The sequence below is a fragment of the Pseudomonas sp. 05N433 genome, assembly GCF_056396925.1.
In genome coordinates this window covers 151,959-208,234 of sequence record NZ_JBFTML010000009.1, presented here as the reverse complement: position 1 = coordinate 208,234, position 56,276 = coordinate 151,959, and the positions used below count along the sequence as shown (strand labels likewise).

Below are 56,276 nucleotides of genomic sequence, written 5' to 3'. Positions count from 1 at the left end.
CGCCGATAACGGCGGCCATCAGTTGATGAATGAAACCGCTCAACGCCATCGCATAAGCACCGCCGACCGGGGAACCGTGGTTGGCCAGGGACAAGCTGATTGGGTAAATCAGCGATTGGCCGAATACTGCAAAACAATAGGGCAACCAGAACAGCAGCGCGATAGACGTGCCTGCGAGGCTACCCAGCAACATGACTGCGCTGCCGGCCAGTATCAGCCCGACGCCCGCCGTCATCAGCCATTGCTGACCGGTATGCAGTACGAAGCGATTGACCGCCACGGCCCCGAGAAAGTACGCCGCGCTGATGGGCCAGCCCAACAAGCCGTATTCCACTGCCGACCACTTGAAGGCGCCTTGCAGAATCAGCGGTGCAGCGGTGTTGAACGCGACAATCACCCCATACCCCAAGCCACCGGCGAGGGCCGGTAACAGGAAGGCCCGATGCCGCAGAATGTGCCCGTAGCTCGTCCAGGCGGATGATGGTGTGTTCTCTTCTGCCAGCATCGGGAACGTGACCCGCGCCACCACCAGCGCCATCAACAGGCTCACACCACCCAATAAGTAGAAAATCGCTGACCAGCCCAGTGTCACCTGGATGATCGACCCCAGGTATTGACCGATACCCAGCGCCACCACAAAGGAAATCGATATCCAGGACAACGCCTTGGCCAGCAGATCGCCGCGAAAACTGTCGCGGATCAGCACCCGGGCCATGACTGAAATCCCGCTGGCGCCAATCCCCTGAATCAGGCGAAAAACCAGGAACGATTCAAGTGTCTGGCCCAGAGGCAGGGCCAGGTTGCCCAGCCCATAGAGGCCGAGCGCCGCGAGCAATACCGGCTTGCGGCCAATGCGTTGGCCCAGGCTGCCCCAGAACAGCATCGGCAGCGCCATGCCGATCAGATACACCGCCAACCCCCATGAAACCTGTGAGGCATCTGCGGACAGATCCCGGGCAATATCCGGCAGCGCCGACAGATAAATGCTCATGCCCAATTGGGCGAGAAAAACCGTACAGCAGGTGATCAGGAGGGTGGTGCTGCTCTTCATTTAATCTTCCCTGTTTTTTCAGCCGCCGATGTCCCGGCCGTGAGCACGTAAAAGCTCGGTGATGAGTCCACAGAAATGGCGGATCAGCGTCGTCCCCATGTCGGCGCGCAGGGTGATTCTGATGGCTGCCTTGCCTTGTGCAACCACCGGGAAAAAGACTGCCGAGGTGAAGAATCCGTGATTGGCCAGTTCAATGGCGATGTGGTTGGCCAGCGATGCCTCACCGCAATTGACCAGTCGAATCGCCATGTTGCTGTTGTGTTGTGCAGTTCGTATGAGGCTGTCAAAGAGGCGGATATTAACCTGAAGCTTTTCCTGCAGCTCGGCGAATTCCAGGGTGTGGTGTAGCTGGATGGATGCCCGGCCCGCGCCAATGGCTGCACTGTTCAGGCTTTGCGACCAGTTGCTGGGGCCGCCGTAACGCGCAATGAGCTTCTTCTGCCGTTCACTGCCCAGCATCACCAGACCGCCGCTGGCGCCGAACGACTTGGCCAGCGAGGCGACGATGAGGCAGTCATCATCCAGGGTATGCAGCCTGGGACGTACAAGACCGGCGCCGAATGTTCCTACAGAGGAAAGCGCGTGGGAGTCGTCCAGATAGAGAAACAGCCCATAGCGGTCCTTCAGATACAAAAGGCTGTCCATGTCCGCAACCCCGCCCATGCTGTAGGCGCCGTCGGCGACATACGCGACCCTGGTGTGCTGTTGACACAGCGTCTCGAGGAAGTCCATGTCGTTATGCGGGCACGTCACGACCTTCGTTTCATCGGCACAGGCGGCTTTGAGGTGGCTCATCGAGTAATGCGCCAACCGGTCGAAAGCCATCACCGGAGGGCTATTTTCCGTGAATACGCCGCTGGCCAGCAGTGGCAGGATCCCGGCACTCGCCGCGCTGCACGACAGAGTGCTCAGGCAACTGGCGCCGAACAACTCGGACAGTTCGGTTTCGTATTGGTCCAGAATCGCCAGCTTGCAGCGGTTCCTGGAATTGGCGATGCGAAGTGTGCCGGTTTCCCACAGCGTGGTCATGGCGCCGTCGAGAATATCGGGATGGTGATCCAGCCCCAGGTATGACGTCGTACAGAAATCATGAAACGCTCTCCCGTACTGATCCAGCATGCGGTTGGCACTTTTTATCTCAACGTTGAGCCCCGCGATTTTTCCGGTTTCGGCGGCCTCCCAATCATGGTCAGCCAATGAAACGAGTTTGCGGTAGTTGGTGAAGGTGTGCGCCGTGTACGGTATCTGGCTCATGTGTAAGTGACATTCCTTGAATGAATCTATCCGTGGGTTTGTTGCAGTTTGTGTGTGTTGCCAGACTTTACAGAGAGTCCCGATGGGCTTTGAATCGGCTGTTTCCGGTAGTACTGAGAGTTGTAAGAGAATTAGTTGTAGGGCGATGCCCTGGGGTGCTGTGGGTAATTGGATGGCGGGCACGAATCGAATCCGGGCTATCCTGCCGACTCAGTCGAACCGAAATCATCGAGCCCTGCCATGCTGCAAAAAAGCCTGATCCGCCGTCTCGACCTGATCACTCTCCAGCTGTTTGTGGCCGTTCACGAAGAGGGCACCTTGACCCGTGCCGCCGCCCGCGAAGCGATCGCGGTGTCGGCGGCCAGCAAGCGGTTGATGGAGCTGGAGGAGGCGCTGGGCATCAGCCTGTTCGTACGCCAGGCCAAGGGCATGACGCTGACACCGGCCGGTGAAACCCTGCTGCACCATGCCCGGCAGATGCTGTTCAACGTCGAGAAAATGGGCCTCGAACTGGGCGAACACAGCCATGGTGTGCGCGGTTATGTGCGGATGCTCGCCAACCTGTCGGCGATCATTCAATTCCTGCCCGAAGACCTGCGGGACTTTTCCGCGCGCCATCCGCAGGTCAAGACCGACCTCGAAGAGCGCCCCAGCAGCGGGGTGATTCAAGGCGTGCTCGATGGCGTGGCGGACCTCGGGATCTGCTCCAGCGACAGCGACGTCAAGGGGCTGCACAGCGTTGTATATCGCCAGGACAAACTGGTCGTGCTGATGCCGGCCGATCATCCGCTGGCGAGTCGTTCGGCCTTGGCTTTTGCCGACACGCTGGACAGCGATTACGTCGGTCTGCATTCGGCCAGTTCCATCAACATGCGCACCCATGCGGCCGCGCGCAAGGCCGGCAAGGTGCTGAGGTTGCGGATCCATGTGCCGGGGTTCGACGCCATGTGCCGGATGGTTCAGGCCAACATGGGCATCGGCATCCTGCCGCTAAAGGCCTACGAACTGTTTGGCCGGGCGCTGGGGTTGCACGCGGTGCCGCTGACGGATGACTGGTCGGATCGTGCGTTGATTCTGGTGGTGCGCGATGAAGTGGCGCTGTCGCCGGTGAGCCGGATGTTGTTTGAGCATTTGCGCGGCCAGACCTGACAGTTCTCGATTGCATGGACGAGCATTCGCGTTTCGCGAACGGTCGTTGCCAACAGAAGGTTGGATTCCATGCCACTCGGTCCTCTAGCCTTGGCGCATATTCCAAGAACAAGAGGTACCCCCGCGATGACTGCCCCCTTGAGTGCAATCAAAGTGATTGAGATCGGCACGCTGATCGCCGCGCCGTTTGCCGCGCGCATGCTGGCCGAGTTCGGCGCCGAAGTGATCAAGATCGAAGCCATGGGCCAGGGCGATCCCCTGCGTAAATGGCGCAAGCTGCACGAAGGCACTTCGTTGTGGTGGTACCTGCAATCGCGAAACAAGAAGTCCCTGGCGCTGAATCTGAAATCCCCTGAAGGCATTGAACTGGTCAAGCAACTGGCGAGCGACGCCGATGTGCTGATTGAAAACCTGCGCCCCGGCGCCCTGGAGAAACTCGGCCTGGGCTGGGACGTGTTGCATGCCCTCAATCCCAGCCTGACGCTGGTGCGCATTTCCGGTTACGGCCAGACCGGCCCGTACCGTGATCGTCCGGGTTTCGGGGCGATCGGCGAGGCGATGGGCGGGATTCGCTATACCACCGGTACTCCCGGTTCGCCGCCGGCCCGAGTGGGGGTGAGTCTGGGTGATTCCCTGGCTTCGCTGCACGCGGTCATCGGTGCCTTGATGTCGCTGCTGCGGGTCAAGACCGGGCAGGGCGGCGGGCAAGTGGTCGATGTGTCGTTGGCCGAAAGCGTGTTCAACGTCATGGAAAGCCTGGTGCCGGAATACGACATGCTCGGTCATGTGCGTGAGCGCAGCGGCGGGGCGTTACCGGGTATTGCGCCGTCCAATACCTACCTGACTGCCGACGGTGCCTACGTGGTGATCGCCGGCAACAGCGACCCGATCTACAAGCGTCTGATGGCGGTGATTGGCCGGGCCGACCTGGCCGAAGCGCCGGAGTTTGCGCATAACGATGGCCGCGCCGCCAAAAGTAATGTGCTCGACGCAGCCATTACTCACTGGACCAGCAGCCTGCCCATCGATGAGGTGTTGGCGGCTCTGGAAGCTGCCGAAGTCCCGGCCGGGCGCATCTATTCGGTGGCCGACATCGTTGCCGATCCTCACTATCAAGCGCGGGGCATGCTGCTCAACGCCGAACTGCCGGGTGGTGCCTCGGTGAAGATGCCGGGCATCGTTCCGAAAATGTCCGAAACCCCCGGTGGCGTGAACTGGTCGGGGCCGAGTCTGGGTCAGCACACCGACGGCATCCTCGCGGGGCTGGGCCTGACTGACCAGGACATCGAACGGTTGAAAGCTGAAGGGGTGGTGCAATGATCACTGATTATTCCCAGACGCTGATCGTTCAGGAGGTTTCCCCGCGTGACGGCTTGCAGATCGAGCCTACCTGGGTCGAAACCGCCGACAAGATTGCGTTGATCGATCAGTTGTCGCTGGCGGGTTTCAGCCGCATCGAAGCCGGTTCGTTCGTGTCGCCCAAGGCGATTCCGGCGCTGCGCGATGGCGAGCCAGTGTTCAAGGGCATCGCCCGACAGCCGGGCGTGATCTATGTCGCGTTGATCCCTAACCTCAAAGGCGCACAACGAGCACTGGACTCGGGGGCTGACGAGCTGAACCTGGTGATGTCCGCCAGCCAGACCCATAACCTGGCAAACATGCGGATGCGCTGCGAGGCGTCATTGGCTGCGTTCGGCGAGATCGTCGAGTTCGTTCGCGGCACGCCGGTGCGGCTCAACGGCAGCATCGCCACGACTTTCGGTTGCCCGTTCGAAGGCAAGATCGATGAGGACCGCGTGCTGCAGATTGTCGAGGCTTATCAGGAGCTCGGCATTACGGGCATTACCCTGGCCGACACCACCGGCATGGCCAATCCACGCCAGGTCGACCGTGTGGTGCGACGGGTGTTGCAACGGGTTTCACCGGCTGATCTGACCCTGCATTTCCACAACACGCGCGGCCTCGGCCTGTGCAATGTACTGGCAGCTTACGAGGCCGGAGCCCGGCGCTTTGACGCAGCCCTCGGTGGTCTTGGCGGTTGCCCGTTTGCACCGGGTGCCTCGGGCAATATCTGCACCGAAGATTTGGTCAACCTGTGCGATGAAGTCGGCATTCACACCGGCATCGACTTGCCGTTGTTGCTGCGATTGTCGCGAGGCTTACCCGCATTGCTGGGCCATGAAGTGCCCGGGCAGCTCGCCAAGGCCGGACGTAACTGCGACCTGCACCCGACACCGTCCTGAACCCACCGAACAAACTCCTAAAAAAGCCGCAACGAACCAGACAACAAAAACAATCGGACGCCCACGGGACGTCTGCCTGGAGAAACCACGATGAGCCTCAATGTTCTGGAGGCGGGCGTGAGCCCGTCCGTTAGTCACGACGCCGAAAAAGCCCTGGTCCGCAAAGTCGCCTGGCGACTGATGCCGCTGATCATGGTCTGCTACCTGTTCGCATTTTTCGACCGCATCAACATCAGCTTCGCCAAGTTCCAGTTGCAGGCCGACCTGAGCCTGAGCGATACCGCTTACGGCCTCGGCGCCGGGCTGTTTGTAGTCGGTTATGTGATCTTTGAAGTGCCGAGCAACATGATGCTTTACAAGGTGGGTGCCCGGCGCTGGATCGCCCGGATCATGATGTCGTGGGGGCTCGCGACGGCGGCCATGGTCTTCGTCAACAGCGAATGGCAGTTCTACGCCCTGCGTTTCGTGATCGGTGCGATGGAGGCGGGTTTTGCTCCGGGCGTGTTGTATTACCTGACGCTGTGGTTCCCGCAGCATTATCGGGGGCGCATCACCTCGATGCTGTTTCTCGCGTCGGCGTTTGCCGGGCTGGTTGGCGCACCGTTCTCCGGGTTGGTGCTGCAACACCTTGATGGCTTCCTCGATATGCGCGGCTGGCATTGGCTGTTTCTGCTCGGTGGCGTTCCTTGCATCGGCCTTGGCTTGTTGGTGCTGACCGTGCTCAAGGACCGCATCGAAGATGCCCATTGGTTGACCCCGTCGGAGAAGACACTGCTCGCCAGCCGTATCGCGCACCACGAACCCCACAAGAGCGGCGGCTCCTTGCTGGCCGCACTCCGGATTCCGGGTTTCCTGATGCTGGGGCTGATCTACTTTCTGATTCAGGTGGCGTCCTACGGCTTGAATTTCTGGGCGCCGCAACTGATCCGCAGTGCCGGTACCGAGAGCCCGGTGATGATCGGCTTGCTGACCGCCATTCCCTACATCTGCGGCGCCATCAGCATGGTGGTGATCGGGCGGTTATCCGACGCCACCGGTGAGCGGCGCAAGTTTGTCGCGGGTCTGGTGGCGGCAGGTGCGGTGGGTTTCTTCTGCGCAGGAATTTTCGCCAACCACACGACTTTCCTGATTGTTGCCCTGGGCTTGCTCGGTGCCGGGATCATCGCGTCCATCCCGAGCTTCTGGACCCTGCCACCGAAACTGCTGGCCGGTGCCGGGGCAGGCGCCGCTGGCGGGATCGCGGTGATCAATACCCTTGGCCAGTTCGGTGGGATCGTCAGCCCGGTCATGGTCGGGCGGATCAAAGACCTGACCGGCAGCACCACCCCCGCGTTGTACGTCATCGGTGTCGCCGCGCTGATCGCCGCTGCGTTGTTGCTGTGGGGGTTGCCGCAGAAGCTGCGCACGCTCGACAAGTTCTGAAGTTCGCGGCGTCAGAAATACCGCTTTCGCGAGCAAGCCCGCTCCCACATTGACCGCGTCGGGCACAGGATTCGTGCCCGCCGCCACTCCCTGTGGGAGCGGGCTTGCTCGCGAAGACTGACTCTCAGCCAACAAAGCCCCCGTCGGCTGTACGCTCAAGGATGTTTAAGCTTTACTCTCCGCTCGCGACCACCCAGAGAGACTCAAGGTTACCCAACCCATGCTAACCGGCCTCAACCACCTGACCCTCGCCGTCACTGACCTGAACCGCAGCGTGGCGTTCTATCGCGATCTGCTGCAACTTCAGCTTTCAGCCACTTGGGACACCGGTGCCTATCTCTCGCTACCCGGTCTGTGGCTGTGCCTTTCTTTCGATCCACGGCGCGAATCCACGCCCGCCGCCGACTACACCCATTACGCCTTCAGCCTCGAAGCTGTGGACTTCCTGCCGTTCGTCGAACGCCTGCGATCCGCCAACGTGCGGGAATGGCGGGATAACCGCAGCGAAGGTGCGTCGTTCTATTTTCTCGACCCGGATGGGCACAAGCTCGAGGCGCATGTCGGGTCTCTGGCGTCGCGGCTGGCGGCTTGTCGGCAGCGACCCTATGCGGGGATGAAGTTCTTCGACGATCAGTGAGTCGATGTTCGGCGTCCTGAGATAGAATTGCGCCCCTTGTCCAGCCGTGCAGAGTTGCTGCATTGGTCCATGTTGCCCTGGTTGATCATCTTGAGCTTCATTGGTGGCCTTTTGGCCTACGCTATGCTCATTGGCATCGTCGGTGCGCGTCAGGTGCGCACGTTGTATCAGCGTCATGAACTGGCGATTACCCGCTTGTGCGGGGTCATGTTCATCGGTTTCGCCATCAATGCCCTGGTGCATGCGCTGCCGGGGCTGGTGACGAACAAGGCTTGAGGCTGAACGCAGGGAAGCGTCGGCTGCACAGTCATCGCTCGGGCGTATGACCGGTCAGGGAGGGTTGTTCAATGTTGCATTGTCCGGACATGCTCTCTGCATCATGGAAACCAGAAATTCCGCGCCAATGGCGAGTTACATCGATCTCTTGCTGGACGCCGTCTGTGCGGTGGACAAACAAGGTCGCTTCGTATTTGTCAGCGCGGCCTGCGAGCGCATTTTCGGTTACACCCCCGACGAGCTGATCGGCCAGTCGATGATCGATCTGGTTCACCCTGCCGACCGACAGCGTACCCTCGACGCCGCGCGCGAGATCATGGGGGGCGAACCCAAGCTCAACTTTGAAAATCGTTACCTGCGCAAGGACGGCCGGGTGGTGCACATTCTCTGGTCGGCACGTTGGTCGGAGGTCGATCAGTTGCGTATCGCCGTGGCGCGCGACATCACCGAGCGCAAACAGGCCGAGTCCCGACAAGCGGCGCTGTATGCGATCTCCGAAGCAGCCCACGCGGCGGAAGATTTGCTGGCGCTGTTCAAACGCATCCATTCGATCATCGGCGAATGGCTGCCGGCGTTGAATTTCTCCGTGGCACTGTATGACGAGCACTGCGCGCGGCTGAATTTCCCCTATCACGTCGACGACCATGAGCTGCAACCCGAGGATCCCGGGACTGTTACCGGGCGTTTGTGCGCAGAAGTGATTCGCAGTGGCTTGCCGATTCTGCTGACCCCGGATCAGGACAATCTGCCGGAAGGGTTTGCGGCATTGGTCAAGGGCCAGGACTCACCCTGCTGGCTGGGCGTGCCGTTGAGTTCGCAAAACGGCACCATCGGCGCTCTGATCGTCAAAAGCGTGCCGGGCGGCGAGCGCTACACCGAGCAAGACAAGGAGTTGCTGCAGTATGTTTGCGCTCAGGTCGCGACCGCGATCGAGCGTAAGCAATTGCACGCCCGGCTCCAGCGCATGGCCCAGTACGATCAACTGACTCAGCTGCCCAATCGCGAATTGCTGCGCGAACGCCTGAAAGCTTCGCTGGCGCTGGCCCGGGCAGACTCCGGTCGAATGGCGTTGCTCTATGTCGACCTTGACCGCTTCAAGCAAGTCAACGACACCCTCGGTCATGCGGTCGGCGACATGTTGCTGCAAGCGGTCGCCAATCGGCTCAAGGGCTGCGTGCGCGAAACCGACACGGTGGCGCGCATTGGTGGTGATGAATTTGTCGTGTTGTTGCACAACATCCACGCCGCCGAAGATGCCGAGAATGTGGCGGGGAAAATCCGCCAGGTGCTGGTTCAGCCCCTGCGTCTGGACGGGCACAACCTGACGATCCAGCCGAGCATCGGCGTCGCGCGATACCCCGAACATGGCACCGAAGAAAAGCAGCTGTTCAGGCATGCCGATGAGGCAATGTACGCCGCCAAGCGCCAGCACCATTCACGTCTCGGGGTCTGAAAATCCGTCACCGTTCGTCGCGATGCTGCCAGGTTTTCTAAACCTTTTCAGGTATGGAAATTCATATCCTATGCGGGCGTCTGCTCGCTGTGATCATCACCAAGAGGATGAGAACCATGCCTACTTCAAAACATCCGACCCCGGGTAGCGCCATCGATCGAACGAAGGCGTCTGAAGCCAATCGCAAAGGTGGGAAAACTACCACGACGACTGTTGATAAAGACCCTGCCAAAGGCGGCATGGGCCGCAAAGGCGGTCAGAAAACTCCGTAATAGGTGAAGGTAGTTTTGTTTAATGGACGGGGGCGCAAGCTCCCGTTTGAATTTTCAGGAAGGAGGGCGCGACCATGAGCCGGATGGCCACCCGTTTACGCAATGCCGGTTTTGCCACGTTACTGGGCCTGTGCGCCAGCAGTGCCTTTGCCCAGTCTCCCGCCGAATTCGTCAATGAGGCGTCGGCCCAAGGCATGGCCGACATCGAAGCCAGCCGCCTGGCGCACCAGAAAACCGCATCCAAAGAGGTCAAGGATTACACCATCGTGGTGATCAACGATCGCACCACCGCCAACCAGCATCTGGCGAAAATTGCCAAGCAACTCGATTTACCGGTCGCACCACGCGAAGAGGTGGTCGACAAGGCCAAAGCCTTGATACCGGAGATTAAGGACGATACCTCTTTCGATCAGGCGTACGTCGACAGTCAGGTAAAAACCACCCAGGAAGCCATCGAGCAACTTCAACAACAAGCGCAGACCACGGACGTGCCGCAAATCAAAGCGTTCGCCGAAGAAACCCTGCCCAAGCTGCAAAACCATCTGCAAATGGCCAGGGCGCTGCAAGCCAGTCGTTAGTCAGTCTGTTGCGCGGGTGACGTCGGTCACCCGCTGCCGGGATCAATCCTGATTCGAATCCTTCTTGGTTTCCTCGACGACCGTGCCGTCCAGGGAAATCGTTTCCCCCTCGCCGAGGGTGCGATATTTCTTTCTCAACGCTTCCAGCTGTTTGAGGTCCAGGGACTCGAGCCCCAGCATCGCGTTCTGCGCGTCCTTGGTCACCCGCAATAACTCATCGATCTTCAGGTGCAAAATGTCCGTGTCACGGTTCTGGGTGTTCTGGATCAGGAACACCATCAGGAAGGTGATGATCGTGGTCGAGGTGTTGATGATCAGTTGCCAGGTATCGTTGAAATGAAAAAACGGCCCACTCAGGCCCCAAAGGACAATCAGAATGATCGCCCCCATAAATGTCCGGGGTTGGCCCGCCCATAGGGAGAGTTTCTGTGCGATTTTCGCGAATTTCATTGCCGTGCTCCTTACAGGGATGCGCCTGATTTTCAGACCGCACGGGTGTCATGAAAATTCTGTTTGAAAGCCCCGTGGTTGATGAAAAGCCGGGGCTTTGAAAAGCACTTGCTGCGTTTGGAATCTTTAGAGGTATAGAGGCCTGACGTTTGACATGAGAGCCTTGGCCAGGCTTGCCAGAACAGCCTTACGATGGGCGGGTTAGACCTTAGGGACAGGTAGCCAGAGGCCAACCGACGCGCGCTGCACGGAGGAGGCTGGCCTTAACAACCAAGCGGTGAAATGGGGCAATAACGAAGATGTAGGCCCGGCCTAGACGGTTGTGGCACTGGACCACGGTTGAAAAAACGAGTTGGCGACTGCCTTCTGGCTCTGCCTCTCCAGAACATAGGATCGATATCCGGAAGTCGAGGTGTTTGTCGTCCTCTCCCAACACGATTTCAGTCTGGTTCGTGCTGTAGACCTTGAAGATTCCAATCCGATTAGCAAGTGATGCCAAATGTTTGGTTGTCTTGAGACCAAAACAGGCAACGATAGTGTCTCGGACTTTCATGAGCCATCCGATCCAGGATGGCTGGTGGGAAAGGATGAATCGAGCTAGCAAATCTGGATTGCTGGATGTGCCCGCAGGGAGCCGAATCGCAAAAGCGTCCGCTAGGTTCATTGACTTGTAAAGGTGGGTGATGCCGGACCTCGAGGGGACTGGCACGGACATAATGAGCTCAAATTCTCGGGGCATCGGGGATCTCTCCTGAGTTCTAACTACCAATTAGACGACATGCCATGTCGCGTTTCTTGTTGCGATGGTTTGTCGTATAACGCTCCTTGTCGCCCTGTAAGTGCTTGTCGGATGCTGAACCCGATCAAGGCATCATAGAGCTCTTGCTGCCCAGCTGGCAGAACAGGGAGCAACGTCGCACGGCGTTTGTCGACATCGAACCAGGATTCAACCAACCATCCCACCAGATAGAGCGCCGAAAGGCATCCGCCAGCGGTTGCAACGTTCCCCTGGCATACAAGAGGCTGGTCCATGGACTCAAGTCCCAGAGCTTGCAAGCTCGATCGTGCATCCGGGTGTGTAGTTGCTTGGCCGCTGAGCAGCCCAAGCCGTTCGAGAATGAAAGCTCCGGCGCATATTGAGCCGATTCGCTGGCGTCTGGAGTCAAGTTCAAACGACGGCAGGAAATCTGGGGCGGCAAGTGCAGCGGGTATCCCTTCCTTGCCGCTGACGAACAATACCGCGTCGGCACTATTGGCCTCGGAAAGCGGACCGTGCACCGAAACAGGCAGGCCGTGCGCCGATCTCACGATAGAGCTGGAACCCAATATTCGGATGTGCCAGTCCTCGGTGTTGCGGCCTAAGATGTCCCACATCAGGAATAGGTCGATATCAGTGAATTGGTCGAAAGCAACCAGAACGATTTTCTTCAAGGCGAGCTCCATGAAAAGTGCTGGCGTGCAAAACGCAACGGCCATCTTTGCTGGTGTTCGCAGCGTATCAATCGGTTGCGCACCATACACAGTCTGTATGGCGCTAAACATGGAGCGAAATAACGGGTGAGAAAACTAACTCGTAACCATTGGATCACGGCTGGTTTTGAGGCTCTCGACCAAATAGGGCATATCGGCGTTTCGGCCGAGAGTCTATCGCGCCGATTGAATGTGACCCGCGGATCGTTCTATCACCATTTCCGCAATCGCGAAGACTTTGTCCGCACCTTGCTGGCCGCTTGGGAAGAAGACTACACGGAGCGCATGCTCGCTTATGCGGCGCAGGGTCGTAGCGCGGGCGAAACCTTGAAACGCTACTTGAGTATTGCCGCTGAGAAACAACCTGGGCGGGAAATTTCCATCCGAGCCTGGTCGCTGCATGATCCGTTGGTAGGCGAGTTTCAGCAGCGTGTGGACACAAGACGACTGGATTTCGCGATACGGACGTGCCGCCGCTTGGTCCATATGCCAGGCCAAGCAGAAGTGATTGCTCAGGTGGCCCATCTGTGCCTGATTGGTGGTCAGCAGGCAGGGCTGCGGCGTGATGCCGCTCGCTTCAACGGTTTCCTGCATCGAGCCTTTTCACTTTTCGAAGGGGCTCTTCCACCGTGGCGGGCCTAAGTCATGAGTTAAATGGGGTAACTGAATAAATAGAGTTCGCGTGCCACTGCAAATGCGCGTCACTGCTCTCCTAGGGCTAAAAACAGGACAAATGAGGTGAGGGTTGACTGGCGAATGCAATCAGGTGCGCAACTGGCATGCAGTTTCGCACCTGAAAACTATTGGAGGTTGATTGACACTCCAAAGAGACCTGACGAAATGCTGGATTAATGCAATAACGAGCGGCGTCTCGCATAGGCGAAGTAGATCACCAGTCCAATTGCCAACCACGCCCCAAATGCCAGCCAGGTCGTCTGCTTGAGGAAGGTCATCAAGGTTACGCAGAACGCGATGGCGAGCAATGGAACAATGGGCACGCCGGGGCATCTGAATGCACGAGGAAGATCGGGTCGGGTCTTGCGCAATACGATCACTGCCACCGAGATCAAACTGAATGCGGCCAACGTACCGATGTTGATCAGCTCGGCGAGGACGTTTAGCGGAATCAGTGCCGAGATCAGCCCGAAGACTATTCCGACCATCCAGGTGGCGAAAAATGGGGTGCCGAATCGTGTATGAACCCTGGAAAGGCGCTGGGGAAGCAGTCCGTCGCGCGACATCGCGTAGATGATCCTGGTTTGACCGTAAGCCATCACCAGAATGACAGTCGTCATGCCAACGATTGCGCCTAAATCAACGAACCCGGCAACCCAGCTTTCACCGGCATGTTGCAACGCCAATGAAACCGGATGATCACGCGGATTCCTTGATGCCCATGGAAAGCATCCAGGTAATTGCCAGCATAATCACCAGCGCGGGTAGGTTGAACCAGGTTTCCACGCCGGGCAAAGAGCCTGGAGCTGCCGTAAGCACAACCGGAAGATTCAGTCCAAATCCGCTCAGCAGGGACTGGAAGTAACCCGACCACCCAACAGACACAGCCGAACTGGCCAGTCCGTATTCGAGCATCAGATCCCAGCCGATCATCCAGGCCACCAACTCTCCCAGCGTCGCGTAGCTGTAGGTGTAAATCGAGCCTGCTACCGGTACAGATGAGGCGAACTCGGCATAACAGAGTGCTGCAAATGCACAGGCCAACGCCGCTATCAGGAATGAAACCATGAGGGCCGGTCCCGCAGTCAATGCGCCGGTTCCGGTCAATACGAAGATGCCCGTCCCCACGATTGCACCGATACCAATCAGGACCAAATCCATCGGCCCCAGCACTTTTTTCAACCCTGCAGGCGCTCGGGCAGCAGCAATCATTGCGTCCAGGTCTTTTGTTCTGAAAATGCTCAATATTGCCTCCGTTGTTACTTATTTTTATTGTCAGAGCCAGTGGCTTGGGTGTCGGAAATGACAAGAAATTGTATTTCAGTGCCTCGAAAATTAGTTTTCGAAACGGGTCTGTATTTAGTTATTTTTCAGTCGTTAATTATCCAAAATGTGTTCTTTATGTAATTTTCTTTCTAGTATTTGTAGTTTCTAGAAATGGATGCTTGATCAAGGACCTGCGGGATGGGGCCAATCGCCCTACCGCGTACGCATTGTTAAAGGGAGAGAGCACATGGCGGAAATGGATAAGGTTGATCGTTCAATTCTGGAAATTCTGCAAATGAATGGTCGCCTGACGAACGCCGAGATCGCCGCTCGTGTTTGCCTGTCAGCGCCAGCCTGCTGGAAGCGCCTGAAGCGCCTGGAAGAGGAGGTGATTGTCGGGTATCACGCGCACTTGAACCCGAAAACCATAGGGCTGGGACTTTTCGCTTTCATCAGCGTCACCCTCGATAGTCACTCCGAGCAAGCCATGGAACATTTCGAAGCGGGCGTCCTGGCGCTGCCCAACATTATTGCCTGTCACAAAGTGTCGGGGAAATACGACTACCTCCTGCAGGTAGTCGTCAAAGACATGGAGGCATTCCATGAACTCGCCATGCATCGCATACGTACGCTCGGCAATATCAAGGAAATGTACACCGGTTTTTCGCTCAAGGAGATCAAGCACTGCAATACCTTGCCACTGTAAGTGCCTGGACTTGCTCGTTTCCGTACGTACGGTGGTGTGAGAGGACGACGGCTGTGAAGCCGCCTCCTACTCGATAATCTTTATTCACGCCGACAGCGTCACCTCAGTCTTCCAGCTGAAATACCCGAGCGCTTCGCAGCGCTGGTTGATCAGCATGAAGCTCAGTTCGCAAGTTGCCACGCCCGTGCTCAGTTGCGAGCACTCCCAATAATGATCATCGGCCTTGTGGCTGCCCGGCTGGTTCGGGTTGGCGGGGTCGGGCGCGGGGACGGTCTGGTCGCCGTGGACGATCAGCTTGGGCGGAGAAAGGATCCCGGTATCGTCCACCGTGATGTTGTGGAATACCACGCTGTGTTCGGCCAGCAAACTGACGGTCCTGCCGCGAATATGAAAGACTTTTCCGTTGTGGGTGGTCAGTGTAATTTTGCTGTCATTTTTAACATTTTTCGTTTTTGGTGTAGCGCTGATGCCGAAGATGAAACCATCTTCAATCACGGTCGGCTTTTGCGGGTCAAGGCTGGGTTGCGCATAGCGCGAAAGCAGCGATTCGGCATCGACGACCAGCAGCACGCTATTGGCGGTCAGGGTACTCGCTGAAGGGGGGGTAATCGGTTCGGAAGTCATCATGGATTCCTTTCATGATGTTGACGCAAAACGGTAACCGCTTCGGTTTCAAGCAAGACATCCTGTTCCAGCCGAGGCGGCAACGGACTGGGGTGACCCCTCGTTGCCGAGGGGTCGATTCCATCATCAGTTATGGATGGAAATGAACGGGTCCCACGAGCAGCAGCCGACAATCTGACAGTTGCGGTCGACGATCAGGAAGTTGAAATGGTAGGTCACGCGACCACACGCCAGGGTCTCCGAGGACCAGTAGTGGTTGGCAACTTTCTGACAGCTAGGCACCGAGGGATTGCTGGGGTTGGGTACCGCAACGCTAGCGGTAGCCGTGCGTGGCGAAGGCGGGGAGATCAGATCGTTGCCTTGGTTGCCGATGAATTTGTAGAAGATCACGGCCTGTTCGAAGCTCTGGGACAGGCTGGTTTCACGCCAGCGAATCAGATCGCCAACCTGGGCCTTGAGGTCCAGCTCGCCACCGGCCTGGCCACTGATCACGTTATCCTGGTTGGTGACCATGTAGACGTGCTTCCAGTCGATCAGCGTCGGTGAAGCAGGGTTTTTGCTGATGTTCGGGTAGTTTTTCAGAATGGTTTCAGTGTCGATGGAAACAAGTACATCCGTGACTCGAGACATAGTGAAGCTCCTTTTAACATAGTGATTGTCTGGCTACTTACCAGGCACGACAACGCTTGCTTGCCTTGTGGCCGTTGCGAACACACTACTGGGGAACCCACTCGATCACGGGGACGAGCTGGCCTTGCTCCTTGCCTTGAAATGACGGGTTGGGTTCCTTCCAACAGGCCGCGATAGGACTATAGATGCCATTTTTATACTGTCAAAACTGCTTTGCTGGTCGGTCGACGAACGGTCATTTAGGTTATGACTTCCTACGATTTGGCGATAAAAAAGGCTCATCCAGATCCTCTGTGTTTTCCGATCGTCAAGTGATCCGGGTTCAGGCAATAGACAGACAAGACCTGTTAAAAAAGCAGTGAACCAGGCAGGAGCATGGTGGAAAAGGGGGCGTTTTTTTGCTGGTTCACTCAACTTGGCTTTCAAGCCAGAGGAGGCGGCATGTTGTTACGTTACATGGTGTTGCTGGCAGTGGTGGTTACCGCAGCGGGTTGTGTGCAGGAACGGGTCGTTCATGACCGGCGTCCGGTGGAGCGTGAATATGTTGAGGTCATCGCACCGCAGCCGCCGCCGGAACGCGTTGTCGAGGTAGAGCCCGCGGGGCGACCGGGTTACCTCTGGTCCAGGGGGTACTGGCGTTGGGAAGGCGGGCGTTATGTCGCGGTTCATGGCCATTGGGTCCCGGAGCGACCGGGGTATCGTTATGTGCATCCGCACTGGGAGCAACGTAACGATGGCTGGCATTGGCGGGTGGGGGCGTGGGTTAACTGACGCGGACGATGTATCGTAGCCAACCGGTTGTCTGCCCCTGGCGACAACAATGCACCCGACAGGAGAGCGATATGAGTTGGTCCGCCAAACAATACGTAGCTTTCGAAGATGAGCGCACGCGCCCGGCGCGTGACTTGCTGGCCGCCATCCCTGCGGACGTCCGTTCGGCCATCGATATCGGTTGTGGCCCCGGTAATTCGACCGAGTTGCTGGTCCAGCGTTTTCCCGATGCCGCGGTGCGTGGGTTGGACAGTTCGACCGATATGATCGAGGCCGCCCGCAAGCGTTTGCCTCAGGTACGTTTCGACGTCGCTGACATTGATACCTGGAGCGACACCGGCCCGTTTGACGTGATCTTCGCCAATGCGGTGCTGCAGTGGGTGCCGGATCACGCCAGGCTGCTGCCGTCGCTGGTAAACAGGCTCACACCCGGCGGCAGCCTGGCGATCCAGATGCCCGATAACCTCAACGAACCGTCGCACCGGTTGATGCGCGAGGTCGCAGCGAACGGCCCTTGGGCTGACAAGCTGGCAAGGGCTGCCGGCCTGCGAACGGAAATGGAGGGTGCAAGCGGCTACTACTCAATGCTGCGTGGCCACTGCACTCGCGTCGATGTATGGCGCACCACTTACTATCATCCGCTCGCGGACGGCGCATCGGGCGTGGTCGAGTGGTTCAAGGGCTCCGGTTTGCGGCCTTTTCTCGAACCATTGGATGACGTGGAACGGGCACACTATCTCAAGCAGTATCAGACGGCAATCGAGCGGGCCTATCCGGCGCTGAGCGATGGTTCGGTGCTGCTGCCGTTTCCGCGGTTGTTCATGGTGGCAACGCGCTGACGAATCAAAGGGGACACATTCGTCCCCTTGATTGATCCGATTTTCAGGCTATCAACTTTGCTGCAAGACCTTGAGCGCCGCCGAGGCCAGAAACCCGGAGCGACTTTTCTCTTCGGGATGGTGCAATACGTACTCATCGATGCGGTTGAGCAGATAGCCGGGCAGGGTGATGTTGAGTTTCTGCGCCTTGCCCAGGTATTTGGTGATATCGATATCCACCACGGCCCACGTGCACCCTGCGTACTGTGGATTGGCCGCATGCAGGGTCACTTTGTTGGCGGGCGGAATCGGTGATCCGTCTTCGGCCAGAATCTCGAAATGACCTTCGATGGCTTCGCGAGCCATGGCCATGGCGTCATCCAGATCTTCACCGGCGGAGAAGCAACCTGGAATATCCGGAACTTCTACGCCCCAGGCGTGTTCGTCATCACCCATGGAAATCGCGATGGGGTAAAGCATGTTCGTTATCCTCCGAGGGCGCAGTCCATCGGTTCGTCAGAGCAGCGCCTGTTGCAAAATACTAATGGCCGTTTTCTTGAGCAGGTCCTTTTTCGGGTGAGGAACCGTCACCAGTCCAGGCTTGGTCGGATGCTTGAAGTGGTGATGACTCCCCCTGATTCGTACCAGATACCAGCCGTCCGCGACGATTTGGCTTATCAAAAACCGGCTATTCACATCACCTCCCTGTGGTGTGCTTGTGGTTACTATACCTACTGAAAATCACTAATCAACATTATAACCACCAATACACCCTGGATACGGATGGAAGAGCGGCCTGAAACGAGTCTAGGAGGGTGTGTCGCGATGGTTTGGGTAGAACCCGTTTTCTGTATTGCAGGGTTTTGCCGCAGCGCTGAAGCGCCAGGAATGCTCAAATTTCAGGCATAAAAAACCGGCCGCTACGGACCGGTTTTTTGCGTTCCCGCGCATCATGCGGCGTTTCTAAAGCAACTGATCAATCATAACCGCGTTGGTATAGATCACGCTGCCATCGCTCGCTCGATGCCCGACCAAATGGAACTGACCTCGCTCGTAATCGTGTTCTTTATGTATATAGACGCGCATTTGGCAATCGGACAAGGGGCCGCATCCCTCTGGCAAGACCAAATCCATTGTGCTCATGTCGACGTCGACCATGGCTTCACGCTCATGGGTCTTCTGCAGGCGTTCTTCAGCTTCCTCCAGACGCAGATGGAGGGGGCCGTCGACTTAAAAATGGATCTCACCGACCGGGATGGACTTCTGGTCGGGACTGGGCTTGCACCAGCCTTCGAGCGTCAGGGCACTCATGACAAAACCTCCATCGTGGACTGCTGGGCTACTGGACTCGGTGGCTATTGTCCCTTCTCAATGCCATCACTTGTCTGACTGCTACGCATAGGCAGGGTTCGTTTTTTGGGGCCGCTGCTGGCCAATCTCTGCCGTCCGTAATCTGAAATTGAGTATAGCTGGCAACCGGGCCTCGCTTGCCCGCCTCACGGTACAGCCCGATGGCTCTATACTTCTTACTGGCTTTGCCACCGGGATGGGTGGTAGTTGTCTGCCCTGCTTGGACGTCAGTGGCGATGCTTTGGCATAACCAATGAGCAACAGGAACAGGATGAAGAGAACATGGCAATAGCAATTATCTTGATACTAATCGTTATTGCATCAGTACTCTTCCATATACTCGCGCCTTGGCATGCAACACCGGCAGCTTCCAACTGGGGATCCATAGACACCACCCTGTTTATCACCCTGATCATTAGCGGAATATTTTTCATCGCCATCACGGTTTTTATGGCGGTGGCGGTGATGCGTTATCGTCACAAGGAGGGATCCAGGGCGCACTACCAACCAGAAAGTAAAAAACTGGAACTATGGTTAATTATCGTTACTTCGGTAGGTATTGTCGCCATGTTGGCGCCAGGCCTGGTTGTTTACGATGATTTTATCCGGGTACCGAAAAATGCCTATGAGCTTGAAGTGATCGCCCAGCAGTGGCAGTGGGCCTTTCGCTTCCCTGGCCAAGACGGGAAGTTGGGTAAGTCAGATATCAAATTTGTTGATTCCACCAACCCCCTCGGCCTTGATCCCAATGATCCTGCCGGGCAGGACGATGTACTGATAAAAAGCAATGAAGTTCGTCTTCCGCTCGATAAACCGGTGAAAGTTTTACTGCGATCCAAAGATGTGCTGCACGATTTCTATGTTCCGCAAATCCGCAGCAAGATGGACATGGTGCCGGGGATGGTGTCGTACTTTTGGTTTACTCCGACCAAAACCGGAAAGTATGAAATTCTTTGCGCTGAATATTGTGGTGTCGGTCATTACAACATGCGCGGCCAGATGATCGTGGAAGAGCAGGGCGCCTTCGATCAATGGCTGAAAAGCCAACCGACGTTTGCACAGACATTAGCCGCGGCTGCCAAGCCCAGTCAGGACAGCGTGCTGGAAAAAGGCCGCCAGTTGGTCGAAAAATACGGTTGCGGGGCCTGCCATAGCCAGGATGGCAGTGCCAGTCTCGGCCCGGGATGGAAGGGCTTGTATGGCCGCACTGAACAGCTTGCCGATGGCAGCAGTGTGCAGGTCGATGAGGCTTACCTGAAAGAGTCGGTCCTCGATCCGAAGGCCCGCCTGGTACAAGGCTACCCGCCGGTCATGGTGACCTATACTCTCAATGACGATGAACTGGGTGCACTCATCGCCCTGATCAAATCACTGGGTGCTGCGCGACAAGGCGACGAATCTGCTGCCGGCCAAGCGCCGGGCCCAGGTGAGGACCTGGCGGCGCAGGGACAGCAGTTGGCTGAATCGCTCGGCTGCCTGGCCTGCCACAGTGTCGATGGCAGCAAGGGCATCGGTCCCAGCTGGCAGGGTCTGTACGGCAAGACCGAAACCCTTGCCGACGGTACGAGCATCAAGGTCGATGAGGGCTATATAAAAGACTCGGTTCTTAATCCCGCTGCCAAAATCGTCAAGGGATATGCACCCGTCATGCCGGTCTTTGCTCCCAGCGATAAGGAGTTGAATGCACTGATCGCTTTTATCAAATCCAAAGCGAATGCCGACGCTGATACGAGCAAGGCGCAGCCAGGGAAATAGCCGTAAGCAGCCAGAAGTACACCGAAACTTCGACAGGAGGATGACGTGATGGCCTATGCGGAGCAAGCCGAAACAGAAGCACTGCACGAGCCTAAAAGTTTCCTGACCAAATACATCTGGAGTCAGGACCACAAGGTCATAGCCATTCAATACTCCTTGACGGCTCTGTTCGTGGGGCTTATCGCCGTGGTGTTGTCCGACTTGATGCGCTTACAGATAGGCTTCCCCGGCAGTTTGGCGTTCATGGACGCCAATACTTACTATCAGGCGATGACCATGCACGGCATGATCATGGTCATTTATTTGCTGACGGCCCTGTTTCTGGGTGGCTTCGGTAACTATCTGATCCCACTGATGGTGGGCGCCCGCGACATGGTCTTTCCCTACGTCAACATGCTGAGCTACTGGTTCTACCTAGTGGCGGTACTGGTATTGCTCGCCGGATTCTTTGTGCCGGGCGGTCCCACCGGTTCGGGCTGGACGCTCTATCCGCCGCAGTCCATCACCAAGGGAACACCTGGGGTCGAATGGGGCATCGTCCTGATGCTCGTCTCTCTGGCGATTTTTATTGTTGCCGCCACCATGGGCGGGCTGAACTACGTCACCACCGTATTGCAGGCACGCACGCACGGCATGACATTGTTTCGCATGCCGCTCTCCGTATGGGGCATCTTCATGGCCTCGATCATGGCTTTGCTGGCCTTCCCGGCGTTGTTTGTCAGTGCGGTCATGATGCTGTTCGACAAACTATTGGGTACCAGCTTCTTTATGCCAGCGATGATCTCGCTGGGGCAGCAGCTCAATCACCAGGGCGGCAGTCCGATTTTGTTCCAGCACCTGTTCTGGTTCTTCGGCCACCCGGAAGTCTACATCGTGGCTCTCCCTGCGTTTGGCCTGGTCTCCGACTTGATCAGCACCCATGCGCGTAAAAATATCTTCGGCTACCGAATGATGGTGTGGGCGATTATCGCGATTGGCGTGCTCAGCTTTGTGGTCTGGGCGCACCATATGTATGTCAGCGGGATGAACCCGTACTTTGGCTTTTTCTTCGCCGTCACCACCTTGATCATCGCGGTGCCGACTGCACTGAAAGTCTACAACTGGGTGTTGACCCTGTGGCGGGGCGACATTCATCTGACCGTGCCGATGCTGTTTGCCCTGGCCTTTATCGTCACCTTCCTGGTGGGTGGTTTGACCGGGTTGTTTCTCGGCAATGTGATCGTGGACATTCCGCTCTCGGACACCTATTTCGTCGTCGCACATTTCCATATGGTCATGGGGGTCGCACCGGTACTGGTGGTGTTCGGCGGCATCTATCATTGGTTTCCGAAAGTCACCGGGCGCATGTTTAACGACACCCTGGGCAAGCTGCATTTCTGGATTACCTTTCTGGGTACCTACGCCATTTTCTTCCCCATGCACTACTTGGGTTTCCAGGGTATGCCGCGCCGTTACTATGCCTATGAAAACTACGCGTTCATCCCGCAGTCGGCGCAAGAGTTGAATGCGTTTATTACGGTGGTCGCATTGACCGTCGGCGTTTCCCAGTTGCTGTTCGTGTTCAACCTGGCCTGGAGTGTATTTAAAGGTAAGCCCGCAGGCAGTAATCCCTGGGGCGCGGCCAGCCTGGAATGGCAAACGCCTAACACTCCACCGATACACGGTAACTGGGGAGCGAAACTGCCGGTGGTGCATCGCTGGGCCTATGACTACAGCGTGCCGGGGATAGAGCAGGATTTCGTGCCGCAAACGGTCTCTGCCGAGGAGCTGGAGCAAATGCGGCAACTCAGTGCCGGAACCAAGATAGCGGACGTTAAAACATGAACAGACTGCTATTGAGAAACGCCGACGACGCTGACCCCGGCGGCAGTTGGAATCGCGATCCTGAAGGTATTCAGGCCGACGCCGATAGAAGCCGAACCGCAAGGGTAGGCCTGCGCTTGTTTCTGGCTGTGGTGAGTTCGTTATTCTTTCTCTTCCTGCTCGCCTTCATTGCCCGCTCACAAATGGCCGACTGGCTACCCCTGACAGACCCCTTGGCGCCTTTAGCCAACCCATGGCCGTTGTGGGTGAATTCGGCTTTTCTGGTACTGAGTTGCATCGCACTGCAGTGGTCGCGCATGGCCGCCCGACAGGCTCGACTGGACGCAACGGCCATGGGTTTTGTAGTGGGCGGTGTATTTGCAATTGCCTTTCTGGTGGGGCAACTCTGGGTCTGGCAGCAGTTTGTCGCCTGGGGCTACTTTGTCGCCAGTAATCCGGCCAACAGTTTCTTCTACCTGTTGACCGGTGTGCATGGCCTTCACCTGCTGGGCGGGCTGATTGCCTGGGGCATAACCGTCGCTAAATTCCTGCGTCACGTGCCGTTGCCGCAACTGCGCGTCAGCGTAGAGCTCTGTACCACCTATTGGCACTACTTATTGGGTCTTTGGTTCGTGCTCTTCGCGCTGCTGACCAGCACGCCGCAAACCTATGAAGCCATCGCCAGATTCTGCGGCCTGAGGTGAAAAGCCATGGCATCGCACCCATTAGCACCGGCCGAGTCAAGTTCATCCAATCCACCAAGCCCGCCGCCTGCGCCGGGATGGCAGGGCATCGCCAGCGACTGGGCCTCGGATAGGGAGGCTTTCAGGCAGGTCCCCTGGGGCAAGGCGATGATGTGGATATTCCTGCTTAGCGACACGTTTATATTCACCTGTTTTTTAACCGGCTACATGTCGGTCCGCATGACCATCACCGCCCCTTGGCCGAACCCCAGTGAAGTGTTCGCATTGACGATTGGCGGTAGAGAAATCCCGCTTATTCTGATTGCCATCATGACCTTTGTGCTGATCAGCAGCAGCGGCACCATGGCCATGGCTGTTAACTTCGCCTATCGCCGTGATCGCGCGAAAACCACAGCCCTGATGCTGGCGACCGCTGCCTTGGGCGTGACCTTCGTCAGCATGCAGGCATTTGAATGGAGCAAGCTTATCGCCGAAGGCGTGCGTCCCTGGGGGAACCCCATGGGCGCGGCGCAATTTGGGGCCAGCTTCTTCATGATTACCGGTTTTCACGGACTGCATGTGTCAATCGGCGCCATCTATCTCAGCATTGTGGCGATGAAAGTCATGCGAGGAGATTATGAGCGCTCCGGAAACTATCAGAACGTCGAAATAGCCGGGCTTTACTGGCACTTCGTGGACTTGGTGTGGGTGTTTATTTTTGCTTTCTTCTATTTATGGTAGAGGAGCACGGGTGATGGCGCATGCTCAGGGTCAACAACATCCGATCAGTTTGTACCTCAAAATCTGGGGGCTGTTATTCGTCCTCAGCACGATGTCGTATCTGGTCGATTACTTTCACTTCCATGGCTACCTTCGGTGGGCCCTGATTATCACTTTCATGTTGTTGAAGGCAGGTTTAATTGTCTCCATCTTCATGCACATGGCCTGGGAACGGTTGGCCATGGTCTACGCCATATTGGTGCCACCGTTGTGTTTGCTGGTGCTCGTCGGGTTGATGGCCACCGAGGCGGATTATGTTTTCCTCAGCCGGGTCATCTTCTTCGGTCAATAAACAGCTTACGGAGGGCTTTGAGCCTCCGGGGTCAACCCGCAATAAATGGCGTTATATCGTTCGCTTGAACTGATGCCATTTGTGCAGCCAGGCGACTGTCCAGTGAGGGGATGCCGTACCCGTGCCGGCGATCTTCAGTTTTGGATGATGTTCAATGACCCGATCCAATACCGGCTCCTGATTCGGATCAACATCCACGAAGAAGATATGTTTGCCGTCTTCCACCATCTGTTTAAAGTTGCGGAAGTGCGCGTTAGGTACCTGAATACCAAAAAAGCCGCCTTCCCAGATGCAGAAGCCAAATATAACAATGGCAAGGAAGATAAAAGGTACCCAGCCTGCGGCGGTTTCGGTCCACCCCAGCCAATAGGCACCGCCAAGGATCAGCGCTGCGAGCGGCACACCAACCACTGCACCAATCTCGCCAGAGTGAACAACATCCTGCTTCATCAACGAGTTGACCTCGTGGAGGTGATGTTCTTCAACATCAGCCACTTGTTCGCTGAGCACATGAATTTGTTCGGTGTTGATGCCGTTGGCTTCCAGTTCGGTTTCAAGGGCTTCGAGATCGTCGAGATTGTCACTGATGTAATAGTGTCGGTTCATGCCACACCTCCCATCTCGTGTTGGCCGTAGGCCTCCTCTGTCCCGCAGCCGTAAACTGAGATTTGCAGTCGGTATCTGCGCCCGTGGGGAACGTTGCACACTTCATGCAATCCGTAGGAAGTATAGCATTCGCTAGTATGCGGGGCCGGAGGCGTCAAGGTCTGGGGCGGTTGAGGGGCTGACGAATTCTGCATTGCAGCGCCACATCCAGACGCTCCCCAGTTAACCATTCGTAGAGGAATCCAAAACGCTATGAAAATATTAATGCTTGATAAAATTTGGTAATAAATCCGTATTTTTCGAAAAAAACGCTAACGGACTTCGGGGTAGTCGCTAATGGGGAGATGCCTCAGAGCCCGATTCCACCAAACCCCAGGCACAAAAAAACCGGCCATCAAGGCCGGTTTTTTCTTTACCTGCATCCCCCGTCAAGAAACGACGTGAGACTGAAATCTGATTGGAGCGGGTGAAGGGAATCGAACCCTTAATGGACACGGAGGTAGGAGTGTTGTGTAGGCGCTTGTAGTGGTCTAATGAAACCGGATACCCATTTAGGCGAGAATGCTCGCCAGATCGAGGTGTCTGATGACCAAACAACGCCATGTCTTTTTCCGCTGAATTCAAGCGCAAGGCTTCCGACCTCGTGCTCAAGCAAAACTACAGCTTCATCGAAGCCAGTCGTTCACTCGGCGTCGGCGAATCGGCCTTGCGACGTTGGGTCGATCAAGTCCAGAAGGAACGCCAAGGCGTTACCCCGCAGAGCAAAGCGCTGGCCCCGGAACAACAGAAAATCCAGGAACTGGAAGCTCATACCGCTCGACTTGAGCGAGAGAAATCCATCCTAAAAATGGCTACCGCGCTCTTGATGTCGGAAGATCACGAGCGTTCGCGCTGATTGACCAGCTGTGCAAAATGTTTGAAGTCACCCGCTCATATTTCTACGCCCGGCGTCTCAGACGCCGGACATCCTGATGTTGAGCGGCTTCGGCTGCGCAGTCGGGTCAATGAACTGTTCACGCAAAGTCGCAGTGCTGCGGGCAGCCACAGCATCGTGTCGATGATGCGTGAAGACGGAGAGTAACTGGGTCGGTTCAAGGTACGTAGCTTAATGCGCGAACTTGAGCTTGTGAGCAAACAGCCAGGTTCTCACGCCTATAAACGAGCGACGGTTGAACGACTGGATATCCCGAATACGTTGAATCGGGAGTTCGATGTCCCAGCGCCTCATCAGGTCTGGTGTGGCGACATCGCTTGCATCTGGGCTCAGGGCAAATGGCATTACCTGGCTGTTGTTCTGGATCTTTGCGCGCGCCGAGTAGTGGGTTGGGCATTGTCGGAAAAGCCGGACGCCGAGCTGGTTATCAAGGCGCTGGACATGGCCTACCAGCAACGTGGTAGGCCTCAGGGGTTGCTGTTTCACTCGGATCAAGGGGCGCCCAGTATGCGAGCCGTTAATTCCGCCAGCGGCTCTGGCGTTATCGAATGCGCCAGAGCATGAGTCGCCGAGGAAACTGCTGGGACAATGCGCCGATGGAGCGGGTATTTCGGAGTTTGAAAACCGAATGGATACCAACTACGGGCTACCGAACGGCCCAAGAGGCCCAGCGCGACATCAGTCATTTTTTGATGCATCGGTGCAACTGGATTCGACCCCATTAATTCAACGCTGGGCTCGCGCCAGCTCAGGCCGAGAAAAACTTAACGTCGTGTCCGGGATTAGTTGACCACTACACTTCAGACGAAAAAAAGCCCGCAGGTTGGCGGGCGTAAGAGGCGTACAGGAACCAGTTCCCTAGATTAACAACAAGGTAAAGTACGATGAAAGAAGCTAAGAATCGAATTATGCGGAAAGGTTAGACATAGCTTTGAAGACAGCTGTTGTGCCGGCCAAACCAGCTGTAATGCACACCCACCCCATGGGGTTACCTGCTGTAGGAGTAGTGTTAAGTCGTGTAAAGCCCCTAGTGTAATACCCACCATCTGCTGGAACTTCCGAACCAAAACTCGGAGTGCAACTTACCAACACCCACTCCGTTAACCCGATCACTTGAGGAATACGCTGCAACACTACAACACCGTTTTGTGGAATCGTGACCTCAGATAAACCATTAAGCGAAATGTTGCCAGTGTTGCTCAGTGTGACAGGCCCACTAAGTGGACGCAGGCTCACACTCTCTCCAGGAGCCGCTGTAGCAGTTAAAGTAACAAGCTTGATCGAAGGGTTTCCTACGTTAGGGTTAATAGTGGCGAATTTATGGGCCGCCAGGTCCACCGCAACGCCAGATAGCGTAATGGTCTTGAAACCCGCAGCCTTGAACTTACTACTGCTATTACCGGATGCCATGCCCTCAACCTTGAGCCCTAGAATATTGTTCAAGTTGGTCAGAGGGTCCAGGTAATTATCGAATGTACCGATAGGTTCATTACTGGAGCGGAACTCAAGGTAGGCGTTAGTGCCAAGGCTGTACAGATACCCACTACCGCCGGAGGAGAACAAGGTGCCATCAGCAGCATTCGCCAAATGACTAGCTTCAATCAATAAGCGCCCGTTAGTGCCCAGCATGGCCAGCTTGCCGATGCGTTCGATCCAAGCTCCCCGCACAGAGATCTGACGGCAATTGCGCGCATAGATGCCCGTCTGTGATTTCTGGATCGAGAACCCATTAGAGAAGTTTACGTTGTAGGGGGACTGCACGGCGTTACCAGCGCCCGATACATCCGAAGTACTTTCGCCCTGCCCACTAGCATTATCCGCCATAGTTGAGGGATCTGGATCCCAATCGATATTAATGCACTTAAGGGCCACGGCACCATCACGGCCTTCCGCTGCCCCCCCATTAAACTCAATTTGACCGTGCTGTCCTGTCATCCGAAGGGCTTCACCCCCATTCGGCACCTGGATGAACACTTTGTTGAAAGTAACAAACTGGATCGGTCGCTGGTAGTTAGCGGTGGTGTAGCCACCCCGTGTCCACACTCCATAATTGAAGTTCGAAACGCGAACGTCGCGAAACTCTGAATACCAAAGACCTCCATGGGTATACGCAGCGTCCCACTTGGCTTTAACGTACATGCCCCACTGGGTCGCATTCACAACTGGCTGAGCAAATCCGGCTACTGCACTGCCCATGATGTGCATGCCAACCATGTGAGATGACGAAACGGCTCCGGCCTCGATTTCAATCAAACCATAAGGCACCGTAGAAGATGCTGGAAGCGCTGTGATATATGTGGCGCTGGAGCCATCCCCACAATGACTAACACTGTGCAGCTTAACAAAAATCGAGTGTGGGTAAGATCCAGCCGGGTAACGCACCCATCCTCCGCCTTGGTTCTTTACATACTCAGAAGCGGCGGCTGTAGCCGGCGTCCAATCCCAGGTTGAAGGAAGGAGTCCAGGCTTGAAGATAATCGCGTCCGCGAACTCCCAGATATTCACCGTTACACCAGACAGCATCATATTGACTGTAGTAATAGTGTCCGCCACAACGCCGCGCTTGAAGCCCATGTCTGTCGAGACAATCTCATTGGTGGGTTGGTCGTTCGTGACTCCCGATTTTCCTAAAATACTCATAATATGATCATCCATGATTGTGATGTTTGGTTTAGTTACAACAGCCCTGTTCGCATTTCTAGTTACTGCTGCTTTGGTTTCCGACGGTGCTCGGCTAAACGCCACCGCCAACTGACTGGCTTCCCAGCGAATCACGTTGTAAGCCAGCCAAAGTCCCCATACCTCCTGATAGACCAGGTCGACTTTTTTGCTACGCAAGGTCATCGCGTTCCGCTGCATCGAAGTCTTGATGGCAATGGAGCCCAATTCGATCTCCCAGCGCTCTGATAAAGCTTGGCAACGGCCTTGGCTGTAGGTATCGGCTGGGCGCCGTCGGCCTGCTCCAGGAGATAGCTGAGATCATCCAGATCAATCACCTGAGCTCGGTGCAGAGCGTGCGCCTGAGTAAACAGAGCTTTATGGTGAGCTCCGGGATGATCGAGCAACGCGACATCGTCCCGCAGCATCACTTTCCACCGCGCGATCGCCCTGGACTTATCAGCCAGTACTTCAACGTGTTCCTGGTTCATCATCCTTACCCTCGTCAGCTCACTGGTATACTGTATGTATAAACAGTATGTCAATGGAAGGTAGTCGGGCTGAGTCTGCCCGATGAAAAACCTATCAGGGCATTGGTGAGAGGTGCGGAGGAAAAACGTCGGGCGAAGAAAAAAACAGTTGAAAACGCACTTATCCCCCTCTCGCCGACGGGCCTTGCGTCCTTTTTTTGTGCAAATTCGGATGTAGTGCAAACAGACCTGCGGACTAGGCGGGCGGTGGGGTTCTGCAGGCGATCGGTAATTTCACAGAGTGCAAAGTTTTGAAAGGAAATGAAGATCGGTTGCACAGAGGCGTTCAGGACGATCAAGAATGGGGTAGCTTCGAAGGCCTCGGTTTCATTGGGTGAAAAATTCCAAAATGCCAAATAATTGGTGTTTTCAGATTCCTGATCGATCTTTTTTGGAAGGATTAGGCCTGCATGTGTAGGCGGGGAAATTCAATGCAGGCCAGGCACAGCAGGGGGCGCGCTGAGGTTGTGGAGTTTTACAACTTAGCGGATCAGGGCTTTTCGACCAAAGTCGCGCCACAAGAGGCCATGCCGAAAGTGAACAGGTGTTCTTTTTCATCGCGTCGCGCCTCATGCAAGCGCGTTATTACAGCTCGAACATCTTCTCTGGCTCGAACAGCAAAATCACTCGATCTAACCAAGCGCTCCCAGTCGGCGAGCAAATCCTCGCCATACGCTTGATGATAGTTTTCCGTGGTGCGATTGAGTTTTGACTGCAGCTCAGAGGTGCGACCATGCGCCATTGTGTTCCGAAAGTTCAGAAGCCGCGCAATGGTTTGCAGAGGCCGCGCTCCTGTACCCTCCGGAAATTTCACGTCCAACTCCTCGGACAAGAGTTCCAGCTTTGCCCACGGTGGCAGGCGCTCCAGTTCTTCCCAGCATTCGAAAGTAACAGCGCCGGCGTGGTTTAAGTACGCCTCGAAAGAGAAAGCAGTTAGCACAGTGCAAGACAGAAATTGCCACATTGCCCCATCCGGATTGCTCAAGCCCACATCCAGAACACACTCAGACGCAAACCACAGCTCGGCGTACGTATGAATCGTCCGCTGCTTGGTGATGACAACGGTAGGCGGTTTCGACATCACGAGGTCCCTGGCGACATATGCTCATCCACCACAAGGCAGAGATAGAGTCCCAGTTTAGGCATCTTTCCGAATAGGTGTGCATCCAATACACCATGAAAAACGTCACTTTATTGAGAGCGATTCTTAAAGGTGGGGGCATTTTCAAAAAGAGCGATATCGGCGATACGGTGGCAAAAAATGGTCTGTAAGCCCAGGTTTTACTGGGCTTTCGGTATTACAAGGCAAGGTAATACGAAGCGATATGACATGTAATATTTCTGCCAACCCCTAGGATTCATTGGGTTTAAAGAATGGAAAACTAGCTTTATAGAAAGGTAATACTATCGCCTCCCTTTCGCTCAAATATCGCTTTTCCTAAAAACCTCTGGAGTCCTTTATCTACAAGTGACGGAAAAAGGTGACGAATTTATTTATAAGCAAACAGCTAGACCGGTCACGACTCGACAAAATCCTGAGTAAAAAAAGCGGTTATCAAGACCGTTTTTTCTAATCCATCCCAGCGCCTTACCCGGATTCGCCGAAAAAACCTTCTTCGCCTGCACCCATCTCTCGATCCTCAAACGCAGAACGCACAGCCTCCACAACGCGTTCCGCCATGCGCTCATCTTCAAGCTGCGGGTACCCTTTCTTTAGCTTGCCGGACACCACCCAGCCGTTCTCCTTGATGGAGCGGATGATGCGGTTCGCATCCAGGTCTGGCATTTCCAGTACCTCTTTCAGCTGTTCCTGAGCTCGCTGAAAGATCACCAGAACTCTGGCTTCATCCGCCATTTCCTTTCGAATCGTGTGCTCGACGACACGTGCGGTGTACAGGACGTGTTCGGTCAGATCGGGATAGCGCCAGGCGAAACACGCGTCCTCGTATTCATCGAAGATGAAGTTGCTGCGAGTCCCGTCCTCGTAGGTCACGAGTTCGCCGAACCGATAGGCCGCTGCGTAACGTCGCATGAACGGTCGCGAGAACACTTCGAGCGTACGGTCGTAGCCGGCCCTGAAGTCGATCGAGCTCGTGATTGTGGCTGACACCGGCAGTATCACGCCGTCGGGCACTGCCTTATCCCGAATCAGGGTGTCGTTGATCAGGAAACGATGAATCCGGCCATTGCCATCGCGCATGGGATGGATGTACACGAAGCCAAAGGCCAACACAGCGGCACGTGCCAATGATTCCGCGCCACGCGTTGCAACTTCAAACTCGTTGAGTCCTGCCAATAGCTGAGCGAGATCCGCGAAATGTGGGGCAATGTAATGCACGATGTCCTCGCGCATCGTGGCTTGTCCCACAAACACCGGAGAGCGCCGCAGGCCCAGTCCAATGGCATCACGCCCCAGAATGCCGGCTTGCAGGGAGTGCAGGCTGTCGTTGCTCAACGGGTCTTTGATATGTCCGCAGTACTGGGCGATGACATGGGCAAACCGCTGGATACGATCGGCCTGGTCGGCTTCCTTTTCGATGAGAAAGCTCGCGCGCGATTCCTTGAACGTCAGCCAACTGGCGGTACGCATCAGGATGTCGGGGCCAAAGGCCTGATCCAATTCATCCAATGCCTCGCGTAGATCGAATTGCAGGGCCTCCTGCACTGGCACCGTACGACGAACCAAGGGGCAGAACTCAGCCGTCCCCGGCAGGTTGTTATTGACTCGCCAACGCCGAGTTCGCAGTGACTCGCGACGAGTCAGGTAATCTTTTGGCGAAAGTACATCAACATAGCCGCCATTGGTTACGTCTGGCACATCCAGACGTTGCCCTGTCAGCCATTCGTAGAGGAATCCCGTGCGACGGGCATACTGACCGAATGGCTCCCGTCGACACCAGTCTTCGACAGGCTGCGGACCTATGGTCGCAAACAGGCGGGCGAAGAACTCGAGATGGATCTCTTCGTACTTGAGGCCGAATTCGAAATGTCCTGCGAAATCGTCTGCGGGCCGATAGCTTACCGGATACCGGTTCTCCACATTGCCGTCACTTTCGCGACTGACACGTACAGTGCCGATCATCGAGTCGACTCGTAGAGGCTGTGCCAGTGCGATGTCGTAACGGTTTGCGAGGGTCTTGAAACCGACTTGCATTGACGAAATCCTTTACTGGGGCAAGAAAAACGCTAACAGAACGTCGATCATATGCGAAAACGCTAATTTCCGTAGATATGAAAATATTAACGCTTGATGAAATTCGATAATAAATCCGTTTTTTTCGAAAAAAACGCTAACGGATTTCAGGATAGTCGCTAACGCCCCGAGAGCACTTACTCATCGATCAGCGGACAACGGACGAAAAAGGGGAGATGCCTCATAGCCCGATTCCACCAAACCCCAGGCACAAAAAAACCGGCCATCAAGGCCGGTTTTTTCTTTACTTGCATCCCCCGTCAAAAACGACGTGAGACTGAAATCTGATTGGAGCGGGTGAAGGGAATCGAACCCTCGTTATCAGCTTGGGAAGCTGGAGTAATGCCATTATACGACACCCGCTCAGAGCGGCTGACTTTGTACCAGATGTGAGCGCGGATTTGAAGTTTTTCTTTATGCGCGATGGCTTTAGCGTCGGGTGAAACACAAACAGGGACCGCTTGGCGGTCATTCGCGGGCAAGCCTCGCGCCTACGGGAGTGCGTTCAACACAGTAGGGCGGGACTTGCTCGCGATGACTCTGTTTCAGATTGCAAATGCATGGTGGTCCTGGACGTACTGGTAACGCGGTCGGCTTTCGAGTTGCGTCGGTTTCAGGAAGCCCAGCAGTGCGTTACGGCTGTCTTGGCAAGCGGTTTTGTGTTCCATGTCGAGGAAGTGGCCGGTGGCCTGAAGGGTGCTGAAGGTGCTGTGTTGTACATGGCCGGCGAACAGCCTGGCATCGGCGGGGGCGGTGTACTCGTCCCATTCGCCGTTCATGAACAGCACTGGCACATTGATTTTCTTTGCCGCGTTCAGGTAGCAGTTGCGGTCGCTGTTGAGCACGTCGCTGATGTGGAAGTGCATCTGCCCGTATTCGTGTTCGGCCAACGAACTGACGTGACGGTGGTTGAAGCGCTTGAACAGCGAAGGCAGGTGTTTGCCGATGGTGCTGTTCACCAGATGGCCGACGCGGTCACCGTCCCGGTTGCCGAGGTAATCGACACCGCGCTGAAGGTAGTCGAGCATGTGCTCGTTGACCACCGGCGAGAACGAGCTGATCACAGCCTTTTCGATGCGCCGTGGCCGGTGGGCTAGGGCGACGAGCGTGGCGGCGCCACCAAAGGAGAACGACAGCACGTGTTCGGCGGCGAAGTGGTCGATCAGCTCCAGGAGGATCTGCCCTTCGATTTCCTTGGTCAGCATTTTCTCATGCAGGTTGTGAGCCTTGGACTTGCCCGCGTAGGGCTGGTCGTAGCACACCACATTGAACTGCGGATAAAGGTTTTTCACGGTTTGGGCAAACGACGCAGTCGTGGACATCGAGCCGTTGACCAGAATGATGGTCTTTTCTGCGGCGTCTGCGCGATAGAACTCCGTGTAAACCCGATACTGACCCTGTATATCCAGCACAGCGATTTCTGGCCTCATGACATAAGACTCCTGGCAAGCGGGTATGCGCGCAAATCAGATTGCACGAGCTTTGTGACAGGTAGGCATACGCCTGGAATTTTTGAAGGCCCATGTCGATCCATTGCACGCCGGTCGACGGGTATTGTTATAAGCGGGCAGTTTGCCGGGGGAAGGCGGAACCTGAGGGTTCTCTGCCGGCAAAAAGTTTCTTAGAGTAGTTTTGGTGACTCATCGGTCACATTTCGCGCCGACGTCCTGATTCAAGCAGGGGTCACGTCATCGCGCAAGTATCTTTCGAAAAATGTTCGACAACTTCTGCTGAGCGGTCGTCGGCTTAGATCAATCGGATCTCTTCGACGCTCAACGGCCGGTATTCGCCGGGCTTCAGCGCGTCGTCGAGCAGCAGCGGCCCCATGCGTTCGCGGTGCAGGCGCAATACCTTGTTGTCGAAGTGGCCGAACATCCGTTTTACCTGATGATAACGGCCCTCGACGATGCTCAGGCGCGCCGATTTTGCCCCGAGCAAGACCAGTTCGGCAGGCTGGGTTGTGAGGTCTTCGAAGGCGAAGTACAGGCCTTTGGCGAACGTGATCGCGTAGTCGGCAGTGATCTCCTGCTCCGTCTCGACATAGTACACCTTGGGCAGTTTGGTCTGTGGCTGGGTCAGGCGTCGCGACCAGGTGCCGTCGTTGGTGATCAGCATCAGGCCGGTGGTGTTGAAGTCCAGGCGACCGGCGATGTGCAGGTCATCCTTGTCCGCTTCATGGATCAGGTCGAGCACCGTCGGGTGTTGCGGGTCGCGGGTCGCACTGACGCAGCCGGGCGGTTTGTGCAGCATGAAGTAGCGGGCCGGTTTACCGACCTGCAGCACTTCGTCGTCGACTTCCACGCGGCTGAACTCGAGAACCTCGGCGTGAGGGTCGCTGACGATAGTTCCGTCGACTCTGACGCGCTTTTCCACCAGCAACAGGCGTACCTGCTTGCGGTTGAAGCGGGGCAGGTTGCTGAGGAAACGGTCAACGCGCATGGCCAGGGATCGGTGGGAAAAGGGCTGCGTATGTTACGTGATCGGCCAGGCGGTTGCTTGCAACTGCGCCTCGACCCGGGCGCAGGCCGGGCACAGGCAGGACTTGTCACGCAGCTCGGCCGGCAGCGTTTCGAACACCGCCGGGTCGATGCTGACGCCGTAGCACCAGCAGGCACGATCGACGGTTCGTGGGTCGGCCAGGCTGCAGTCGTTGGAAGCGCCACAGGCCGGGCAGAGGTCTGGCTTATTCATGAAAGGGTCATTTGGTAATGGCCGGTTTGCTTGGCCCGAGCTGCGCATGATCGTCCCGCAAGCCGCCATGTGCAAGCTAACGCTCGCACATTCCTGAAGGAGTCTTGCCGGTGATCAGGCGATCAACCCAGGCTTTTCAAATACGCCCGCCACCCGCCCAAATGACTGATTTCCACCGCCCCGTCCAGCCCATACGGCTCACAGATAAACCCGCTCTCCCAACGCCCATCCGCCAGTTGCACCTTGCCCAGTCCCAGTGGAGCAGGAATCCCGGTGAGGAACGACCCCAGCTCACTGCTCGGCAATTCCCAGACTTCCACCGCAATCGCCACGCCGCCCTCTTTAACGCGGACCATGCCGGGGCGATACGGTGGGCCGCCGGCCAAGGCATACAGCTGATAGTCGGGAGAACTCTGAGTTGTTTCTACCAGCCGCGCTCCACGCTGTTTGAGTTGCCAGTTCAGCGCCAGCCCCTCCAGGTGCGCGCCGCAGACCACCAGTCGTGCCCGGTCATTGTGCGCGATGGCGGCCGGTGCGGGTGACGCCAGGCCCTGCTGACGTTGCAGGGCATCTGCCACGCTCAACAGATACTGATCGGTAAACGCGCGACCAAACAAGGTCACGCCCCATGGCAAACCATTGCCCATCAATCCGCTGGGCACGGCGACGGCAGCGTAATCGAGCAGGTTCATGAAGTTGGTGTAGTAGCCCAGTTCCGAGTTGCGCAGTACCGGTTCGGCGGCAAGTTCCGCCAATGTAACCGGACGGCCAATGGTTGGCGTCAGCACGCAGTCGAGGCCCTCCAATACTCTGTCGCACAGCGCCTTCAAGGCTTGCAGTCGGTAGTGGGCGCGGAAGGTTTGCACGCCGGTCACTGCCGGGGCCTTGGCCAGCACGGCACGAATCACTGGCAATACGGCTTGAGGATTTTGCTCCATCAATTTGCCGGCCACGCTGTAACGCTCGGCCACCCATGGCCCTTCGTAGAGCAACCGCGCCGCTTCCAGGAAGGGCGACAAATCCAGTTCGACCGCTTCACCGCCCAGGGCTTTAAGCTGGTCGATGGCGTCGCCAAACAACAACGGGCCTTCAGGGCAGCCGAAGAACGCCAGGTCCTGCGCACGGGGCACACCGAAACGAAACGCGCGCGGCGTGCCGAAGGCCGAGCCGTCATTCCACAGCGGATTGCTGCGGCTGTATTCATCCCGTGGGTCGAGATGAGCGGTCAGTGCCAACAACTGACTGGCTTCCCGGGCTGTGGTCGTAAAGGTCGTGACGCAATCGAGCGTGCGACAGGCCGGAACCACCCCGGCCGTTGAGATCAGCCCTTTGGTGGCTTTCAAACCGACCAGATTGTTCAGCGCCGCCGGTACGCGCCCGGAACCTGCGGTGTCGGTGCCCAGGGCAAAACTCGCCACGCCGAGCGCCACCGCCAGTGAAGAGCCGGCGCTGGAACCGCCCGACGGATATTCCGGCAACACGCTGTTCGGGCAAGCGCCATACGGCGAGCGGCTGCCGTTGAGGCCGGTGGCGAACTGGTCGAGATTGGTCTTGCCCAGCGGGATTGCACCCAGCGCCAGCAGTTGCTCGACGATGGTCGCCGAACGCTCCGGCACGTAGGCAAACGCCGGGCACGCCGCCGTGGTCGGAATGCCCGCCAGATCGATATTGTCCTTGATCGCGAACGGCACGCCGTACAGCGGCAGGCTGCCTGGGTCACGACCATCGAGGGCGGCGAGGTACGGTTCCAGTTCCTCGGCGCTGAGTAAATGGATGAACAAGTGATAGTCCGGGTTCAGCGCCGCGGCTTTTTCCCGCAGGCTCGGCAGCAATTGCCGAGGCGTGATGTGGCCGTCACGGTAAGCGTTGCGCAGGGCGTCGAGTTGCAGATTGATGTTCATGGTTCAGATCCTTGTTGAAATGGCTTCAGTCGAGTTCCAGCACCACGACGCGCTGTCCGGCGCGCACTGGCGAACCCGGTTGCACACGAATCTCGCGCACCACACCGGCCATGGGCGCGAGCAGCGGGATTTCCATCTTCATCGACTCCAGAATCACCAGCACATCACCGGCGACCACTTGGCTGCCGACCTCCACCTGAACCTGCCAGAGGTTGCCGGCGATGTGGCTGTCGATGCTCTGCTGACCGTCGGCCAACAGCGCCTCTTCGGTCACTTGCGGCGTCGGTTCTTCACTGTCGAAATGCGCCTGACCGCTGGCGATCCAGCGCTCGCGCTCGGCGTTGAACGCACCTTTTTGCTGATCTCGAAACGCCGCAATGCTGTTGGCTTCCTTCGCCAGAAACGCCTGGTAATCCGCCAGGTTCAACTGACTGTGCTCGATGTTCAGAGCGAAGCGCCCGAGCGGGAAATCCCGTCGAATGCGCAGCAGTTCATCGGCGCTTACCGGGTAGAAGCGGATTTGATCGAAGAACCGCAACAGCCACGGTTTGCCATCGAACGCGGCGACCTCGCGGTAGCGATTCCACATCTGCAAGGTCCGGCCGACGAATTGATAACCACCGGGGCCTTCCATGCCGTATACGCACATATAGGCGCCACCGATGCCCACCGAGTTTTCAGCGGTCCAGGTGCGGGCCGGGTTGTATTTGGTGGTGACCAGACGATGCCGTGGGTCGAGCGGGGTGGCGACCGGAGCGCCGAGGTAGACATCGCCCAACCCCATCACCAGATAGCTGGCGTCGAACACCGTGCGCTGCACTTCGTCGAGGTTCGGCAGATCGTTGATGCGGCGGATGAACTCCAGGTTGCTCGGGCACCATGGGGCGTCCTTGCGCACGGTGGTCATGTATTTCTCGATGGCCAACTGGCAGGCCGGGTCATCCCACGACAGCGGCAGGTGCACGATGCGTGAGGGAACCTGCAAGTCTTTGGCGGCGCACACGGCGTCCCACTCACCGGCGACGATGCCCAGCAGATCGGCAAGCGGCAGTTGCTCCGGTTGGTAATGCACCTGCAGCGAACGGATGCCCGGCGTCAGGTCGATCACCCCGTGCAGCTGTTTGCTTTCCAATGCCTGCATCAGCGCGTGGGCGCGGAAGCGCAGTACCAGGTCCAGTTCCGGTGCGCCGATTTCCAGTAACAGGTGAGTATCCCCCGACAACCGGGCGACCAACCGTGTATCTCCCTGGCCGATATCCAGCATCACAGGCGACACAACCCCCTGTGGGAGCTGGCTTGCCTGCGATGAGGCCCGATCAGACACCGCATAAAATTCATCGCAGGCAAGCCAGCTCCCACAGGAATCCCATTTCAAGGCGAGGTTACGGGAGGTCTTGAGATCGACCGGCAAAAACTGCACCTTGTCTCCAGCCTTGAGCTGCCCGAGCTGCCAAAGATCCGCTTCGATCACCGTCACCGGGCAGACGAACCCACCGAGGCTCGGACCATCGGGACCGAGGATCACCGGCATATCACCGGTGAAATCCACCGCGCCAATGGCGTACGGATTGTCGTGAATGTTCGACGGATGCAACCCGGCTTCGCCACCGTCGGCCCGAACCCATTCCGGCTTCGGCCCGATCAGCCGCACACCGGTGCGGCTGGAGTTGAAATGCACTTCCCATTGAGTGGCGAAGAAGGTGCCGATGTAGTGTTCGGTGAAGTATTCCGGCGCGCCATGGGGGCCGTAGATCACCCGAATTTGCCGCACGGCCGGCAACTCGGTGACCTGCTCATCAGGCAATTGAACACCCGCGCTACGGTCGATCAAGGCTGGCACATGCAACACGTCCCCGGCACGCAACGCACGACCGCCATGGCCACCGAACTGACCGAGGGTGAAGGTACTTTTGCTGCCCAGGTAATCCGGTACTTGCAGGCCGCCGCGCAGGCACAGATAGCTGCGAGCGCCTGCACCGGCGATTGTGCCGAGATGTACTGTGGCCCCGGCCGGAATCAGCAGCGCGGTGTTCATCGGTGCCGCTTCGCCGTTCAGCGTCAATGGAATCTGCGCACCGGTCACCGCCACAACCGCATCACAATTGAAGCGCAGCATCGGCCCGCTCATGGTGATTTCCAGGGCCGCTGCGCCTTCATCGTTACCCAGTAAAAGATTACCCAAACGCAATGCACGACTGTCCATCGGCCCCGACGGCGGCACGCCCACCGCCCAGTAACCAAGACGCCCCGGATAGTCCTGAACGCTGGTCTGGGTGCCGGCGCTGATCACCTCGAAGGTGTTGGCCTGGTAGACCAGCGCTTCCAGACAACGGGTCCATGGCTGGCCGCTGGCAAAGGGCACATCGAGCAGAATCTGTCGCAGGTAATCGCGGTTGGTTTCCACGCCGTACAGCAGGCTGTCGCCCAAGGTTTGGAGCAGGTCAGCGCGGGCTTCTTCGCGAGTCGGCGCCCAGCGGATGACCTTGGCAATCATCGGGTCGAAGTACGGCGGGATCTCGCAACCGGCCTCGACCCACGTGTCGATGCGCAGGTGTTTGCCATCGGCGACGAGGAAACTTACCGCCGTCAGCAGGCCGGGGCTCGGTTGAAAATCGCGCCCCGGATCTTCGGCGTAGAGCCTTGCCTGGATCGCGTGGCCGTTGGCTTTCAAGCCTTGGCTCAATGCGTTCAATGGCGGTAAATCTCCGGCCGCCAGTTCCACCATCCAGCGCACCAGATCCACGCCCCACACTTGCTCGGTGACACCGTGCTCCACCTGCAAACGGGTGTTCACTTCAAGAAAATAGAAACGCTGGGCGTCACTGTCGAAGACGAACTCCACGGTGCCGGCGCTGCGGTAATTCACTGCCTTGGCGAGTTTGATCGCGGCAAGGCAGAGCGCTTCGGCCATGCCGTCGGGCAGGTTGGGTGCCGGGGTTTCTTCAAGGACTTTCTGGTTGCGCCGCTGCACCGAACAGTCGCGCACGCCGAGGGCAATCACCTCGCCCTGGCCGTCGCCGAACACCTGCACTTCCAGATGTCGCGCGCGCTGGATGTACTTCTCGATGAACACACCGGCGTCGCTGAAGTTGTTCTGCCCGAGGCGTTTGACCGCTTCGAAGGATTCGCCCAATTCGGCGGCGCTGCGGCACACGCGCATACCGATGCCGCCACCGCCGGCGGTGCTTTTGAGCATCACCGGGTAGCCGACCTGTTCGCCAGCGATCAATGCTGCGTCAAGGCTGTCGAGCAGTTCGGTGCCTTCGAGCATCGGCACACCGTGTTGTTTGGCCAGGGCGCGGGCGGTGTGTTTGAGGCCAAACACGCGCAGTTGCTCAGGCGTGGGGCCGATGAAGGCGATATCGGCTGCTTCGCAGGCCTCGGCGAACGCGGCGTTTTCCGAGAGGAATCCGTAGCCGGGATGGATCGCCGTAGCGCCGGTGGATTTGGCGATGGCGAGGATTTTGTCCACGGCAAGGTAAGTGCCGACCGCGGCGCCTTCACCCAGGCTGTGAGCTTCATCGGCTTGCAGGATATGCAGGCTGGCGGCGTCGGCTTCGGAGTAAACGGCGACGCCCTTGACCTGCAACTCTCGCAGGGTCCGCAGAATGCGGCAGGCAATGGCGCCACGGTTGGCGATGAGGACTTTTTCGAACATGGCATAACCCCTGGAGGCGATAGCGCATCAGCCTCGACCTGGGATGCGGGCCGTCCCGCAGTTTTTCGAGATGCACCCGGGCCGTCCCGGATGAACAAAATTCACGCTTTTTTGTGGCGAGGGAGCTTGCTCCCGCTCGGCTGCGCAGCAGTCGCAAAACCTGCTGCTGTGGTCCGTCAGACATAGCGCGATAGCAGGGTTTGGGGCCGCTTCGCGACCCAGCGGGAGCAAGCTCCCTCGCCACAGGGATCAGCGTTGTTTGAGGCACTGGCCGGAGCGGGCCTGACACAGGGCAAACAACCACCGCCGCAAACGCGCAAGTTTCAGTTCCATACCAAAAGCTCCGCAGGCGTGGGGTTGTAGGCGTTGCACGGGTTGTTCAGTTGCGGGCAGTTGGAGATCAGCACGATCACGTCCATCTCGGCGCGCAGGTCGACGTATTTGCCGGGCGCTGAAATCCCGTCTTCAAACGTCAGCCCGCCATCGGCCGTCACCGGCACATTCATGAAAAAATTGATGTTCGGCCCGATGTCGCCCTTGCCCAGGCGCCCGTCGTGGGCGCAGGCGCGCAGGTAGTTGTCGCGGCAGCTGTGCATGTAGCGTTTTTCCAGGGCGTAACGCACGGTGTTGCTCTCTTGCGCGCAGGCACCGCCGAGGGTGTCGTGACGCCCGCAGGTGTCTTCGACGATGGTCAGCATTGGCTTGCCGAGGTTGGAATAGAGCACGCTGCCGGTGCTCAGGTAGACGCTGTTCTGCCGACGCAACGTGCGTTGCACGTCATAGCGTTCCTTGGGATTGGCAAGGCTGTAGAACAAAGTGTCGACCGCCTGATTGCCTTCCAGGTCGAGGATACGCAGGGTCTGGCCGGCCTTGACCTCCATCAGCCAGGGTTCACCGGCGGCGATGGTGGCGCGGTAGACCGCTGTTTCCGGTTGCTTGTGGGCGGTGGCGATAGCGAGTGACATGGCAGCGATCCTCAGGCGAACAGACGGTCGGTGTTGATGAAGCCGCGCTCGTTTTCCGGGCGCGAGGTGCGGCAGTGTTCGGCGACGCTGGCATCGGCGTTCATCCAGCTCAGCTTCAGCGGTTTCGGTGCGTATTCCGGCGACGGATCCATCGGGTGTTGCAGGGCAGTGAGCACCACCAGAGTGTCCATCGGTGCGTACAGTTCGATGTAATCGCCAGCCTTGGAATTGCCTTCGACGAAGTGGAAACGGCCGGCCTCATCGACGTTCACACGGCTGAATAGATTGAGCGTCATCAGCAGGTCGGACAGGCCCAGTCCCCACTTGCCCAGCTCCACCAACAAGTTGTCGGTGCCGTTGCGGAAGAAACCGTTGCGCAGCTCTTGATAGCGGCCCTGGCCATATTTTTGTGCGACTTCTTCAGCGCAGAGCACGCCGCCGAGGCTGTCGCTCCAGCCACAGGTGTCGGCGGTGATGGCCGCCAGCACGCGGCCCATGTCCGAGTACAGGCAATGGCCGGTGGTGAGCTTGGCGGTGTGTTGGCATTTGAGGCTGTCGGGCAGATTCAGGCGTTCGGTTTTTTCGTTGGCGTTGAGCAACGTCAGGCTGACGTTGGCACCGCCGCGCAGGTCGGTCAGGCGCAGCAATTGGCCGCGTCTCAGGACGAATGAACGATGGCCGCCGCCGGGGAGCATTTCTTCGGCGAACGGCGGGAACAGTTGGGTCGAATCAGTCATGTGCAGATTCCTCTAAGCGATACGAAGCGTGCCTGCCAACTGAGCTGGCAGGGCGTCGACGGCGGCGCGGTTGGCGCGGCGGTCGCTGTTCAAAGGGATGTCGTAGGTGATGCGTGCGCCATAGGCGCCGGGGGCGTGCGGGTCGACGCGGACCTTGTCGAACACCAGCAAACGGGTGCCGAGACTGAAACCTTCGGACAGGTCGTGGGTGACCATGAACACCGTCAGTTGCGTCTCGCGCCACAGCTCCAGCAGCAGGCTGTGCATGTCTTTGCGGATGCCCGGATCGAGGGCGCCGAACGGTTCGTCGAGGAGCAAGACCCGCGGCTTCATGATCAATGCCTGGGCAATCGCCAGCCGTTGCTGCATGCCACCGGAGAGTTGCGCCGGATACTTGTCCAGCGAATGGCCGAGGCCGACTTTGTGCAGCAACACTGAGGCGTGTTCGTGTGCCTCTTTTTTAGCGCTGCCGAACAACCGCCCCAGTAAAGGCGAGCGCGGCAGTTCGAGGCCGAGGGCGACGTTGTCCAGCACGGTCAGGTGCGGGAACACCGAATAGCGCTGGAACACCACGCCACGGCTCGAATCCGGTTCGCCAGCCAATGCCTGACCGTCCAACAGAATCTCGCCACGACTGGCGCGTTCCTGGCCGAGCAATAGCCGCAGGAAGGTCGATTTGCCGCAACCCGACGCGCCGACCAAGGTGCAGAACTCACCTTCGTTGACGCTCAGGTTCAGCCCTTCAAGCACCACCTGATCGGCGTATTGCTGCCAGACGTTTTTCACTGTGATGAAGCTCATGCCCGCGCCTCTTCATAACTCATTTGGAGGCACCTTGGTGCCAGGGAAAGGCCCGTTGGGTCAGGTGCTTGAGGCCCCAGTCCATCAGCCAGGCGAGCAGGGTGATCCACGCCACGTAGGGCAGAATCACGTCCATCGCCAAGTAGCGGCGCACCAGGAAGATCCGGTAACCCAAACCGTCCGTGGAGGCGATGGCTTCGGCGGCGATCAAAAACAACCACGCCGAGCCGAGCATCAGTCGCAACGAGATCAGCAGGCGCGGCAGCAATTGCGGCAGCACCACGCGCAGCATCAGAGTCCAGGTTGAAGCACCGAGGGTCTGCGCCTTGATCAGCAATTCCAGCGGAATTTCCCGGGCGCGCTGTTCCAGATCACGGGCCAGGCATGGGGTGATGCCGATCACGATCAGCATCACTTTCGACAACTCCCCCAACCCGAACACGATGAACAGAATCGGCAGGATCGCCAGCGGCGGCACCATCGACAGCACCGTCAGCACGGGCGACAACGGCGCACCAAACAGCGGCAGCGTACCGGCGGCGATGCCCAGGCACAGCCCGGCCAGCGCACTGATGCCGAGGCCGATGGCCAACCGCCGCACGCTGGAGGCGGTGTCTTGCCAGAGCAGGTATTCACCAGTGCGGGCGTCGGCGGTGAAGGCCAGGCGTTTCACCGCGTCGGTCATCTGCACGGCACTGGGCAGCAGTTTGTCGTTGGGGTTGTCCATCAGCCGTTCGGCCGAGCCCATGAAGTAGGCGAACAGCACCAGGGCGAACGGCAGGATCACCAACAGCAGGCGACTCGGGCGATCCGGGTGGCGATTGATCAGGCGCATGGCCAGCTCCTCCTGTCTTACAGCTTGGCGTCGGCGGCCATCTGCACGTAAGTCGGGTCGAAGCGCAGCTTGAGGTTGCCTTTATCGCCGCTGGTCACGCCATTGGCGAAGGCCATGCCGATGGCGCTGGTGTCCTTGGCGCCTTCACCCAGCAAGCCGTGCTGGAACGAGAACTCGGCGACCTTGCGCATGGTGTCGGGCAGTTGCTTGCTGGTGGAGAACGCCAGGGCTTCTTTGGGCGTGGCGAACAGTTTGGTGGTGTCTAGTTGCGCCTGGAAACCGGCCAGGTCGGTGCCCGAAGCTTTGGCCATGTGTTCGAGGGCGGCCTGGCTGGTGGCGTTTTTCGCGTTCATCAACGCGACCACTTCGAACCAGGCGCCGGTCAGGGCTTTGCCCAGAGCCGGGTTGTCTTTGAGGGTGGCGCTGTTGACCACCATCATGTCCATGATTTCGCCGGGGATCTGGCTGGAATTGAACACTTCGGTCACCGCAGGCTTGGCCTTGATGTCCGAGAGCATCGGGTTCCAGGTGGTGACGGCGTGAACCTGTTCGGTGTTGAAGGCAGCCGAGATATCGGCATCGGAGGTGTTGATTACTTTCAGGTCTTTCTCGGTAAGGTCTACCGAGTCCAGAGCACGGGCCAGCAGGTAATGGGACACGGACAGCTCCACCAGATTGACGTCCATGCCCTTGAGGTCGGTGACTTTCTTGCCTTCGCCTTTGAGCACGATGCCGTCGTTGCCGTTGGAGAAGTCGCTGACGATCAGCGCTGTGCTGTCGACGCCACCGGCAGCCGGAATGGTCAGCGCGTCCATGTTGGTCATGGTGCAGCCGTCGAACTGGCCGGCGGTGTATTGGTTGATGGATTCGACGTAGTCGTTGAGCTGCACCACATCGATCTTGATGCCGTACTTTTTCGCCCATTTGTCGACGATGCCTTGGCTGCCGGCATATTCCCAAGGCATCCAGCCGGCATAAATCGTCCAGCAGACGCTGAAATGGTCTTTCTGTGCGGCGTGGGACGAGACGCTCACGAGGGCTGCAAAAGCAGCGGCGAGCAGGGCGGGTAAACGAAGTCGGGACATGGGATGGTTCTCCAGTTGATCAAGGGCGGACAGGAAGGCAGCGGCACCGCGAACGGTGGCTTGTCTCCCGGGCTTTTGTCCCGCCGTGTAACCTCAACTGGAGGTCGCCAACTCTCGGACCAGTCACTCGCGATTGCGAGCCGGAACCCTAGTCAGCCATTGCAAATTGTGGTGCCGCGAACCTGTGATGACTCCTGCACGTCTTTGGTTAAGCGAGAGCCGTGCCAAGTCGGCTTGAGCGCTCTGGCTGGGGGCATGGAAGGGAGGGCGAGACAAACAGGGGAGGGCGCTTTGCCTTGTCATGGTGCGCAGCGCATGGGTATGCACCGTAGAAGGACAGCTAGCCGCTGATCTGAAGGTCGATGCGATCAGGCACTCGGTGCCTGTTTTAAAGTCAAAACAGGTGTGACTCGACTGCCGTTGCAGGTCTTTCAGGAGGCCTCCATGTTCTGTCAGAAAAAGCTCCGCCAAATACTGCTCAGTGTGTTTTTTGGTTTGGGTCTGTCCGGGTGTTACTACTATGTAGGGGGCGCCGATGTTTATCCGGCACCTTATTACTACCCCGGCTATTACTACTCACCTTACTACTACGGTGGCCCACGCTTTTACGGGGGTTATCGTTACTACTATTTCAGTGGGCCTCGCTATTACCATGGTGATCACGATCGCGGGCATCGCTAAACGGCTCATGAGCACAACGGCGCCTGCGGCTTACGCAGGCGCCGTTTTCTTTTGCGCAGGATGAAAAACCTTTCATCGGCTACTTGTATCGGCGTGTTACAGAAACGCACCAGATCCCGATTTCACTGTCTGATCTTTCGACAGTCGCCGAACAATTGACTGTCGCCTGCCAGCGTCGCTGGTGTGGCTCACTCGCGGTCCAGGAGGCCGCCATGCTCTGTCGAAAACAGCTCCGCCATATTCTGCTGATCGTTCTATCGGGATTGTTTCTTGGTGCGTGCGTGCCCTATTCCGATGGCGACAGCTACTACCGCTCGGATGTCTACACGTCCCCAGCGCCGTATTACTCCGATGGTGGTTACTACACAGCTCCGCGCAGGTATTACTCGCCGCCTGCACGGTATTACCAGCCATCGCCACGTTATTACTACCAGCCGCGGGTTTATCAACCGGCACCGCGCTATTACGACTACCGCGGCAACCAGAGTCGCGGATGGGACCGTCATGACCGCGGTGGTTGGGATGGTCGTCGCGACGGTTGGGATGGTCGTAGTCGCGGCAACTGGAACGACGATTCCCGGGGCCACAGTGGACGGGATCACCATGGCGGAAGAGGCGATCATGGCGATAACGATGGTCGAGGCGGCCGTCGCTAACTCCTCAATAGAAAGCGGCGCTTGAAGCGCCGCTTTTTTGTGCCCGGATTTCAGTATTCCGACAGATCGGCCAACGGATGCCGACCTTCCCAGACCTTGTGAAAATGCGCTTCCACCGCCGCCTCCGGCACCGTGTTGATATCCGGCCAGTGCCAGTGAGGTTTCTGGTCCTTGTCGATCAACCGCGCGCGCACGCCCTCGCTGAATTCCGGATGACGGCAGCAATTGAGGCTCATGGTGTATTCCATCTGAAAGACTTGAGCCAGCGACAGGTGCCGGGCGCGGGCGATCTGTTCCCACACCAGATGAGCGGTCAGGGGCGAGCCTTCAATCATGGTGCAGGCCGCACGACTGAGCAGCGGGTCTTTATGAACGCGTAGCGCACTGATGGCCTTCCAGGCACAACGAACGTCGCTGACATCCAGCAACTCGTCGATCTGCTGGCGTCGCGGCAGCCACTGCGCTTCGGGCATTTTTACGAGCGCTTCTTGTTGCAAGGCCTTGAGCAGACTGTTGAGCTGCATGGCGGTCTGTTCCTGCCAGTTCAATTGCAGCAAACCTTCGATCAGCTCCGGCTGTTGTTGATCGAGCAAAAAGCGGTCCGCGAGGTCCAGATCGATTGCATCGCGACCGTTCATCCGGGCGCCGGTCAAGCCGAGAAACAATCCGAGCTTGCCGGGCAGCCGCGACAGAAACCAGCTGGCGCCGACGTCCGGGTACAAACCGATACTGATCTCCGGCATCGCCAATCGGCTGCTCGGCGTGACAACCCGAATGCCCGCCCCTTGCAGCAGCCCCATGCCGCCGCCCAGCACGTAACCATGACCCCAGCAGATCAACGGTTTCGGGTAGGTGTGCAACTTGAAGTCGAGGCGATATTCTGCCGCGAAGAAGTGCGCAGCCAAGGGCGGTACTTCCCCGGGATGGGCGCGACACGCTTCCACCAGACTGCGCACTTCACCGCCGGCGCAAAAGGCCTTGTCGCCATTGCCGCGCAGCAGTACACAAACGATCTGTGGTTCCTTGGCCCAGGCGTCCAGTTGATCGCGCAAGGCGTTGATCATCGGCAAGGAGAGGGCGTTGAGGGACTTTTCGGCATCCAGGCTGGCGATGCCGATGCGTGCGCCGTCGGTGCCGGTGAGTTCTTCGAAGTGCAGATTCATCATGACCTCGATCGGGAATTTGAGCGTTCAGTATGATCGCTCTATAGGAAAATGCCGGATCTGCGTCAGATCAATTGACAAGCGTGATGGGCTTTCCTAGGGTTCGCCCCATTGTTTTTGCCGGATGTAACCATGACTGCTGACGACCGTATCAAACTCGAACCGAGCTGGAAGGAGGCCCTCCGTGCCGAATTCGACCAGCCTTACATGGCAGAGTTGCGCACTTTCCTGCAACAGGAACGCGCGGCGGGCAAGGAGATCTATCCGCCGGGACCGTTGATTTTCAATGCGCTCAATTCCACGCCGCTGGACAAGGTCAAGGTGGTCATCCTCGGGCAGGATCCATACCACGGCCCGGGTCAGGCCCATGGGCTGTGCTTTTCGGTGCAGCCGGGTGTACCGGCGCCGCCGTCGCTGGTGAACATCTATAAAGAGTTGAAACGCGACCTGAACATCGACATCCCCAACCATGGCTACCTGCAGAGTTGGGCGGAGCAGGGCGTGTTGATGCTCAATACCACCATGACCGTGGAGCGGGCGAATGCCAACGCCCACGCGGGCAAGGGCTGGCAGCACTTTACCGACCGGATTATCGAAGTGGTCAGCGAGCACCAGCCGCATCTGGTGTTTTTGCTGTGGGGCGCGCATGCCCAGAGCAAGCAGAAACTCATCGACGCCACCAAGCATTTGGTATTGACGTCGGTTCACCCGTCACCGCTGTCCGCTTATCGCGGCTTCCTCGGGTGCGGGCATTTCAGTCGGGCGAACAAGTTTCTGGAACAGAATGGCGAGACGCCGATCGAGTGGCGGTTGCCGCCGGTGTGAAGAGTGTGAAGAGTGTGGCGAGGGGGCTCATATCAGACGGAATCCGGCTCCCGGTTCCAATACCTGAACAACGGCTCTGCCAAAAACAACACGAACAACAGCCGCATCACCTGCATCGCCGTCACCAGCGGTACCGATAGTTGCAGGGTTTCAGCCGTCAAACTCATCTCGGCAATCCCGCCGGGCATCATGCCCAGCGTCAGCGAACGCAGATCCAGATGGGTCAATACACTCAACCCCAGTGCCGCCAGCGTGGCGATCAACATGGTCAACACCGTGCCGATCAGGGTCCGGCCCATGAAGGACGGTGCCCGTCGGAAGAACTGTCGATTGAAGTGGCAGCCCAACCCGCTGCCGATCAGCCACTGGCCGATCTGACTGCCGCCGTTGGGCAAGCCGATGTGCAGGTCCCAACCAATGCTCACTGCCGCACTCACCAGCAACGGCCCGAACAGCCAGGGGTTGGGTTGCCGCAGGCGCTCCCAGATCCAGGCGGCCAGGGCGCCCGCCGGGAACAGAAGGGCCAGCCACCACCAGTTGACGGTCGCTGCATGCAAGGCCGGCGCACCGTCGCCCAACAGATACTTGAACGCCGCTGGCACACACAGCACCACCACCAGCACCCGCAAGCTTTGTCCCGCCGCGACACGGCTGAGCACCGCGCCATTGCGGGCGCCGAGGTTGACCATCTCCCCGGAGCCACCGGGCATGCTGGAAAAGAACGCCGTGGCGCGATCTTCGCCGGTACGCCGCATCAACCAGACCCCGACCACCGCGGACAGGCTGGTGACCAACGCACCGAAGAAGATCAGACCGAAGTGGCTCAGCACCTGCTCCATCACCACCGGGGTGAAGTGCAGGCCGATGCCGATGCCGACAACCCACTGGCCGCACTTGCGCCCGCCAGGGATTTCCGCCAGTTGCCAGGGTGTCAGGCAGCGCACGAGGATGATCGCCAGTAACGAGCCGACCATCCACGGTAGAGGCCAGCCGATCTGGCTGGCGAGGTAACCGCCCAGCAGACCGACCAGCGGTGTACCCCACCAGGCTTTGAAGGGTGTTCGATCAGGCATCGGCGATAGCGCGCCGGGCGACCGAACGTTTGCGCCAGATGCGCAGCAGCGGCATCAGCAACATGATGGCAGTCAGCACCCAGCAACCGAACGTGATCGGGCTCGACCAGAGGATTTCCAGTGCACCGTTGGAAATCGACAGCGCGCGACGCAGGTTCTGTTCCATCAGACCACCGAGGATGAAGCCCAGCAGTACCGGCGACAACGGGAAGTCCAGCTTGCGCAGGATGTAGCCGAAGATGCCGATGCCGATCATCAGGAACAGGTCGAAGGTGGTGGCGTGTACGGCGTAGACGCCGATCCCGGTGATGATCGCGATCACCGGCACCAGTGCCCAGTTCGGCACGGCGAGGATGCGGGTGAAGATGCGGATCATTGGGATGTTGAGGATCACCAGCATCACGTTGGCGACGAACAACGACGCGATCAGGCCCCAGACGATGTCTGGCTGCTGCTGGAATAACAGCGGGCCCGGGGTGATGTTGTACAGCGACAGTGCGCCGATCATCACCGCCGTGGTCCCCGAGCCCGGAACACCGAGGGTCAGCATCGGCACCAGGGCACCGCAGGCTGCGCCACCGATGGCGGTTTCCGGAGCCGCGAGGCCACGCATGTCGCCTTGGCCGAAAGTGCCCTTGGCACCGGCGATACGTTTCTCGGTCATGTAGGCCACCGCGCTGGCCAGCGTCGCGCCGGCACCCGGCAATACGCCCATGATGAAGCCCAGCAAACCGCAACGGACGTTTACCACGAACACCGCCGAGGCTTCCTTGAAGTTGAACATCATGCGCCCGGTGGCTTTCACCGCTTCCTGGCCACGGTGGGTTTTTTCCAGCAGCAAGAGGATTTCGCTGATGGAGAACAGGCCCAATACCAGCACGACGAACTGAATGCCGTCTGTCAGATGAATGTTATCCCCGGTGAAGCGGTATACGCCGCTGTTGGCATCGATGCCGACGCTCGACAGAAACAGACCGATCAGCGCTGCAATGAAGGTCTTCAGCGGTCGGTCGCCGGCCATGCCGCCGAGACAGACAATCGCAAACACCATCAGTACGAAATACTCCGCCGGTCCGAAGGCAATCGCCCATTTCGCCAGCAGCGGGGCGAACAGCACCATGCCGCAAGTCGCGATGAAGGCACCGATGAACGAACTCCACGCCGACAGCGACAGCGCTACACCGGCCAGACCCTTGCGGGCCATCGGGTAACCGTCGAGGGTGGTCATGACGGTGGAGGCTTCGCCCGGAATGTTCAGCAGGATGGAGCTGATCCGTCCGCCGTATTCGCAACCCAGGTACACCGCCGCCAGCAGGATCAACGCCGACTCCGGTGGCAGGCCGAGGGCGAACGCGATCGGAATCAGCAACGCCACGCCGTTGATCGGCCCCAGCCCCGGCAGCAGCCCGACGACGGTCCCGATCAAGGTGCCGCACAGTGCGGTCACCAGGTTGTACGGGCTCAGCGCAACGCCGAAGCCCTGACCCAAATAGCCAAGAGTATCCATATCAGTTCTCCAGAACGTCGAGCACGCCCAACGGCAGTGGCACGTCCATCAACTTGTCGAACAGCAGATAAAGACCGATGGCCATCAGGCTGATGATCACCGCGCTGGGCAGCCAGCGGCCGCCATACAGGCGTGCCATCGGGACCCCAATCAGAATGCTGGCGACGATGAAGCCAAGAGGTTCGAAGGCCCCGGCGAACACCAGCAACAGCGCCACGCAGATGCCGATCTTGATCAGGGTTTCGCGGTCCAGTTTCGGGTCGTCATCGCTGTGCACGATCGGCGCCGGCCGAAACACCATGTACAGCAAAGCCAGGCCCATCAAGCCGAGCATCAGCAGGGGGAAGGCGCGAGGCCCGACCGGTTCGTAGGAAAAAGCCGCTTGATACGGCCACGCCATCAGCGCCAGGCCGACACAGGCCAGCAACAGCACCGAAGCAAAAATGCGTTGTATGAGCATGGGGAACTCCTGGGCCACGACCCCGAGAACCGGGGCCGCAGCCGCTAGACAGAGGCGATCACTGGATCAGGCCGAACTCTTTGGCCAGCACTTTGTAGTCCGCGACCTGCTTCTTCACGTAGGTGTCGAGCTCCGGGCCGGTCATGGCGAACGGGAACAGTTCACGCTGATCGCGCAGCTTGGCGAAATCCTCGGAGGCCAGCAGTTTGTCGAAGGCGTTTTTCCACCAGGCGTAGTCTTCGTCGCTGACTTTTGGCCCGAGGTAGAAGCCGCGAACCACCGGCCAGACGATGTTGTAGCCTTGCTCTTTAGCGGTCGGAATATCTTTCATTTCCGGCTCGTCCAGACGCTTCTCGGAGAACACCGCCAGCAGACGCATGTCACCGCTCAGGATGTGTGGCATGGAGTCGGAGATGTCGGTGCTGCCAACCTGGATGTGGCCGCCGAGCAGGGCGGTGGCGATTTCACCGCCGCCTTCGAGGGCGACGTAACGCAGGTCGCGCGGGTTGATCCCGGCTGCCTTGGCGATCAGGGCGGTTTGCATCCAGTCCTGGCTGCCGACGGTGCCGCCGGAACCGATCACCACCGAGCTTGGGTCTTTCTTCAGGGCTTTGACCAGATCGTCCAGGGTCTTGTAGGGCGAATCGCTTTTCACCGCAATGGCGCCATAACTGGTGCCAACGGCCGCCAGCCAGCGCACGGCGCTTTCATCGAAACGCCCGAATTTGCCTTGCGCCAGGTTCAGCAGCGAACCGCTGGACCAGGCCACCAGCGTACCGGCATCGGCCGGGCGCTGAGCGACCACAGCGTTGTACGCCACCGCGCCGACACCGCCGGGCATGTAGGTCACGCGCATCGGTTTGGTCAGCAGTTTTTCGTTGACCAGCGCGCTTTGCGCCAGTTTGCAGGTGAGGTCGAAACCACCGCCCGGCGAGGCTGGGGCGATGCATTCCGGGCGTTTGGGTTCGGCCAGCAATTGGCCGGCGAACAGCATGATGCCGGTGGCCAGAGCAACTTTTCGCAGTGACAGGTTCATTCAAGTCTCCTTAAGAGTTTTTGTTATGGACGTACTGAATTACCAAAGGGCAACGCTATAGCTCACCAGCAGACGCACTTCATCGGCATCGCGAGCGGAGTAGTTGGAACGGTAGGTGGCATTACGCAGGCGTACGGCAACGTCCTTGAGGGCGCCGCTTTGTACGACGTATTTGATCTCGGTGTTGCGTTCCCACTCTTTGCCTTCATCACCGTTCTTGAGCTTGATGTTGTCGCCGCTCACGTAACGGCTCATGAAGCTCAGGCCGGGAACGCCGAGTTTGGCGAAATCATAGTCGTAACGTGCCTGCCAGGAGTGTTCTTCGGCGCCGGCAAAGTCATTGATCTGCACGAAGTTGACCAGGTACGGATCGCTGCCATCGACGTAGGGGAAGGCGCTGTCACCGGACATGCGCTGATAGCCGGCGCTGAGTTTATGCCCGCTCAAGGCGTAGCTCACCAGCCCGTTCAGGGATTTGTTGTCGATCTTGCCGCCACGGGCCGCGCCCTCATCGTCACTGATGGCAAACCGCAGGTCGGTACCGAAAGTGCCGGGGCCGAACGGTTGCGAAGCGACAACACCGAGGAAGTGCTGGTTGTAGACTTCGTCGAGTTGAGCGAAGTGGTAGCTGCCGGTGATCTTGTCGGTGAACTTGTAGTCCACGCCGCCAAAGTCAAAATGCTTGCCTGCCACGGTGCCGGCGAAGCGGCTGTTCTTGTTGTTGAGGGCGATGTCTTCGAAGTCGGTGCTGTCGCGGTCCTTGGCTTTCTCCAGACGCCCGCCGGTGAAGGTCAGGTTCTTGATCTCTTTGGAGGTCAGCATCCCGCCTTCAAAGGTCTGCGGCAGAATGCGACCGTCGTTGGGCTTGAGGATCGGCAGTTCCGGAATCAGGCTGCCGATTTTCAGCTCCGTGGCGGAGATCTTCACTTTGCCGGTCAGGCCGAGCTTGGAATACTCGTTCGCCGCGCGCCCGTCGTCATGGGTTGGCAGCAGGCCGGTACCGGTGCGGTCCGGACTCGAATCGAGTTTTACCCCCAGCATGCCCAGCGCATCGACACCAAACCCCACGGTGCCGTCGGTGTAACCCGATTGCAGATTGAGCATGAACCCCTGGGCCCATTCGTCCCGCTTGGATTGCTGGGCGCTGGTGCCATCGCGAAAGTCGCGGTTGAAATACATGTTGCGGGTTTCGAAGGTTGCCTTACTGTCTTCGAAGAAGGCAGCCTGGCTCAACGGCGAAAAGCCGGCGAGGGCGGCGGCGCTGACAAGGGCGGTGTGGTTGAGGCGGGAAAAACGAACAGGCGGGCGAGCCTGAAGCTGCATGGACAGCATGGTGACATACTCCGTTTATTATTCTTATTGGCGAAAACGCTTCGGGGCGTTTTTCGTATCGCTATGTGCTCTGACTACGGCAGTGAAAGCTGTCCGTAGCGGGACTCTAACCGGCCAACCTTTCGCTAACCTTTCAGCTGACTTTCACGGTTTTCGGGCTTCACAGCGACGGATGCGGCTGTAAACTCCGCGCCAAAGAATGGCGTCGACCATCCCTGAATGAGGTAAAGATCCATGCGTGTTCTGCTCGTCGAAGACCATCTGCAGCTTGCCGAAAGTGTCGCTCAGGCGCTCAAGAGCACCGGGCTGACCGTGGATGTGCTGCACGACGGTGTGGCGGCCGACCTGGCCTTGAGCAGCGAGGAATACGCCATGGCGATCCTCGATGTCGGCCTGCCGCGCATGGACGGTTTCGAAGTGCTGGCGCGCTTGCGGGCCCGGGGCAAGAACCTGCCGGTGCTGATGTTGACCGCCCGCAGCGACGTCAAGGATCGGGTCCATGGCCTGAACCTGGGGGCTGACGATTACCTGGCCAAACCTTTCGAACTGACCGAACTCGAAGCCCGGGTCAAAGCCTTGCTGCGCCGGAGTGTGCTCGGCGGTGAACGCCAGCAGCGCTGTGGCGTGCTGGCTTACGATCTGGACACCCGGCGCTTCACCCTCGGCGAAGAATTACTGACCCTGACCTCCCGCGAGCAGGCAGTGCTCGAAGCCCTGATCGCCCGTCCCGGCCGGGTGATGAGCAAGGAGCAATTGGCGGCTCAGGTCTTCGGCCTGGATGAGGAGGCCAGTCCCGATGCCATCGAGATCTACGTCCACCGCTTGCGCAAAAAACTCGACGGCCAACCGGTGGCCATCGTGACCTTCCGTGGCCTTGGCTATTTGCTGGAAAGCCGCGATGCATAAGCTCAGCAGCCTGCGTTGGCGGTTGCTGTGGAACCTCGCGCTGCTGCTGGTGGTGTTGATGCTCGCCAGTGGTTTGAGCGCGTACTGGAACGGTCGCGAAGCCGCCGACACCGCGTATGACCGGACCTTGCTGGCCTCGGCGCGGACCATCGCCGCCGGCCTGTCCCAGCGCGACGGCAGCCTCAGCGCCAACGTGCCTTACGTGGCCCTCGACACGTTTGCCTACGACAGCGCCGGGCGGATTTTTTACCTGGTCAACGACATCAATCAGAAGCTGATTTCGGGCTACGAAAACCTGCCGGCACCGCCGCCGGGAACACCGCGCACCGATGACTATCCGGCGCTGGCGCGTTTCTACAATGCCACTTATCAAGGGCAGAACGTGCGGGTGGTCAGCCTGCTCAAAGCGGTCAGCGAACCGAACATGAACGGCATGGCGGAGATCCGCGTGGCGGAAACCGATGAGGCGCGGGTCCGCATGGCGCGCAGCCTGATGGCCGACACCTTGTTGCGGCTGGGCATGCTGGCGATCGGTGCGTTGTTGCTGGTGTGGTTTGCGGTCAGTGCGGCGCTGCGTCCACTGGAGCGCTTGCGTACCGCGGTGGAAGAGCGTCAACCCGATGACTTGCGCCCCTTGCCGCTGGTGGAAGTGCAGCACGAGCTGGGGCCGCTGGTGCGTGCGCTCAATCACTTTACCGAGCGGTTGCGCGGGCAGTTCGAGCGCCAGGCGCAATTCATCGCCGATGCCGCCCATGAACTGCGCACGCCGCTGGCGGCGCTCAAGGCTCGCCTCGAACTGGGCTTGCGCTCGAACGAACCCGAAACCTGGCGCAGTACCCTGGAAGCCGCCGCCCAGAGCACGGATCGCCTGACCCACCTGGCCAATCAATTGCTCTCGCTGGCACGGGTCGAGAATGGCGCCCGGGCCATCGCCGAGGGCGGTGCGCAATTGCTCGACCTCAGTCAGTTGGCCCGTGAACTGGGCATGGCCATGGCGCCGCTGGCCCATGCACGTGGCGTGGCACTGGCGCTGGAAGCTGACGAGCCGGTGTGGATGCGTGGTGAGCCGACGCTGCTGAACGAGCTGTTGAGCAATCTGGTGGACAACGCACTGGCCCACACGCCACCGGGCGGCAATGTGATTCTGCGGGTCACGGCGCCGGCGGTGCTGGAGGTCGAGGACGATGGTCCGGGAATTCCCCTTGAAGAGCGGGAACGGGTGTTCGAGCGCTTTTACCGGCGCAATCAGCAGGTGGCTGGGTCGGGATTGGGGCTGGCGATTGTCGGCGAGATCTGCCGCGCCCATCTGGCGCAGATCAGCCTGCACGATGGCGAGTTTGCGGGGCTGAAAGTGCGGGTAAGTTTTATTGCGGGGGAGTGAACACACTCATACCTGCGCAGAGAGGCTTGTTGTGACGAGGGAGCTTGCTCCCGTTGGGCTGCGAAGCGGCCCCAAGAAGGGACTGCTGCGCAGTCCAACGGGAGCAAGCTCCCTCGCCACAGAAATCAGTAAAACATCGACCGCGACTCTTCCAGATCCTTGCACATCGCTTCGTTCTCCGGATCGATCCCCAGCTTCTCGAAGGCAGGCACACTGACCGGGTCGATGCGAGCCAGAGGATGGTCGGTGTCCTT

54 protein-coding genes, 1 tRNA gene, 4 pseudogenes and 1 riboswitch (2 of these 60 cut by a window edge) are annotated in these 56,276 nt (G+C 58.2%); of the genes and pseudogenes, 24 read left to right on the top strand and 35 right to left on the bottom strand.

Annotation, left to right across the window (positions count from 1 at the left end; genetic code table 11):
- On the bottom strand, nt 1-1,051 hold the 5' portion of the coding sequence (locus tag AC1DIS_RS06660; protein ID WP_064619821.1) for an MFS transporter. The gene continues 116 nt to the left of window position 1, outside the view; 1,051 of the gene's 1,167 nt are visible here — the first part of the coding sequence; the start codon lies at nt 1,049-1,051; the stop codon falls past the left edge of the window.
- Nucleotides 1,052-1,069: 18 nt separating this feature from the next.
- Nucleotides 1,070-2,305 carry an aminotransferase class I/II-fold pyridoxal phosphate-dependent enzyme gene (locus tag AC1DIS_RS06655; RefSeq protein ID WP_477743376.1) on the bottom strand — a complete coding sequence of 412 codons (1,236 nt, stop codon included), beginning with the start codon at nt 2,303-2,305 and terminating at the stop codon, nt 1,070-1,072.
- A 240-nt stretch (nt 2,306-2,545) separates the two neighbouring features.
- Between AC1DIS_RS06655 and AC1DIS_RS06650 the strand changes: the two genes are divergently transcribed.
- The 9 genes and pseudogenes from AC1DIS_RS06650 to AC1DIS_RS06610 all read left to right on the top strand — a co-directional run bounded on the left by AC1DIS_RS06650 (nt 2,546) and on the right by AC1DIS_RS06610 (nt 10,335).
- Nucleotides 2,546-3,454 carry a LysR family transcriptional regulator gene (locus AC1DIS_RS06650; RefSeq protein ID WP_018926832.1) on the top strand — a complete coding sequence of 303 codons (909 nt, stop codon included), beginning with the start codon at nt 2,546-2,548 and terminating at the stop codon, nt 3,452-3,454.
- 126 nt (nt 3,455-3,580) lie between these two features.
- Nucleotides 3,581-4,774: a CaiB/BaiF CoA transferase family protein gene (locus AC1DIS_RS06645; protein WP_477743377.1), complete on the top strand. Its 1,194-nt coding sequence runs from the start codon at nt 3,581-3,583 to the stop codon at nt 4,772-4,774.
- Nucleotides 4,771-5,697, top strand: a complete 927-nt coding sequence (locus AC1DIS_RS06640) for a hydroxymethylglutaryl-CoA lyase (protein WP_064619815.1) — start codon at nt 4,771-4,773, stop codon at nt 5,695-5,697. Before AC1DIS_RS06645 ends, AC1DIS_RS06640 begins: the two co-directional genes overlap by 4 nt.
- Before the next feature lie 90 nt (nt 5,698-5,787).
- Nucleotides 5,788-7,119, top strand: coding sequence for an MFS transporter (locus tag AC1DIS_RS06635; protein ID WP_019580877.1), 1,332 nt, complete (start codon nt 5,788-5,790; stop codon nt 7,117-7,119).
- A 220-nt stretch (nt 7,120-7,339) separates the two neighbouring features.
- Nucleotides 7,340-7,756 carry a fosfomycin resistance glutathione transferase gene (fos, locus tag AC1DIS_RS06630; protein WP_258612592.1) on the top strand — a complete coding sequence of 139 codons (417 nt, stop codon included), beginning with the start codon at nt 7,340-7,342 and terminating at the stop codon, nt 7,754-7,756.
- 36 nt (nt 7,757-7,792) lie between these two features.
- Nucleotides 7,793-8,032 (top strand): annotated as a pseudogene (locus AC1DIS_RS06625) (LysE family translocator); the annotation flags it as partial.
- Between the two features lie 103 nt (nt 8,033-8,135).
- Nucleotides 8,136-9,485, top strand: a complete 1,350-nt coding sequence (locus AC1DIS_RS06620) for a sensor domain-containing protein (RefSeq protein WP_258612591.1) — start codon at nt 8,136-8,138, stop codon at nt 9,483-9,485.
- A gap of 116 nt (nt 9,486-9,601) precedes the next feature.
- On the top strand, nt 9,602-9,757 hold the full coding sequence (locus AC1DIS_RS06615; protein ID WP_477743378.1) for a stress protein: 156 nt from the start codon (nt 9,602-9,604) through the stop codon (nt 9,755-9,757).
- Between the two features lie 74 nt (nt 9,758-9,831).
- A complete protein-coding gene (locus AC1DIS_RS06610) occupies nt 9,832-10,335 on the top strand; it encodes a DUF4142 domain-containing protein (protein WP_086944815.1) in 504 nt (167 codons plus the stop codon).
- A gap of 42 nt (nt 10,336-10,377) precedes the next feature.
- On the opposite strand, the gene AC1DIS_RS06605 is transcribed toward AC1DIS_RS06610, so the two are convergent.
- From AC1DIS_RS06605 to AC1DIS_RS06595, 3 genes are all read right to left on the bottom strand, one after another.
- Nucleotides 10,378-10,785 (bottom strand): low affinity iron permease family protein, encoded by a 408-nt coding sequence (locus AC1DIS_RS06605; RefSeq protein WP_477743379.1) that lies wholly within the window; start codon nt 10,783-10,785, stop codon nt 10,378-10,380.
- A gap of 208 nt (nt 10,786-10,993) precedes the next feature.
- A complete protein-coding gene (locus AC1DIS_RS06600) occupies nt 10,994-11,524 on the bottom strand; it encodes a DUF2867 domain-containing protein (protein ID WP_477743380.1) in 531 nt (176 codons plus the stop codon).
- 23 nt (nt 11,525-11,547) lie between these two features.
- Entirely contained in the window at nt 11,548-12,216 is a 669-nt protein-coding gene (locus AC1DIS_RS06595) for a DJ-1/PfpI family protein (RefSeq protein ID WP_477743381.1), read from the bottom strand.
- 126 nt (nt 12,217-12,342) lie between these two features.
- Between AC1DIS_RS06595 and AC1DIS_RS06590 the strand changes: the two genes are divergently transcribed.
- Nucleotides 12,343-12,897 carry a TetR/AcrR family transcriptional regulator gene (locus AC1DIS_RS06590; RefSeq protein ID WP_477743382.1) on the top strand — a complete coding sequence of 185 codons (555 nt, stop codon included), beginning with the start codon at nt 12,343-12,345 and terminating at the stop codon, nt 12,895-12,897.
- Nucleotides 12,898-13,103: 206 nt separating this feature from the next.
- Here AC1DIS_RS06590 and AC1DIS_RS06585 read toward each other — a convergent pair whose 3' ends face one another.
- Together AC1DIS_RS06585 and AC1DIS_RS06580 are read right to left on the bottom strand one after the other, a co-directional pair.
- Complete coding sequence (locus AC1DIS_RS06585) at nt 13,104-13,610, bottom strand: APC family permease (RefSeq protein WP_477780802.1); 507 nt, start codon at nt 13,608-13,610, stop codon at nt 13,104-13,106.
- A 19-nt stretch (nt 13,611-13,629) separates the two neighbouring features.
- The gene (locus AC1DIS_RS06580) at nt 13,630-14,175 is read right to left on the bottom strand and encodes an amino acid permease (protein ID WP_477780798.1); all 546 of its coding nucleotides are present in this window, start codon (nt 14,173-14,175) and stop codon (nt 13,630-13,632) included.
- Between the two features lie 196 nt (nt 14,176-14,371).
- Between AC1DIS_RS06580 and AC1DIS_RS06575 the strand changes: the two genes are divergently transcribed.
- Nucleotides 14,372-14,902 (top strand): Lrp/AsnC family transcriptional regulator, encoded by a 531-nt coding sequence (locus AC1DIS_RS06575; RefSeq protein WP_256597237.1) that lies wholly within the window; start codon nt 14,372-14,374, stop codon nt 14,900-14,902.
- Nucleotides 14,903-14,986: 84 nt separating this feature from the next.
- Here the strand turns inward: AC1DIS_RS06575 and AC1DIS_RS06570 are convergent, their stop codons facing one another.
- Together AC1DIS_RS06570 and AC1DIS_RS06565 are read right to left on the bottom strand one after the other, a co-directional pair.
- Nucleotides 14,987-15,526 carry an AidA/PixA family protein gene (locus tag AC1DIS_RS06570; protein ID WP_111454826.1) on the bottom strand — a complete coding sequence of 180 codons (540 nt, stop codon included), beginning with the start codon at nt 15,524-15,526 and terminating at the stop codon, nt 14,987-14,989.
- A 126-nt stretch (nt 15,527-15,652) separates the two neighbouring features.
- Nucleotides 15,653-16,156, bottom strand: coding sequence for an inclusion body family protein (locus AC1DIS_RS06565; RefSeq protein WP_086944821.1), 504 nt, complete (start codon nt 16,154-16,156; stop codon nt 15,653-15,655).
- 441 nt (nt 16,157-16,597) lie between these two features.
- Here AC1DIS_RS06565 and AC1DIS_RS06560 point away from each other — a divergent pair, with 441 nt between their 5' ends.
- Nucleotides 16,598-16,927 carry a YXWGXW repeat-containing protein gene (locus AC1DIS_RS06560; RefSeq protein WP_018926816.1) on the top strand — a complete coding sequence of 110 codons (330 nt, stop codon included), beginning with the start codon at nt 16,598-16,600 and terminating at the stop codon, nt 16,925-16,927.
- Between the two features lie 71 nt (nt 16,928-16,998).
- On the top strand, nt 16,999-17,766 hold the full coding sequence (gene tam, locus AC1DIS_RS06555) for a trans-aconitate 2-methyltransferase (RefSeq protein WP_111454827.1): 768 nt from the start codon (nt 16,999-17,001) through the stop codon (nt 17,764-17,766).
- 51 nt (nt 17,767-17,817) lie between these two features.
- Here tam and AC1DIS_RS06550 read toward each other — a convergent pair whose 3' ends face one another.
- From AC1DIS_RS06550 to AC1DIS_RS06540, 3 genes and pseudogenes are all read right to left on the bottom strand, one after another.
- The gene (locus tag AC1DIS_RS06550; RefSeq protein WP_064619786.1) at nt 17,818-18,225 is read right to left on the bottom strand and encodes a type II toxin-antitoxin system HicB family antitoxin; all 408 of its coding nucleotides are present in this window, start codon (nt 18,223-18,225) and stop codon (nt 17,818-17,820) included.
- 36 nt (nt 18,226-18,261) lie between these two features.
- Nucleotides 18,262-18,441, bottom strand: coding sequence for a type II toxin-antitoxin system HicA family toxin (locus AC1DIS_RS06545; protein WP_007984690.1), 180 nt, complete (start codon nt 18,439-18,441; stop codon nt 18,262-18,264).
- Nucleotides 18,442-18,708: 267 nt separating this feature from the next.
- Nucleotides 18,709-19,056: pseudogene (locus AC1DIS_RS06540) on the bottom strand (hypothetical protein).
- Nucleotides 19,057-19,377: 321 nt separating this feature from the next.
- On the opposite strand from AC1DIS_RS06540, the gene AC1DIS_RS06535 reads away from it, so the two are divergent.
- From AC1DIS_RS06535 to AC1DIS_RS06515, 5 genes are read left to right on the top strand one after another with little or no spacing between them, the layout of a single operon-like run.
- Complete coding sequence (locus tag AC1DIS_RS06535; RefSeq protein ID WP_477743417.1) at nt 19,378-20,850, top strand: c-type cytochrome; 1,473 nt, start codon at nt 19,378-19,380, stop codon at nt 20,848-20,850.
- Nucleotides 20,851-20,898: 48 nt separating this feature from the next.
- A complete protein-coding gene (gene ctaD / locus AC1DIS_RS06530) occupies nt 20,899-22,674 on the top strand; it encodes a cytochrome c oxidase subunit I (protein ID WP_477743418.1) in 1,776 nt (591 codons plus the stop codon).
- Entirely contained in the window at nt 22,671-23,357 is a 687-nt protein-coding gene (locus tag AC1DIS_RS06525) for a cytochrome c oxidase subunit 3 (protein ID WP_096479652.1), read from the top strand. The genes ctaD and AC1DIS_RS06525 overlap by 4 nt, the downstream gene beginning before the upstream one ends.
- 6 nt (nt 23,358-23,363) lie before the next feature.
- Complete coding sequence (locus AC1DIS_RS06520; RefSeq protein WP_026286474.1) at nt 23,364-24,077, top strand: heme-copper oxidase subunit III family protein; 714 nt, start codon at nt 23,364-23,366, stop codon at nt 24,075-24,077.
- Nucleotides 24,078-24,090: 13 nt separating this feature from the next.
- Nucleotides 24,091-24,408 (top strand): cytochrome C oxidase subunit IV family protein, encoded by a 318-nt coding sequence (locus AC1DIS_RS06515; protein ID WP_007935708.1) that lies wholly within the window; start codon nt 24,091-24,093, stop codon nt 24,406-24,408.
- 51 nt (nt 24,409-24,459) lie between these two features.
- On the opposite strand, the gene AC1DIS_RS06510 is transcribed toward AC1DIS_RS06515, so the two are convergent.
- Nucleotides 24,460-25,014, bottom strand: a complete 555-nt coding sequence (locus AC1DIS_RS06510) for a hypothetical protein (protein ID WP_018926809.1) — start codon at nt 25,012-25,014, stop codon at nt 24,460-24,462.
- A gap of 585 nt (nt 25,015-25,599) precedes the next feature.
- Here AC1DIS_RS06510 and AC1DIS_RS06505 point away from each other — a divergent pair.
- A pseudogene (locus AC1DIS_RS06505) lies at nt 25,600-26,738 on the top strand (IS3 family transposase).
- A gap of 1,928 nt (nt 26,739-28,666) precedes the next feature.
- On the opposite strand, the pseudogene AC1DIS_RS06500 reads toward AC1DIS_RS06505, so the two are convergent.
- The 15 genes and pseudogenes from AC1DIS_RS06500 to AC1DIS_RS06430 all read right to left on the bottom strand — a co-directional run.
- Nucleotides 28,667-28,858, bottom strand: a pseudogene (locus tag AC1DIS_RS06500) (IS4 family transposase); the annotation flags it as partial.
- Nucleotides 28,789-29,100, bottom strand: a complete 312-nt coding sequence (locus AC1DIS_RS06495) for a hypothetical protein (RefSeq protein WP_477743383.1) — start codon at nt 29,098-29,100, stop codon at nt 28,789-28,791. The pseudogene AC1DIS_RS06500 and the gene AC1DIS_RS06495, both read right to left, overlap by 70 nt.
- 526 nt (nt 29,101-29,626) lie before the next feature.
- Nucleotides 29,627-30,217: a hypothetical protein gene (locus AC1DIS_RS06490; protein ID WP_477743384.1), complete on the bottom strand. Its 591-nt coding sequence runs from the start codon at nt 30,215-30,217 to the stop codon at nt 29,627-29,629.
- Nucleotides 30,218-30,724: 507 nt separating this feature from the next.
- On the bottom strand, nt 30,725-32,290 hold the full coding sequence (locus AC1DIS_RS06485) for a Fic family protein (RefSeq protein WP_413696403.1): 1,566 nt from the start codon (nt 32,288-32,290) through the stop codon (nt 30,725-30,727).
- 328 nt (nt 32,291-32,618) lie between these two features.
- Nucleotides 32,619-32,692 (bottom strand) — tRNA-Gly (locus tag AC1DIS_RS06480).
- Nucleotides 32,693-32,874: 182 nt separating this feature from the next.
- Nucleotides 32,875-33,759, bottom strand: a complete 885-nt coding sequence (locus AC1DIS_RS06475) for an alpha/beta fold hydrolase (RefSeq protein WP_018926808.1) — start codon at nt 33,757-33,759, stop codon at nt 32,875-32,877.
- 316 nt (nt 33,760-34,075) lie between these two features.
- On the bottom strand, nt 34,076-34,768 hold the full coding sequence (locus AC1DIS_RS06470) for a pseudouridine synthase (RefSeq protein WP_064619776.1): 693 nt from the start codon (nt 34,766-34,768) through the stop codon (nt 34,076-34,078).
- A gap of 33 nt (nt 34,769-34,801) precedes the next feature.
- Nucleotides 34,802-35,020 (bottom strand): cysteine-rich CWC family protein, encoded by a 219-nt coding sequence (locus AC1DIS_RS06465; RefSeq protein ID WP_018926806.1) that lies wholly within the window; start codon nt 35,018-35,020, stop codon nt 34,802-34,804.
- Nucleotides 35,021-35,142: 122 nt separating this feature from the next.
- Nucleotides 35,143-36,921, bottom strand: a complete 1,779-nt coding sequence (gene atzF / locus AC1DIS_RS06460; RefSeq protein WP_258612585.1) for an allophanate hydrolase — start codon at nt 36,919-36,921, stop codon at nt 35,143-35,145.
- Nucleotides 36,922-36,946: 25 nt separating this feature from the next.
- Nucleotides 36,947-40,579 (bottom strand): urea carboxylase, encoded by a 3,633-nt coding sequence (gene uca / locus AC1DIS_RS06455; protein ID WP_477780797.1) that lies wholly within the window; start codon nt 40,577-40,579, stop codon nt 36,947-36,949.
- A 323-nt stretch (nt 40,580-40,902) separates the two neighbouring features.
- A complete protein-coding gene (locus AC1DIS_RS06450; RefSeq protein ID WP_018926803.1) occupies nt 40,903-41,544 on the bottom strand; it encodes an urea amidolyase associated protein UAAP2 in 642 nt (213 codons plus the stop codon).
- Between the two features lie 11 nt (nt 41,545-41,555).
- On the bottom strand, nt 41,556-42,281 hold the full coding sequence (locus AC1DIS_RS06445) for an urea amidolyase associated protein UAAP1 (RefSeq protein ID WP_064619763.1): 726 nt from the start codon (nt 42,279-42,281) through the stop codon (nt 41,556-41,558).
- Between the two features lie 12 nt (nt 42,282-42,293).
- Nucleotides 42,294-43,082, bottom strand: coding sequence for an ABC transporter ATP-binding protein (locus AC1DIS_RS06440; protein WP_477743387.1), 789 nt, complete (start codon nt 43,080-43,082; stop codon nt 42,294-42,296).
- 19 nt (nt 43,083-43,101) lie between these two features.
- Nucleotides 43,102-43,917 carry an ABC transporter permease gene (locus AC1DIS_RS06435; protein ID WP_064619757.1) on the bottom strand — a complete coding sequence of 272 codons (816 nt, stop codon included), beginning with the start codon at nt 43,915-43,917 and terminating at the stop codon, nt 43,102-43,104.
- 17 nt (nt 43,918-43,934) lie between these two features.
- Entirely contained in the window at nt 43,935-45,002 is a 1,068-nt protein-coding gene (locus tag AC1DIS_RS06430; protein ID WP_018926799.1) for a putative urea ABC transporter substrate-binding protein, read from the bottom strand.
- Between the two features lie 62 nt (nt 45,003-45,064).
- Nucleotides 45,065-45,165: riboswitch (guanidine-I (ykkC/yxkD leader) on the bottom strand.
- A gap of 281 nt (nt 45,166-45,446) precedes the next feature.
- Here AC1DIS_RS06430 and AC1DIS_RS06425 point away from each other — a divergent pair.
- Nucleotides 45,447-45,683 carry a hypothetical protein gene (locus AC1DIS_RS06425; RefSeq protein WP_018926798.1) on the top strand — a complete coding sequence of 79 codons (237 nt, stop codon included), beginning with the start codon at nt 45,447-45,449 and terminating at the stop codon, nt 45,681-45,683.
- Nucleotides 45,684-45,895: 212 nt separating this feature from the next.
- Entirely contained in the window at nt 45,896-46,339 is a 444-nt protein-coding gene (locus AC1DIS_RS06420; RefSeq protein WP_082920899.1) for a hypothetical protein, read from the top strand.
- Nucleotides 46,340-46,389: 50 nt separating this feature from the next.
- Here the strand turns inward: AC1DIS_RS06420 and AC1DIS_RS06415 are convergent, their stop codons facing one another.
- A complete protein-coding gene (locus AC1DIS_RS06415; protein ID WP_086944827.1) occupies nt 46,390-47,502 on the bottom strand; it encodes an enoyl-CoA hydratase/isomerase family protein in 1,113 nt (370 codons plus the stop codon).
- A gap of 132 nt (nt 47,503-47,634) precedes the next feature.
- Between AC1DIS_RS06415 and ung the strand changes: the two genes are divergently transcribed.
- Nucleotides 47,635-48,327 carry a uracil-DNA glycosylase gene (gene ung, locus AC1DIS_RS06410; protein ID WP_019580851.1) on the top strand — a complete coding sequence of 231 codons (693 nt, stop codon included), beginning with the start codon at nt 47,635-47,637 and terminating at the stop codon, nt 48,325-48,327.
- 32 nt (nt 48,328-48,359) lie between these two features.
- On the opposite strand, the gene AC1DIS_RS06405 is transcribed toward ung, so the two are convergent.
- The 5 genes from AC1DIS_RS06405 to AC1DIS_RS06385 are packed head-to-tail and all read right to left on the bottom strand — an operon-like array spanning nt 48,360 to nt 53,735.
- Complete coding sequence (locus AC1DIS_RS06405; RefSeq protein ID WP_018926794.1) at nt 48,360-49,400, bottom strand: AbrB family transcriptional regulator; 1,041 nt, start codon at nt 49,398-49,400, stop codon at nt 48,360-48,362.
- Nucleotides 49,393-50,907 carry a tripartite tricarboxylate transporter permease gene (locus AC1DIS_RS06400; protein WP_064619745.1) on the bottom strand — a complete coding sequence of 505 codons (1,515 nt, stop codon included), beginning with the start codon at nt 50,905-50,907 and terminating at the stop codon, nt 49,393-49,395. The genes AC1DIS_RS06405 and AC1DIS_RS06400 overlap by 8 nt, the downstream gene beginning before the upstream one ends.
- Nucleotide 50,908: 1 nt before the next feature.
- On the bottom strand, nt 50,909-51,367 hold the full coding sequence (locus tag AC1DIS_RS06395) for a tripartite tricarboxylate transporter TctB family protein (protein WP_018926792.1): 459 nt from the start codon (nt 51,365-51,367) through the stop codon (nt 50,909-50,911).
- Nucleotides 51,368-51,425: 58 nt separating this feature from the next.
- Nucleotides 51,426-52,403 carry a Bug family tripartite tricarboxylate transporter substrate binding protein gene (locus AC1DIS_RS06390; RefSeq protein ID WP_018926791.1) on the bottom strand — a complete coding sequence of 326 codons (978 nt, stop codon included), beginning with the start codon at nt 52,401-52,403 and terminating at the stop codon, nt 51,426-51,428.
- Nucleotides 52,404-52,442: 39 nt separating this feature from the next.
- Complete coding sequence (locus AC1DIS_RS06385; RefSeq protein WP_086944829.1) at nt 52,443-53,735, bottom strand: OprD family porin; 1,293 nt, start codon at nt 53,733-53,735, stop codon at nt 52,443-52,445.
- A 234-nt stretch (nt 53,736-53,969) separates the two neighbouring features.
- Between AC1DIS_RS06385 and AC1DIS_RS06380 the strand changes: the two genes are divergently transcribed.
- The gene (locus AC1DIS_RS06380) at nt 53,970-54,641 is read left to right on the top strand and encodes a response regulator (protein ID WP_007941432.1); all 672 of its coding nucleotides are present in this window, start codon (nt 53,970-53,972) and stop codon (nt 54,639-54,641) included.
- A complete protein-coding gene (locus AC1DIS_RS06375; RefSeq protein WP_111454854.1) occupies nt 54,634-56,022 on the top strand; it encodes a sensor histidine kinase in 1,389 nt (462 codons plus the stop codon). The genes AC1DIS_RS06380 and AC1DIS_RS06375 overlap by 8 nt, the downstream gene beginning before the upstream one ends.
- A 125-nt stretch (nt 56,023-56,147) precedes the next feature.
- On the opposite strand, the gene AC1DIS_RS06370 is transcribed toward AC1DIS_RS06375, so the two are convergent.
- A protein-coding gene (locus AC1DIS_RS06370; RefSeq protein ID WP_086944831.1) for an HDOD domain-containing protein crosses the window boundary here: on the bottom strand, nt 56,148-56,276 show its final stretch. 693 nt of this gene lie beyond the right edge of the window; only the last 129 of its 822 coding nucleotides appear in the window; the start codon falls outside the window, past its right edge; it ends in the stop codon at nt 56,148-56,150.

Coding starts and splice junctions, on each gene's coding strand:
- AC1DIS_RS06645 (WP_477743377.1), top strand. CDS start 3,581: ATGACTGCCCCCTTGAGTGCAATCAAAGTGATTGAGATCGGCACGCTG.
- AC1DIS_RS06495 (WP_477743383.1), bottom strand. CDS start 29,100: ATGATGAACCAGGAACACGTTGAAGTACTGGCTGATAAGTCCAGGGCG.
- AC1DIS_RS06430 (WP_018926799.1), bottom strand. CDS start 45,002: ATGTCCCGACTTCGTTTACCCGCCCTGCTCGCCGCTGCTTTTGCAGCC.
- AC1DIS_RS06600 (WP_477743380.1), bottom strand. CDS start 11,524: ATGCCCCGAGAATTTGAGCTCATTATGTCCGTGCCAGTCCCCTCGAGG.
- AC1DIS_RS06635 (WP_019580877.1), top strand. CDS start 5,788: ATGAGCCTCAATGTTCTGGAGGCGGGCGTGAGCCCGTCCGTTAGTCAC.
- atzF (WP_258612585.1), bottom strand. CDS start 36,921: ATGAACATCAATCTGCAACTCGACGCCCTGCGCAACGCTTACCGTGAC.
- AC1DIS_RS06465 (WP_018926806.1), bottom strand. CDS start 35,020: ATGAATAAGCCAGACCTCTGCCCGGCCTGTGGCGCTTCCAACGACTGC.
- AC1DIS_RS06570 (WP_111454826.1), bottom strand. CDS start 15,526: ATGACTTCCGAACCGATTACCCCCCCTTCAGCGAGTACCCTGACCGCC.
- AC1DIS_RS06405 (WP_018926794.1), bottom strand. CDS start 49,400: ATGCCTGATCGAACACCCTTCAAAGCCTGGTGGGGTACACCGCTGGTC.
- AC1DIS_RS06510 (WP_018926809.1), bottom strand. CDS start 25,014: ATGAACCGACACTATTACATCAGTGACAATCTCGACGATCTCGAAGCC.
- AC1DIS_RS06400 (WP_064619745.1), bottom strand. CDS start 50,907: ATGGATACTCTTGGCTATTTGGGTCAGGGCTTCGGCGTTGCGCTGAGC.
- AC1DIS_RS06380 (WP_007941432.1), top strand. CDS start 53,970: ATGCGTGTTCTGCTCGTCGAAGACCATCTGCAGCTTGCCGAAAGTGTC.
- AC1DIS_RS06420 (WP_082920899.1), top strand. CDS start 45,896: ATGCTCTGTCGAAAACAGCTCCGCCATATTCTGCTGATCGTTCTATCG.
- AC1DIS_RS06520 (WP_026286474.1), top strand. CDS start 23,364: ATGGCATCGCACCCATTAGCACCGGCCGAGTCAAGTTCATCCAATCCA.
- AC1DIS_RS06445 (WP_064619763.1), bottom strand. CDS start 42,281: ATGACTGATTCGACCCAACTGTTCCCGCCGTTCGCCGAAGAAATGCTC.
- AC1DIS_RS06415 (WP_086944827.1), bottom strand. CDS start 47,502: ATGAATCTGCACTTCGAAGAACTCACCGGCACCGACGGCGCACGCATC.
- AC1DIS_RS06450 (WP_018926803.1), bottom strand. CDS start 41,544: ATGTCACTCGCTATCGCCACCGCCCACAAGCAACCGGAAACAGCGGTC.
- tam (WP_111454827.1), top strand. CDS start 16,999: ATGAGTTGGTCCGCCAAACAATACGTAGCTTTCGAAGATGAGCGCACG.
- AC1DIS_RS06560 (WP_018926816.1), top strand. CDS start 16,598: ATGTTGTTACGTTACATGGTGTTGCTGGCAGTGGTGGTTACCGCAGCG.
- AC1DIS_RS06550 (WP_064619786.1), bottom strand. CDS start 18,225: ATGCTTTACCCCATCGCGATTTCCATGGGTGATGACGAACACGCCTGG.
- AC1DIS_RS06470 (WP_064619776.1), bottom strand. CDS start 34,768: ATGCGCGTTGACCGTTTCCTCAGCAACCTGCCCCGCTTCAACCGCAAG.
- AC1DIS_RS06605 (WP_477743379.1), bottom strand. CDS start 10,785: ATGAAATTCGCGAAAATCGCACAGAAACTCTCCCTATGGGCGGGCCAA.
- AC1DIS_RS06650 (WP_018926832.1), top strand. CDS start 2,546: ATGCTGCAAAAAAGCCTGATCCGCCGTCTCGACCTGATCACTCTCCAG.
- AC1DIS_RS06620 (WP_258612591.1), top strand. CDS start 8,136: ATGGAAACCAGAAATTCCGCGCCAATGGCGAGTTACATCGATCTCTTG.
- AC1DIS_RS06615 (WP_477743378.1), top strand. CDS start 9,602: ATGCCTACTTCAAAACATCCGACCCCGGGTAGCGCCATCGATCGAACG.
- AC1DIS_RS06575 (WP_256597237.1), top strand. CDS start 14,372: ATGCTTGATCAAGGACCTGCGGGATGGGGCCAATCGCCCTACCGCGTA.
- ung (WP_019580851.1), top strand. CDS start 47,635: ATGACTGCTGACGACCGTATCAAACTCGAACCGAGCTGGAAGGAGGCC.
- AC1DIS_RS06565 (WP_086944821.1), bottom strand. CDS start 16,156: ATGTCTCGAGTCACGGATGTACTTGTTTCCATCGACACTGAAACCATT.
- AC1DIS_RS06425 (WP_018926798.1), top strand. CDS start 45,447: ATGTTCTGTCAGAAAAAGCTCCGCCAAATACTGCTCAGTGTGTTTTTT.
- AC1DIS_RS06655 (WP_477743376.1), bottom strand. CDS start 2,305: ATGAGCCAGATACCGTACACGGCGCACACCTTCACCAACTACCGCAAA.
- AC1DIS_RS06475 (WP_018926808.1), bottom strand. CDS start 33,759: ATGAGGCCAGAAATCGCTGTGCTGGATATACAGGGTCAGTATCGGGTT.
- AC1DIS_RS06640 (WP_064619815.1), top strand. CDS start 4,771: ATGATCACTGATTATTCCCAGACGCTGATCGTTCAGGAGGTTTCCCCG.
- AC1DIS_RS06515 (WP_007935708.1), top strand. CDS start 24,091: ATGGCGCATGCTCAGGGTCAACAACATCCGATCAGTTTGTACCTCAAA.
- AC1DIS_RS06435 (WP_064619757.1), bottom strand. CDS start 43,917: ATGCGCCTGATCAATCGCCACCCGGATCGCCCGAGTCGCCTGCTGTTG.
- uca (WP_477780797.1), bottom strand. CDS start 40,579: ATGTTCGAAAAAGTCCTCATCGCCAACCGTGGCGCCATTGCCTGCCGC.
- AC1DIS_RS06375 (WP_111454854.1), top strand. CDS start 54,634: ATGCATAAGCTCAGCAGCCTGCGTTGGCGGTTGCTGTGGAACCTCGCG.
- AC1DIS_RS06525 (WP_096479652.1), top strand. CDS start 22,671: ATGAACAGACTGCTATTGAGAAACGCCGACGACGCTGACCCCGGCGGC.
- fos (WP_258612592.1), top strand. CDS start 7,340: ATGCTAACCGGCCTCAACCACCTGACCCTCGCCGTCACTGACCTGAAC.
- AC1DIS_RS06485 (WP_413696403.1), bottom strand. CDS start 32,290: ATGCAAGTCGGTTTCAAGACCCTCGCAAACCGTTACGACATCGCACTG.
- AC1DIS_RS06610 (WP_086944815.1), top strand. CDS start 9,832: ATGAGCCGGATGGCCACCCGTTTACGCAATGCCGGTTTTGCCACGTTA.
- AC1DIS_RS06395 (WP_018926792.1), bottom strand. CDS start 51,367: ATGCTCATACAACGCATTTTTGCTTCGGTGCTGTTGCTGGCCTGTGTC.
- AC1DIS_RS06390 (WP_018926791.1), bottom strand. CDS start 52,403: ATGAACCTGTCACTGCGAAAAGTTGCTCTGGCCACCGGCATCATGCTG.
- ctaD (WP_477743418.1), top strand. CDS start 20,899: ATGGCCTATGCGGAGCAAGCCGAAACAGAAGCACTGCACGAGCCTAAA.
- AC1DIS_RS06385 (WP_086944829.1), bottom strand. CDS start 53,735: ATGCTGTCCATGCAGCTTCAGGCTCGCCCGCCTGTTCGTTTTTCCCGC.
- AC1DIS_RS06535 (WP_477743417.1), top strand. CDS start 19,378: ATGGCAATAGCAATTATCTTGATACTAATCGTTATTGCATCAGTACTC.
- AC1DIS_RS06440 (WP_477743387.1), bottom strand. CDS start 43,082: ATGAGCTTCATCACAGTGAAAAACGTCTGGCAGCAATACGCCGATCAG.
- AC1DIS_RS06490 (WP_477743384.1), bottom strand. CDS start 30,217: ATGTCGAAACCGCCTACCGTTGTCATCACCAAGCAGCGGACGATTCAT.